53 protein-coding genes, 1 tRNA gene and 2 pseudogenes (2 of these 56 only partly in view) are annotated in these 56,236 nt (G+C 63.7%); 36 read left to right on the top strand and 20 right to left on the bottom strand.

Annotation, left to right across the window (positions count from 1 at the left end; genetic code table 11):
- The 3 genes from J5474_RS10610 to J5474_RS10600 form a co-directional block, all read right to left on the bottom strand.
- Positions 1 to 378, bottom strand: partial view of an amino acid ABC transporter permease gene (locus tag J5474_RS10610; RefSeq protein WP_209360883.1) — the 5' end (the start) only. The gene continues 1,029 nt to the left of window position 1, outside the view; only the first 378 of its 1,407 coding nucleotides appear in the window; it begins with the start codon at positions 376 to 378; the stop codon falls past the left edge of the window.
- A gap of 10 nt (positions 379 to 388) precedes the next feature.
- Complete coding sequence (locus J5474_RS10605) at positions 389 to 1,651, bottom strand: amino acid ABC transporter permease (protein WP_209360882.1); 1,263 nt, start codon at positions 1,649 to 1,651, stop codon at positions 389 to 391.
- Between the two features lie 78 nt (positions 1,652 to 1,729).
- Entirely contained in the window at positions 1,730 to 2,743 is a 1,014-nt protein-coding gene (locus J5474_RS10600) for an amino acid ABC transporter substrate-binding protein (RefSeq protein ID WP_209360881.1), read from the bottom strand.
- 603 nt (positions 2,744 to 3,346) lie between these two features.
- On the opposite strand from J5474_RS10600, the pseudogene J5474_RS23270 reads away from it, so the two are divergent.
- Positions 3,347 to 3,486 (top strand): annotated as a pseudogene (locus J5474_RS23270) (IS5/IS1182 family transposase); the annotation flags it as partial.
- Positions 3,487 to 3,682: 196 nt separating this feature from the next.
- Here J5474_RS23270 and J5474_RS10590 read toward each other — a convergent pair.
- Positions 3,683 to 3,913: a hypothetical protein gene (locus J5474_RS10590; protein ID WP_209360879.1), complete on the bottom strand. Its 231-nt coding sequence runs from the start codon at positions 3,911 to 3,913 to the stop codon at positions 3,683 to 3,685.
- 251 nt (positions 3,914 to 4,164) lie between these two features.
- Here J5474_RS10590 and J5474_RS10585 point away from each other — a divergent pair, with 251 nt between their 5' ends.
- The 10 genes and pseudogenes from J5474_RS10585 (at position 4,165) to J5474_RS10545 (ending at position 14,463) form a co-directional block, all read left to right on the top strand.
- Entirely contained in the window at positions 4,165 to 4,935 is a 771-nt protein-coding gene (locus tag J5474_RS10585; RefSeq protein WP_209360878.1) for a fumarylacetoacetate hydrolase family protein, read from the top strand.
- A 600-nt stretch (positions 4,936 to 5,535) separates the two neighbouring features.
- A complete protein-coding gene (locus tag J5474_RS10580; protein WP_209360877.1) occupies positions 5,536 to 6,387 on the top strand; it encodes a universal stress protein in 852 nt (283 codons plus the stop codon).
- Between the two features lie 148 nt (positions 6,388 to 6,535).
- Positions 6,536 to 7,507 carry a Bug family tripartite tricarboxylate transporter substrate binding protein gene (locus J5474_RS10575; RefSeq protein ID WP_209360876.1) on the top strand — a complete coding sequence of 324 codons (972 nt, stop codon included), beginning with the start codon at positions 6,536 to 6,538 and terminating at the stop codon, positions 7,505 to 7,507.
- A 26-nt stretch (positions 7,508 to 7,533) separates the two neighbouring features.
- The gene (locus tag J5474_RS10570) at positions 7,534 to 8,037 is read left to right on the top strand and encodes a tripartite tricarboxylate transporter TctB family protein (RefSeq protein WP_209360875.1); all 504 of its coding nucleotides are present in this window, start codon (positions 7,534 to 7,536) and stop codon (positions 8,035 to 8,037) included.
- Positions 8,038 to 8,059: 22 nt separating this feature from the next.
- Complete coding sequence (locus J5474_RS10565; RefSeq protein ID WP_209360874.1) at positions 8,060 to 9,571, top strand: tripartite tricarboxylate transporter permease; 1,512 nt, start codon at positions 8,060 to 8,062, stop codon at positions 9,569 to 9,571.
- A 67-nt stretch (positions 9,572 to 9,638) separates the two neighbouring features.
- The gene (locus tag J5474_RS10560) at positions 9,639 to 11,150 is read left to right on the top strand and encodes an AMP-binding protein (RefSeq protein WP_209360873.1); all 1,512 of its coding nucleotides are present in this window, start codon (positions 9,639 to 9,641) and stop codon (positions 11,148 to 11,150) included.
- A gap of 10 nt (positions 11,151 to 11,160) precedes the next feature.
- The gene (locus J5474_RS10555; RefSeq protein ID WP_209360872.1) at positions 11,161 to 12,141 is read left to right on the top strand and encodes a 2-dehydropantoate 2-reductase; all 981 of its coding nucleotides are present in this window, start codon (positions 11,161 to 11,163) and stop codon (positions 12,139 to 12,141) included.
- 211 nt (positions 12,142 to 12,352) lie between these two features.
- A pseudogene (locus tag J5474_RS22775) lies at positions 12,353 to 12,688 on the top strand (IS3 family transposase); the annotation flags it as partial.
- Complete coding sequence (locus J5474_RS10550) at positions 12,671 to 13,543, top strand: recombinase family protein (protein ID WP_342454024.1); 873 nt, start codon at positions 12,671 to 12,673, stop codon at positions 13,541 to 13,543. The pseudogene J5474_RS22775 and the gene J5474_RS10550, both read left to right, overlap by 18 nt.
- 434 nt (positions 13,544 to 13,977) lie before the next feature.
- Positions 13,978 to 14,463 (top strand): hypothetical protein, encoded by a 486-nt coding sequence (locus J5474_RS10545; protein ID WP_209360871.1) that lies wholly within the window; start codon positions 13,978 to 13,980, stop codon positions 14,461 to 14,463.
- Here the strand turns inward: J5474_RS10545 and J5474_RS10540 are convergent.
- Both J5474_RS10540 and J5474_RS10535 read right to left on the bottom strand, forming a co-directional pair.
- On the bottom strand, positions 14,460 to 14,687 hold the full coding sequence (locus J5474_RS10540; protein WP_209360870.1) for a hypothetical protein: 228 nt from the start codon (positions 14,685 to 14,687) through the stop codon (positions 14,460 to 14,462). The genes J5474_RS10545 and J5474_RS10540 overlap by 4 nt on opposite strands.
- A gap of 533 nt (positions 14,688 to 15,220) precedes the next feature.
- Positions 15,221 to 15,310, bottom strand: a tRNA-Ser gene (locus tag J5474_RS10535).
- A 156-nt stretch (positions 15,311 to 15,466) separates the two neighbouring features.
- On the opposite strand from J5474_RS10535, the gene J5474_RS10530 reads away from it, so the two are divergent.
- The 7 genes from J5474_RS10530 (at position 15,467) to J5474_RS10500 (ending at position 21,955) form a co-directional block, all read left to right on the top strand.
- Positions 15,467 to 16,357, top strand: a complete 891-nt coding sequence (locus J5474_RS10530) for a DUF2059 domain-containing protein (protein WP_245216386.1) — start codon at positions 15,467 to 15,469, stop codon at positions 16,355 to 16,357.
- 259 nt (positions 16,358 to 16,616) lie between these two features.
- Positions 16,617 to 17,180, top strand: coding sequence for a 50S ribosomal protein L21 (gene rplU / locus J5474_RS10525; RefSeq protein ID WP_209360869.1), 564 nt, complete (start codon positions 16,617 to 16,619; stop codon positions 17,178 to 17,180).
- Positions 17,181 to 17,205: 25 nt separating this feature from the next.
- The gene (gene rpmA / locus J5474_RS10520; RefSeq protein WP_209360868.1) at positions 17,206 to 17,475 is read left to right on the top strand and encodes a 50S ribosomal protein L27; all 270 of its coding nucleotides are present in this window, start codon (positions 17,206 to 17,208) and stop codon (positions 17,473 to 17,475) included.
- A gap of 201 nt (positions 17,476 to 17,676) precedes the next feature.
- Positions 17,677 to 18,246 (top strand): GNAT family N-acetyltransferase, encoded by a 570-nt coding sequence (locus J5474_RS10515; protein ID WP_209360867.1) that lies wholly within the window; start codon positions 17,677 to 17,679, stop codon positions 18,244 to 18,246.
- A 185-nt stretch (positions 18,247 to 18,431) separates the two neighbouring features.
- The gene (gene obgE / locus J5474_RS10510) at positions 18,432 to 19,496 is read left to right on the top strand and encodes a GTPase ObgE (RefSeq protein WP_209360866.1); all 1,065 of its coding nucleotides are present in this window, start codon (positions 18,432 to 18,434) and stop codon (positions 19,494 to 19,496) included.
- Complete coding sequence (proB, locus tag J5474_RS10505; protein WP_209360865.1) at positions 19,484 to 20,590, top strand: glutamate 5-kinase; 1,107 nt, start codon at positions 19,484 to 19,486, stop codon at positions 20,588 to 20,590. The genes obgE and proB overlap by 13 nt, the downstream gene beginning before the upstream one ends.
- Before the next feature lie 99 nt (positions 20,591 to 20,689).
- Positions 20,690 to 21,955, top strand: a complete 1,266-nt coding sequence (locus J5474_RS10500) for a glutamate-5-semialdehyde dehydrogenase (RefSeq protein ID WP_209360864.1) — start codon at positions 20,690 to 20,692, stop codon at positions 21,953 to 21,955.
- Between the two features lie 9 nt (positions 21,956 to 21,964).
- On the opposite strand, the gene J5474_RS10495 is transcribed toward J5474_RS10500, so the two are convergent.
- Positions 21,965 to 22,603, bottom strand: a complete 639-nt coding sequence (locus J5474_RS10495) for a histidine phosphotransferase family protein (RefSeq protein ID WP_209360863.1) — start codon at positions 22,601 to 22,603, stop codon at positions 21,965 to 21,967.
- 50 nt (positions 22,604 to 22,653) lie between these two features.
- On the opposite strand from J5474_RS10495, the gene J5474_RS10490 reads away from it, so the two are divergent.
- From J5474_RS10490 to olsA, 3 genes are all read left to right on the top strand, one after another.
- Positions 22,654 to 22,836 (top strand): DUF3553 domain-containing protein, encoded by a 183-nt coding sequence (locus tag J5474_RS10490; protein ID WP_209360862.1) that lies wholly within the window; start codon positions 22,654 to 22,656, stop codon positions 22,834 to 22,836.
- A 126-nt stretch (positions 22,837 to 22,962) separates the two neighbouring features.
- Positions 22,963 to 23,715 (top strand): L-ornithine N(alpha)-acyltransferase, encoded by a 753-nt coding sequence (gene olsB, locus J5474_RS10485; protein ID WP_209360861.1) that lies wholly within the window; start codon positions 22,963 to 22,965, stop codon positions 23,713 to 23,715.
- A 7-nt stretch (positions 23,716 to 23,722) separates the two neighbouring features.
- Entirely contained in the window at positions 23,723 to 24,559 is an 837-nt protein-coding gene (gene olsA / locus J5474_RS10480; RefSeq protein ID WP_209360860.1) for a lyso-ornithine lipid O-acyltransferase, read from the top strand.
- Positions 24,560 to 24,790: 231 nt separating this feature from the next.
- Here the strand turns inward: olsA and J5474_RS10475 are convergent, their stop codons facing one another.
- Positions 24,791 to 25,414, bottom strand: a complete 624-nt coding sequence (locus tag J5474_RS10475) for a thiamine phosphate synthase (protein WP_209360859.1) — start codon at positions 25,412 to 25,414, stop codon at positions 24,791 to 24,793.
- A 169-nt stretch (positions 25,415 to 25,583) separates the two neighbouring features.
- Between J5474_RS10475 and J5474_RS10470 the strand changes: the two genes are divergently transcribed.
- Entirely contained in the window at positions 25,584 to 26,333 is a 750-nt protein-coding gene (locus tag J5474_RS10470; protein ID WP_209360858.1) for an RNA methyltransferase, read from the top strand.
- A gap of 436 nt (positions 26,334 to 26,769) precedes the next feature.
- Here J5474_RS10470 and J5474_RS10465 read toward each other — a convergent pair whose 3' ends face one another.
- A complete protein-coding gene (locus J5474_RS10465; protein ID WP_209360857.1) occupies positions 26,770 to 27,153 on the bottom strand; it encodes an SH3 domain-containing protein in 384 nt (127 codons plus the stop codon).
- Positions 27,154 to 27,433: 280 nt separating this feature from the next.
- Between J5474_RS10465 and ctaA the strand changes: the two genes are divergently transcribed.
- Positions 27,434 to 28,570 (top strand): heme A synthase, encoded by a 1,137-nt coding sequence (gene ctaA / locus J5474_RS10460; RefSeq protein ID WP_209360856.1) that lies wholly within the window; start codon positions 27,434 to 27,436, stop codon positions 28,568 to 28,570.
- 5 nt (positions 28,571 to 28,575) lie between these two features.
- Positions 28,576 to 30,051, top strand: a complete 1,476-nt coding sequence (locus J5474_RS10455; protein WP_209360855.1) for a carboxypeptidase M32 — start codon at positions 28,576 to 28,578, stop codon at positions 30,049 to 30,051.
- Between the two features lie 115 nt (positions 30,052 to 30,166).
- On the opposite strand, the gene J5474_RS10450 is transcribed toward J5474_RS10455, so the two are convergent.
- The 3 genes from J5474_RS10450 to gyrA all read right to left on the bottom strand — a co-directional run bounded on the left by J5474_RS10450 (position 30,167) and on the right by gyrA (position 34,588).
- Complete coding sequence (locus J5474_RS10450; RefSeq protein ID WP_209360854.1) at positions 30,167 to 30,556, bottom strand: hypothetical protein; 390 nt, start codon at positions 30,554 to 30,556, stop codon at positions 30,167 to 30,169.
- A gap of 132 nt (positions 30,557 to 30,688) precedes the next feature.
- Positions 30,689 to 31,546 carry a LysR family transcriptional regulator gene (locus J5474_RS10445; protein WP_209360853.1) on the bottom strand — a complete coding sequence of 286 codons (858 nt, stop codon included), beginning with the start codon at positions 31,544 to 31,546 and terminating at the stop codon, positions 30,689 to 30,691.
- Between the two features lie 309 nt (positions 31,547 to 31,855).
- Positions 31,856 to 34,588, bottom strand: a complete 2,733-nt coding sequence (gyrA, locus tag J5474_RS10440; protein ID WP_209360852.1) for a DNA gyrase subunit A — start codon at positions 34,586 to 34,588, stop codon at positions 31,856 to 31,858.
- A gap of 193 nt (positions 34,589 to 34,781) precedes the next feature.
- Here gyrA and J5474_RS10435 point away from each other — a divergent pair, with 193 nt between their 5' ends.
- Together J5474_RS10435 and J5474_RS10430 are read left to right on the top strand one after the other, a co-directional pair.
- Positions 34,782 to 35,063, top strand: coding sequence for an usg protein (locus tag J5474_RS10435; protein ID WP_209360851.1), 282 nt, complete (start codon positions 34,782 to 34,784; stop codon positions 35,061 to 35,063).
- Between the two features lie 119 nt (positions 35,064 to 35,182).
- Positions 35,183 to 35,632 (top strand): hypothetical protein, encoded by a 450-nt coding sequence (locus J5474_RS10430; protein WP_209360850.1) that lies wholly within the window; start codon positions 35,183 to 35,185, stop codon positions 35,630 to 35,632.
- 208 nt (positions 35,633 to 35,840) lie between these two features.
- Here J5474_RS10430 and J5474_RS10425 read toward each other — a convergent pair whose 3' ends face one another.
- Together J5474_RS10425 and hemB are read right to left on the bottom strand one after the other, a co-directional pair.
- Positions 35,841 to 36,395, bottom strand: coding sequence for a lipid-binding SYLF domain-containing protein (locus J5474_RS10425; RefSeq protein ID WP_209360849.1), 555 nt, complete (start codon positions 36,393 to 36,395; stop codon positions 35,841 to 35,843).
- Positions 36,396 to 36,607: 212 nt separating this feature from the next.
- A complete protein-coding gene (gene hemB, locus J5474_RS10420) occupies positions 36,608 to 37,606 on the bottom strand; it encodes a porphobilinogen synthase (protein WP_209360848.1) in 999 nt (332 codons plus the stop codon).
- A 121-nt stretch (positions 37,607 to 37,727) separates the two neighbouring features.
- Here hemB and J5474_RS10415 point away from each other — a divergent pair, with 121 nt between their 5' ends.
- Both J5474_RS10415 and mfd read left to right on the top strand, forming a co-directional pair.
- Complete coding sequence (locus J5474_RS10415) at positions 37,728 to 38,252, top strand: component of SufBCD complex (RefSeq protein ID WP_209360847.1); 525 nt, start codon at positions 37,728 to 37,730, stop codon at positions 38,250 to 38,252.
- A gap of 51 nt (positions 38,253 to 38,303) precedes the next feature.
- Positions 38,304 to 41,786, top strand: coding sequence for a transcription-repair coupling factor (gene mfd / locus J5474_RS10410; protein ID WP_209360846.1), 3,483 nt, complete (start codon positions 38,304 to 38,306; stop codon positions 41,784 to 41,786).
- A 108-nt stretch (positions 41,787 to 41,894) separates the two neighbouring features.
- Here the strand turns inward: mfd and J5474_RS22770 are convergent, their stop codons facing one another.
- Positions 41,895 to 42,131 carry a hypothetical protein gene (locus J5474_RS22770; protein WP_245216385.1) on the bottom strand — a complete coding sequence of 79 codons (237 nt, stop codon included), beginning with the start codon at positions 42,129 to 42,131 and terminating at the stop codon, positions 41,895 to 41,897.
- Between J5474_RS22770 and J5474_RS23265 the strand changes: the two genes are divergently transcribed.
- Together J5474_RS23265 and J5474_RS10400 are read left to right on the top strand one after the other, a co-directional pair.
- Positions 42,096 to 42,173 (top strand): excalibur calcium-binding domain-containing protein, encoded by a 78-nt coding sequence (locus J5474_RS23265; protein ID WP_425342884.1) that lies wholly within the window; start codon positions 42,096 to 42,098, stop codon positions 42,171 to 42,173. The genes J5474_RS22770 and J5474_RS23265 overlap by 36 nt on opposite strands.
- 85 nt (positions 42,174 to 42,258) lie before the next feature.
- Complete coding sequence (locus J5474_RS10400) at positions 42,259 to 43,362, top strand: sensor histidine kinase (RefSeq protein ID WP_209360844.1); 1,104 nt, start codon at positions 42,259 to 42,261, stop codon at positions 43,360 to 43,362.
- Between the two features lie 62 nt (positions 43,363 to 43,424).
- On the opposite strand, the gene gap is transcribed toward J5474_RS10400, so the two are convergent.
- Positions 43,425 to 44,429: a type I glyceraldehyde-3-phosphate dehydrogenase gene (gap, locus tag J5474_RS10395; protein WP_209360843.1), complete on the bottom strand. Its 1,005-nt coding sequence runs from the start codon at positions 44,427 to 44,429 to the stop codon at positions 43,425 to 43,427.
- A gap of 230 nt (positions 44,430 to 44,659) precedes the next feature.
- Between gap and J5474_RS10390 the strand changes: the two genes are divergently transcribed.
- Positions 44,660 to 45,634, top strand: a complete 975-nt coding sequence (locus J5474_RS10390; RefSeq protein ID WP_209360842.1) for a DUF808 domain-containing protein — start codon at positions 44,660 to 44,662, stop codon at positions 45,632 to 45,634.
- A 160-nt stretch (positions 45,635 to 45,794) separates the two neighbouring features.
- Here J5474_RS10390 and J5474_RS10385 read toward each other — a convergent pair whose 3' ends face one another.
- A complete protein-coding gene (locus tag J5474_RS10385) occupies positions 45,795 to 46,541 on the bottom strand; it encodes an invasion associated locus B family protein (protein ID WP_245216384.1) in 747 nt (248 codons plus the stop codon).
- Positions 46,542 to 47,292: 751 nt separating this feature from the next.
- Here J5474_RS10385 and J5474_RS10380 point away from each other — a divergent pair.
- Complete coding sequence (locus J5474_RS10380) at positions 47,293 to 48,846, top strand: helicase HerA-like domain-containing protein (protein WP_209360840.1); 1,554 nt, start codon at positions 47,293 to 47,295, stop codon at positions 48,844 to 48,846.
- A 118-nt stretch (positions 48,847 to 48,964) separates the two neighbouring features.
- Here J5474_RS10380 and J5474_RS10375 read toward each other — a convergent pair whose 3' ends face one another.
- From J5474_RS10375 to J5474_RS10365, 3 genes are all read right to left on the bottom strand, one after another.
- Entirely contained in the window at positions 48,965 to 50,131 is a 1,167-nt protein-coding gene (locus J5474_RS10375) for an MFS transporter (protein WP_209360839.1), read from the bottom strand.
- A gap of 128 nt (positions 50,132 to 50,259) precedes the next feature.
- A complete protein-coding gene (locus J5474_RS10370) occupies positions 50,260 to 51,051 on the bottom strand; it encodes an ABC transporter permease (protein ID WP_209360838.1) in 792 nt (263 codons plus the stop codon).
- Positions 51,048 to 51,770 (bottom strand): ABC transporter ATP-binding protein, encoded by a 723-nt coding sequence (locus J5474_RS10365; protein ID WP_209360837.1) that lies wholly within the window; start codon positions 51,768 to 51,770, stop codon positions 51,048 to 51,050. The genes J5474_RS10370 and J5474_RS10365 overlap by 4 nt, the downstream gene beginning before the upstream one ends.
- 397 nt (positions 51,771 to 52,167) lie before the next feature.
- Here J5474_RS10365 and J5474_RS10360 point away from each other — a divergent pair, with 397 nt between their 5' ends.
- The 4 genes from J5474_RS10360 to J5474_RS10345 form a co-directional block, all read left to right on the top strand.
- Positions 52,168 to 52,680, top strand: a complete 513-nt coding sequence (locus tag J5474_RS10360; RefSeq protein WP_209360836.1) for an SRPBCC family protein — start codon at positions 52,168 to 52,170, stop codon at positions 52,678 to 52,680.
- Positions 52,681 to 52,755: 75 nt separating this feature from the next.
- A complete protein-coding gene (locus J5474_RS10355) occupies positions 52,756 to 53,241 on the top strand; it encodes a (2Fe-2S)-binding protein (RefSeq protein ID WP_209360835.1) in 486 nt (161 codons plus the stop codon).
- A gap of 99 nt (positions 53,242 to 53,340) precedes the next feature.
- Entirely contained in the window at positions 53,341 to 55,710 is a 2,370-nt protein-coding gene (locus J5474_RS10350; RefSeq protein WP_209360834.1) for a xanthine dehydrogenase family protein molybdopterin-binding subunit, read from the top strand.
- A 99-nt stretch (positions 55,711 to 55,809) separates the two neighbouring features.
- On the top strand, positions 55,810 to 56,236 hold the 5' portion of the coding sequence (locus J5474_RS10345; RefSeq protein WP_209360833.1) for an FAD binding domain-containing protein. 365 nt of this gene lie beyond the right edge of the window; 427 of the gene's 792 nt are visible here — the first part of the coding sequence; its start codon is at positions 55,810 to 55,812; its stop codon lies beyond the right edge, outside the window.

The raw sequence follows: 56,236 nt of genomic DNA, 5'->3' as shown, positions 1-56,236 counted from the left end.
CGGCGGGTAGAAGCCGTACATGAACTGGTACCACTTGGCCTCGATGAACGGCCAGCAGGCACCAGGGTTGGGCAAGCAGGCGTCGCGTTTCAGCCCTTCAGCGGCGGTGAAGGTGGCCGAGAAGACAGTGAAATCCAACAGCGTCCAGGCCATCCAGACGATGGCATAGCCAGTGAACAACGTGATTGCCGTCATGAAGAGCGACATCACCGCCGCCGGGGCGGAAGTGTAATCCGCCATGGAGGCAAAGATGTTGCGCCACAGCCAGCCCCGGAAACCGATCTCGGAACCGGGCGGTTGCAGTGTCGGGGCTTCTTCGGTCCGCAGGTAAGCCACTTCGTGGTCGACGGCGGGGTATTCTACAGGTCTGTCGATCATGTCCCTATCCTTACCGTTCGACCAGCTTCACGCGGTTGTTGAACCAGTTCATGAAGGCGGATGTTGCCAGTGAAATCACCAGATAGACGAGGATCACAATGGCGATGATCTCAATCGCGCGGCCGACCTGGTTGAGCGTGGTGCCGGCAAAAACGGCGACCAGTTCAGGGTACCCGATGGCGGCGGCGAGCGAGGAGTTCTTGGTCAGGTTGAGATATTGAGAGGTCAGCGGCGGCACGATCACCCGGAACGCCTGGGGCAGGATGACCTTGCGCATGGCCACGCCCTTGGGAAGGCCCAGTGCCGCGGCGGCCTCGGACTGGCCCTTGGGGACGGCGTTGATGCCGGCGCGGACGATTTCCGCGATGAAGGCTGCTGTATAGGTGGTCAGCGCGAGGAAGAGCGCCATGAATTCCGGCGCGATGTAGGACCCGATGCCGCGTTCGAAACCGCGCCGCAGTACGGGACCCTCGGAGACGAAGTTCGGCCATTCGATCGACAGCGGACGGCCCATGATCAGAAAGACCACGACGGGTAGCCCGATGATGAGCGCGATGGAAACGAGGCCCACGGGCGCGGGCTGGCCGGTGGCATCCTGCCGCTTCTTCGCCCATTTGCCAAAGCCCCACGCCGCCACGATGGCGACCATGAGGGCGATCATCACCACGCCCATGCCATCGTGCGGGATGGGGTAGGGGCCATAGATGCCCTTGGCGTCGAATTGCAGCAGGCCCGGCACCAGCGTCGAGAATTCGCCGCGCTGGGACGGTGCCACGATCCGCAGAAGCGCGGTCCAGAAGAAGATTTGCAGCAGCAACGGAACATTGCGCAGAAGCTCGACATAGATCGTGCCGAAGGAGCGCAGGACGAAGTTGGGCGACAGGCGGAAAATGCCGATCAGGAAACCCCATATCGTGGCAAAGAACACGCCCGCGAGGCTGATGATCAGCGTGTTGGCGATGCCGATGATGAACACATGGAAGACCGTGTTCTGCCCGGGTTCATAGCCAACGAGCCAGGTGCCGAAGGTGGTGAGAATCTGGATGTCGGACGGCCGGTCGAAGAAATCGAAGCCGAATTCGCGGCCCTGTTGGGCGAGGTTGTCCGCGGCGTTGCCTATGGCAACCCAGATCATCCCAAGGATGGCGATGGCCAGCATCGCCTGAAAGAAGAGGGACCGCGCCTTGGCGTCGAACACCAGCGCGGCGAGGCCGCTACGCTCCCTCGATGACTGGCTTGGATGCTGACCGCTGCCTTCGCTCATCGAGCTCATTGATTTTCCCCACAGTCGTATCTGTCGTTCTTATTGGAAAAAGGGACGGGGGGTGCCCCGTCCCTTCGGTGCCGTCGATCAGCGGATCGGCGGTGCGTACATCAGGCCGCCGTCGGTCCACAGCGCGTTCACGCCGCGCTCAAGCCCAAGCGGGGTGTCGGGGCCGACGTTGCGGTCGTAGATCTCGCCGTAGTTGCCGACGGCCGCGATCGCCTTTTTCGCCCAGTCGGCCTCGAGGCCCATGGACTTGCCGTAGTCGTTGTCACCCACGCCCAGCACACGCTGAACAGAGGGGTTTTCCGACGACATCATCTCTTCGACGTTTTCAGAGGTGATGCCCAGTTCCTCGGCTTCGACCAGTGCGTTCAGCACCCAGCGCGAGATCTTCTCCCACTGGTCGTCGTCGGACCGCACCGACGGGCCAAGCGGTTCCTTGGAGATCGTTTCGGGCAGAACCATGTGATCGCCCGGGTTGGCGAGCTTCAGGCGTTCTGCGGCCACACCGGAACGGTCAGTGGTGAAGACATCGCAACGGCCCGCGCCGTAGGCTGCAACCACCTCGTCCGAGTTCTCAAGCGCCACGAGTTCGAAGGTCATCCCGTGCTGCTGGAAGTAGTCGGTAATGTTGAGTTCTGTCGTGGTGCCGGTGTTGGTGCAGATGGTGGCGCCGTCGAGTTCCGCGGCGGAGGTCACGCCCAGCGACTTCGGCACCATCATGCCCTGACCGTCGTAATAAGATACGCCGGTAAAGGTGATACCGAGGTCGGTGTCACGGGTGATGGTCCACGTCGTGTTGCGGGACAGCACGTCGATCTCGCCGGAGGACAACGCGGTGAAACGGTCCTTCGCCGAAAGCGAAACGAATTCGATGGCTTCGGGGTCGCCCAGAACGGCGGCAGCCACAGCGCGGCAGTAGTCCACGTCAAGACCCGTCCACTTGCCCGCATCGTCGGGGGTGGAGAAGCCGGGCAGGCCCTGGCTCACGCCGCACTTCAACTTGCCCGAAGCCTTCACGTCGTCCAACGTGCCGGCGCTTGCGGCGCTCGCGGCCAGAACGGCGGCGGCTGCGATGGCGAGAGTTTTCGATTTCATGTGTTGCTCCCTGTTTCATGAAAATCCGATGCAAGAGACTGCCGGGAGGAGGGCGCCAATCCGTTGCGGCAAAGTCCGTTTCGATCTGAGCCGCGCCGCGTGTCGTCCCCCGTTTCGCCCGATCTCTTGAACATCTTGAAAAGTGTAGGCTGAAAAATTGTCGCGTGTAAATTCTTGGTGACGGAAGATTTCGCATCTCTGCAACGTCAAGATTGCACTGTTGTCGCCTATATTGCTGAATAGAATACAGAATATCCCGCGTCGGACAGGCCGCCAGCGATCAAATATTGTGCGTGAGGCTGAATCCGAGGCGAGTTTGCATGGGTGAGGCACCAGATTTTGGGAAGAATGTTTACCAAATGTTTCGAAGTCGCAATGAGGGGCGCGAGGGTTCCGCTACGTCGCCTTTGGCGCCGAGACGCGCGGCGAGGGTCTCATCCTGGTGAGGGGGATTCGGGGAGTGGACATCAAGCGCCCGACTGTCGGCCGCAGCTTGGGTGAGCAAATGCCCCAAAGTCACTCACTGTGCGCAATCGGGCGTTGTTTCCGACCTCTGACAGCCATGGAGTCACATTGTGATGCCATGGTTGGAAAAGGCGCAAGAGCAAGTCGTCACCCGGCCGATACCGCACGACGAACTGGTCTGACGCAACGCGGCATCCAAGCCGAGGATTTCGCTGCTGGTTCGGCTGGACAAGGAGATGGCCTCGCACGCACCGCTTGAGAGCCGACCGTTGCGCCCGCCGACCATGCTCATCATCTGTTCGATATTGTAGGCGAGGACGTGGAGGGCCATTTCGGTACCTCGGTTCCTGAGCTTGCGCATCTGGAAATGGGGGCGTCTATCGCGCCTTGATCGTTCCGAACGGATGCGCGACCGGCAGCGCCGGGTGGGCATCAGACCCGGGATATCTTCCATGCGTTCGTACACCTGCTCGATCAGATGCTCGTGCTTCCAGTCACTGCCCCGGCAGTCTCTGCCATCAGCGCCGAGGCGATGAACCCCACGGCCATGCCGAGGAGCAGGATCGTCGAGGCCATGACCGCGAGCAGCAGCCGCGCCAATGTCGGCGAGACGGAGTCCTGGAGGTCACAGGCCAGCCGCGCGTGCGACAGGGCGCGGGTGTAGCGAGATTCCGGAGAGGTGAACTGTTTCCCGTGAGGGACCAACCCGTCACGATTTACGTTCCTGGAGGCAATGCAAGACGGGTTTTCCGATCTGCAGGAAGTGTCGTCATTGCTGCAACCACCCGGCTCACCGGTCACTGGCAGAAAACGCGGCGGTTGTCATATGCGCCAGCAGCCCATTAGGAAGGGCCATTAGGAAGGGATTGGCATCGCGGCCCGGGACAGTCTTGCCAGCCGGTCAACAGATGCGATTTCTGCCGCCATATGTGGTCAAAATACGAGGAGACATCGGTATGAAGTGGGCACGCGCTACGAAAAAGAGTGACGGAGCCGAGGTGACCGGGGTGATCGTGGACGACATGCTGCATCCTCATCAGGCACTTGGTTCGGACCAGAGGGCTGGCGAAGCTATCCCGCTCGCCGACGTCACTTTGCTGGCACCGGTCGTTCCGGGCAAGTTCATCGGCCTTTGGAACAACTTCAAGGCCGCCGCCGAGAAGAACGGCCTCGAGCACCCGGAGCATCCGCTGTACTTCTTCAAGGCCGACACGTCACTGACCGGTCCGGGCGCCACGGTCGTGGTTCCGGCTGACGCGGGGCGGGTGGTTTTCGAGGGCGAGCTTGGCATCGTTATCGGCAAGACCTGCAAGGACGTGAGCCCCGACGAGGCCAGGGATGCCATCTTCGGGTATACCTGCGTCAATGACTTCACGTCGCTCACGATCCTGAACGCGGATCCCTCCTTTCCACAATGGACCCGCGCCAAGAGTTACGATGGCTTTGGCGTCATCGGTCCGGTGATCGAGACCGAAGTCGATTGGAGTGCGCTGACGATCTCGGTTCTCGTCAACGACCGCCAGCGCCAGTCATACCCGGCTGCCGACATGATACTTCCGCCGGAGCAGATCGTGAGCTGCCTGTCCCGTGACATGACGCTCAATCCCGGTGACCTGATCGCTTGCGGTACCTCGCTCGGCGCGGCTCCGGTCAAGCCGGGGATGGCCGTCGAGGTCGTGATCGACGAGATCGGCAGGCTTCCTGTCAGCATGGCGGCACCGGAGTAGGCTCTCGCCCGTTTCCGGACGAGGGCAGGAGACAAGCGGTATCGCGGTGGGACACTGCGTCGGAAAGCCATCCGCGATCACTGCAGGCAAAGCATTCCCGGATTCGATCTAACAGTGACGGTGCGGCATGGGCCGCCCGCCCTCCAGACATGCGTTACGGGCGCAAGACGTCGCGACGTGGGTCCCCGCGGATCGGGGACGAAGCAGTCGGTCGGGTGGCGGACAGGCGGGGCGGACAGGCGGGGCGGACAGGCGGGGGAGAAGTCGCGGCCTAGGGGTTTCTCTGCCCTGAAGTACGGAGCGGGTGATGATTCCTGCTGCGAGAATCAGGCCCCGTGACCGAGGCAAAGACGGTGTACCGGGAGGGCGCGCGCCCACTTTGGGCACCTCTGTGCGCGGTATACTGTAGGATACCAAATTTTTATTATTTTACAAGGCCTTAAAAATTAACGAAATTTCCAGTGCGCACAAAATGTGCGTAAAATCATTTCTTGACGAATTAATCTTGCGCGTAATTTTGTTGCGTCAGGCCTGAGCCAGTCCCGTCCATAGGGCCTGACCGGGAAACGATGCAGGCAAAACACGGGACCATTCGAAGACATGATCAAATCCATACTGGTTCCCGTCCGGGGCGATGGCATGGTCGCAACCGTGCTGGCCCATGCGGCCGAGCTGGCCAGGCAGCACAATGCCAAGGTCAATGTCGTACACTGCCGTGCCCGGGCAAAGGACCTGATGCCGCAGGGCGTTCCGCTGCCTGACTTCGCGCGCAAGGTCATGATGGAGCAGGCGGTCGAACTCGCAGACCGGCAGGAAGGCCATCTGCGCGGCATCCTGCGCCGTCTGGCGGGGGAATACGGGCTGAGCGAGGACGGCTCGGAGCAGGGCTCCGTGATCTGCACGTTCACTGAAGAAGACGGGCGCATGGCGGATGTCGTCAAACATGCGGGCCGCTTGTCGGATATCATCGTTCTGCCCAAGCCCCAGAAGGAACGGAACCTGGGCCAAAGCTCCCTGAAGGCCGCGCTTTACGGGGCGGGACGGCCGGTGCTTCTGTGTCCGGGTCAGTTGCGGCCGGACGCGAGTTTCGCCCAACATGTAGCGATTGGCTGGAATGGATCGCTTCCGGCGGCGCGCGCGGTGGCGTCTTCGCTCGACGTGGTTCACGCGGCGAAGCGCGTAAGCATCCTCGCTGGCGGCACGGGGGAGGCCCACGGGCCGACCACGCAGGAGCTGGTAGACTACTACGCCCTGCGCGGCATCGACGCCGAGGTGGTTCGCTTCGAGCACAAGGACCCTGCGAAAGGCCTGCTGGAAACCTGCAAGACGATCGGTGCCAGCCTGCTGGTCATTGGCGCCTACAGCCACAGCCACGAGACCGAAATGCTGTTCGGAGGCAATACCGGACGGATCGTGGACAACACGGAAATGCCCATCCTGATGGCGCATTGAGGCATCGTCCCCGGCCACGTCCCGCGCAGCGAAAGCTACGCGTCCTGGCCGCTCAATTTGGAAAGCTGCGATGAATGCGCAGGAAACACCCTCGGGAATGTCAGGGACTCGACCCTGACATTCCAAGGGTTCGGAGGAGGAACAGACCATGAAACTCACCAAGCGACTTTTCCTTGGCCTCGCTGCAGGCAGTGCCCTGGCAACGTTGCCGCTGTCCGCGCTCGCCGAAGGCTGGCAGCCGCGGCGCCCCATCGACTTCACCATCATGGCCGGCCCCGGCGGAGGTGCGGACCAGATCGCGCGTTTCGTGCAGTCGGTGGCCGAAGCCAACGACCTGACGAACCGTCCGCTGGTCCCGACGAACCGAGGTGGCGGCTCGGGTGCCGAGGCGCTCCTGCACCTGAAGGACGCACGCGATCCCGATCATACACTGATGGTGACGCTGAACTCGTTCTACACGACGCCAATCCGTCAGGAGGGCCTCGGCGTTGATATCGAGGCCTTCACCCCGATCACCATGATGGGCGTCGACCCGTTCGTGCTGTGGGTCCACAAGGATTCCGGCATCACCACGTTCGAGCAGTTCGTCGAGCGCGTGAAGGAGATGGATGGCGGATTCGTCATGGGAGGCACCGGATCCGGCCAGGAAGATTCGATCGTGATCGCCTACATGGCCGGCGCCTACGACCTGAAGATCAAGTACATCCCCTATGACGGTGGCGGTGCCGTGGCAAAGGATCTCGCGGGCCAGCAGATCATGGCGACCGTGAACAACCCGGCCGAGGCGAAAGGCTTCTACGAAGCCGGTGATTTCGTGCCGCTTCTGGCCTTCTCGGACGAGCGCATGGAGGCCTACCCCGATGTGCCGACCATGAAGGAGAAAGGCCACGACTTCTCCTACTACAACCAGCGGGCCCTCGTTGGCGCGCCCGGCATGTCGGAGGAGGCCGCGGCCTACTACCGCGAAGTCTTTGGCAAGGTCTATGAAAGCGACGAGTGGCAGAAATACCTGGTCTCCGAGAGCCTGTCGCCGCTGCCGATGGATGAAGCACAAACCCGCGCTTACTGGGCGACGCAGGTGCAGAACCATCGCGACCTTCTTGCCAAGATTGCCAACTGAGCTGACCGAAAGAAAAGGGGGCTGACATGCGCCAAGGCGAGATATCTCTTGCAGGGCTTCTGGCCCTCTTTTCCCTGTATCTGATGTGGAAGGCCACCGACCTTCCCATAGGATACATTCGCGGCCAGGGGCCGGGCGGCGGGTTCTGGCCGTTCTGGCTGTCGCTCGGCATGCTGCTAAGCTGTCTGGTTATCGCCTGGAACTGGTGGCGCGGGAAAACCCCCGCGTCCCGATCGGACGAACCGCTGATGGATGGTTTCGGTTGGCGCACCGTCGTCCTGGTCGGGGGTGGCGTCGCCGCCTTTGTCGCCCTGATTTCGGTGGTGTCGATGTACGGCGCGATCGCGATCTTTCTCTTCTACTACCTGCGTTTTTTGGGGCGGCATTCATGGCTACTGACCCTGGGACTTGCGCTGATCCTGCCCATCGGCCTGTTCTTCTTCTTCGAGGGCGCGATGCAGATCTCGATGCCGCAGGGCATGACTTTCACCCAGCCGTTCTTCGACGTGATGTACGACATCATTTACTGACGCAGTAGCTCCGGGGTTCTCAATGGAAATACTCTCGTTCCTGGCCGACGGCGTCCTGCTGGCGCTTCTGCCGATCAACCTGTTCCTGATCGTGATCGGCGTGACCGTCGGACTGTTCATCGGCGCGATGCCGGGCCTCGGCTCCGTCAATGGCGTCGCGATCCTGTTGCCGATCACCTTCCTCGTGCCGCCATCCTCCGCCATCATCTTCCTGGCGGCGATCTACTATGGCGCCATGTATGGTGGGGCGATCTCATCCGTGACGCTCGGTATCCCTGGCGCGTCAACGGCGGTCGCGACGACCTTCGACGGGCGACCTCTGGCGCTGAAGGGCCGGGCGAGCCTCGCGCTCGTGACGGCGGCGTTGGCTTCCTTTGTCGGTGGCACCGTCGCCAACATCTTCTTCACGCTCTTCGCACCACTCCTTGCCTCACTGGCGTTGTCCTTCGGCCCGCCAGAGATCTTCGCGCTGATGCTGCTTGCCTTCGCGACCTTCGTGGGGCTTGGCGGGGACGATATTCCGAAAACCGTTTTTTCCATCTGTTTCGGCCTCGTCCTTGCGTCCGTTGGCTTCGACACCATCTCGGGCGAGCCGCGGCTGGTTCTCTTCGATATTCCGGGCTTTTTACGGGGGATCGGATTCATCGTTCTTGCCATCGGCGTCTACGGTATCGGCGAGATGCTGTGGACCATCGAACAGACGCGCGGCGAGATTACGTCGATGAACCCGAAGATGACCGTCAAGGGCATGGTCGAGGACGCCAGGGAGGCCGCGCGCCTCGGCTGGCGGGGGACAACGATCGGGTCGATCCTCGGATTCTTCGTGGGCGTGCTGCCCGCAGCCGGGGCAACACCGGGATCGCTCATGTCCTATGGCGTGGCCAAGATGATGTCCCGCAACCCGCAGGATTACGGCAACGGCACCCCGGATGGCGTGGCAGCACCGGAAGCGGCCAACAACTCGGCCTCGACCGGTGCGATGTTGCCGATGCTGACGCTGGGTATCCCGGGTTCGCCGACGACGGCGATCCTTTTGGGGGGCATGGTGATCTGGGGCCTGACACCCGGCCCGCGCCTTTTCGTGGACGAGAGCGAGTTCGTCTGGGGCCTGATCGGATCGTTCTACATCTCGAACGTGGCGGCACTCGTGATCAACCTGGCCTTCATCCCGCTCTTCATCTGGATGCTGCGGATGCCCTTTACCATCCTCTCGCCGCTGATCTTCGTCCTGTCGATCGTCGGTGGCTTCGCGGCATCGCACAGCATGCATGACCTATGGCTGATCGTGATCTTCGGGATCGGTGCCTTCTTCATGCGCAAATTCGACTACCCGCTGGCCCCCGCCGTTCTGGCCATCGTGCTTGGCCCCATTGCCGAACCCACGTTGCGCCAGTCGCTGCTGCTGTCGTCGGGCGATCCTACGATCTTCTTCACCCGACCGATTGCCGGCCCCATCACCGTGATTGCGATCGTTTTGATCCTGTTGCCGGCGCTGAAGCTGTTCCGGCGCAATCGAGCGGTGGTACATAGCTGAAGGGCGTTCTACTAATCAAGAGGCAGGGACGCCTCCCACGAAAAACCGACAAGATGAGAGACTATCAATGCAGACACTTGCAGAGCTGATCCAGCAGCACCCGGACACATCCAACGCCATCGGCGCGCCGGGACGTGACTGGATGACCTACGGCGACCTCAAGGAGCTGTCCAAATACGTCCGGAAGACATTACGCGGCGCGGGTGTGGGCGCGACGGACCGTGTTGCGATCGTCCTGCCGAACGGGCCGGAAATGGCCGCAGCCTTTGTCACCGTCGCGCAGTCTGCGACGACCGCGCCGCTCAACCCTGCCTACAAGGAGGACGAATTCTCCTTCTACCTCGACGACCTCAAGGCCCGCGCCATCATCGTCGAGGCTGGCTATGACGGTCCGGCCCGCGCCGCGGCCGAGCGTTTCGGCCTGATCGTGATCGAACTCACGGCCACAGAGCCCGCCGGGACCTTCACGCTGGCGACCGAAGGCTCGGATCCGGCCCCCGACGCGGACCCGACCGCCGACGATATAGCCCTGATCCTGCACACCTCCGGCACGACGTCGCGGCCCAAGATCGTGCCGTTGCTGCAGTCGAACGTCGCCGCATCGGCCGAGAACATCCGCGCCTCTCTGGCGCTGACGGCAGAGGACCGCTGCCTGAATGTGATGCCGCTGTTCCATATTCACGGTCTTGTCGCGGCGGTCAGCGCGTCGCTGGCCGCGGGCGCCTCGATCAGCTGCGCCCCGGGCTTTGACGCGCTCAAGTTCTTCGGCTGGCTCGAAGAGATCGACCCGACCTGGTACACTGCCGTCCCGACCATGCATCAGGCCATCCTCGCGCGCGCCGGCCGCAATCCCGAGATCATCAAGAACGCGCGGCTTCGCTTCCTGCGCTCTTCCTCCTCGTCTTTGCCCGGGCCGGTGATGACCCAGCTGGCGGAAACCTTCGGTGCGCCCGTGGTTGAGGCTTACGGCATGACCGAGGCCGCCCACCAGATGTGCTGCAACCCGATCGAACCCGGACGGCAGAAACCCGGCGCCGTGGGCCTTCCCGCCGGTCCCGAGGTGCGCATTGCGCATGAGATCGAGAACCGTCTGGTGGACGGCATCGGCGAGGTTGCCATCTCCGGCCCGAACGTCACCCCCGGTTACGAGGGCAACCCGGAGGCCAACGAGAAGAACTTCTTCGAGGCCGAGGGCAAGCGCTGGTTCCGCACCGGTGACCAGGGCACTTTCGACGAAGACGGTTACCTGTCGCTCACGGGGCGGCTGAAGGAGATCATCAACCGCGGCGGCGAAAAGATCAGCCCGCTTGAGGTGGACGGGATCCTGTCCGATCATCCGGCCATCGCGCAATGTGTGACCTTCGCCGTTCCGCACCCCAAGCTGGGCGAAGAGGTTGCCGCCGCCGTTGTCCTGAAAGAGGGCGAGAGCGCGACCGATCGCGAGATCCGCGATTTCGCCGGCGAAAGGCTGGCCGCCTTCAAGGTGCCGCGCAAGATCCTGATCCTTGACGAGATCCCGAAAGGCGCGACAGGAAAGCTCCAGCGTATCGGGCTCGCCGAGAAACTGGGCTTGGGTTAAGGAAAGCGCCATGAAAATCTGTATCTTCGGCGCTGGCGCGATCGGCGGCTACATGGGCGCGAAACTGGCGCAGGCCGGCGCGGATGTCAGCCTTGTCGCCCGCGGCCCGCACCTGAAGGCGATGCGCGAGAACGGCCTGCGCCTGATCGAGGAAAGCGGTGAGACGACCGTACAGGTCACGGCCTCCGACAACGCGGCCGATCTCGGGCCGCAGGACTATGTCATCGTGACGCTGAAGGCGCATTCCGTGCCGCCCGTGGTATCGAAGATGCAGCCGCTGATCGGTGAGCACACCACCATCGTCTCCGGCGTCAACGGCGTTCCGTGGTGGTATTTCCACAAGATCGGCGGCCCGCTCGAAGGCACGCGGCTGGAAAGTGTCGATCCCGGGAATGCCCAGTGGGACGGCTTCGGTCCGGACCGGGTGCTCGGCTGCGTCGTCTACCCGGCGGCGGAGGTGATCGAACCGGGCGTGGTCAAGCACATCGAGGGCAACCGCTTTTCGCTTGGCGAACCTGACGGTTCCAAGTCCGAGCGCGCCATGGCCCTGTCGAAGGCGCTGGCTGCCGCGGGGCTGAAGGCGCCCGTGCGCCCGAAGATCCGTGACGAGATCTGGGTGAAGCTCTGGGGCAACCTCTCGTTCAACCCGATCTCCGCCCTGACGCACGCCACGCTCGACGTGCTCTGCACCGACCCGGGAACCCGCGAAGTGGCGCGCAACATGATGCTCGAAGCGCAGGAGATCGCCGAGAAGCTCGGCGTGAAGTTCCCCATCGACGTCGATCGCCGCATCCAGGGCGGTGCGGATGTGGGCGCGCACCGGACCTCGATGCTCCAGGACCTCGACCAGGGGCGCCCCATGGAGATCGACGCCCTCGTTGGTTCTGTGCAGGAACTCGGCCGTGTCACCAACACGCCGACGCCGACCATCGACACGGTGCTCGCCCTGGTGGCGCTCCGGGGCAGGGTCGCGGGGCTTTACGGTGTTTGACGGCGGGCCAACACCACGCCTCACCCCTCGGCGCGATACAAGGGGTGAGGCGCGCAACTTCGTCGCTCAGGTCCTGAAAATGCGGTGACGGTCGAATGAATAGCCCCGTGTATCGTGGACGCCTTCTTCGCTAATTTTGATGCAAGGAGGCCATGATGAGCAGCAGCAAGTTCAGCGATGGATTCAAGCGGGACGCGGTCGTGCAGATCACCGAGCGGGGCGGTGTCTGCGCAACCAGCCGAGCGGCTTCTATGCGTGGGTAAAGGCGCCATTGAGCGAGCGCGCCCAGGAAGACGCCCGCCAGACCAAACTGCTGAAGGAGGCCTGGGTCGAAAGCGGCAAGGTCTATGGGCACCGCAAGCTTCACGACAATCTTCTCGAGCAGGGTGAAAACATCTGTCTGAACCGCGTTGCGCGCCTGACCAAGTTGGCCGGGATCGCGGCACAGATCGGCTACAAGCGCCGCCCTGGGAAATATGGCGGCAAACCCTCAGTCGTGGTCGACCATACCTTGGATCGGCAGTTCGACGTGGAGGCGCAAGGCCGCAGTGGGTTTGGGCTAGACGCACAGGAACGGGACATCAGCATCTTCCTTGCGAACTTCGCGGATGAACCGTGCGAGGTTGTCGCTACATTTGTGGACGTGCTGTCGGGCAAGGATGACGACAGGCCCGAACTTGCTAACGCCATCGCCAAGGCCAAGGAGACCGGGTCCGAACTTCTGGTGGCGAAGCTGGACCGCCTGTCCCGCCGTGTCTCCTTCATCGCAGCCTTGATGGAAGATCCCAAGTTGAACCTGCGGGTGGCCCAGATGCCCTACGCGGACAAGTTCCAACTCCACATCTACGCGGCGCTGGCCGAGCAGGAGCGTGACTTTATCTCGAAGCGAACCAAGGCGGGGCTGGCTGAGGCGAAGGTGCGGGGTGCCAAGCTCGGCGGGATGAGGGATGCGACCATGAAGAGGAATGAGGCGGTCAAGGTGAAAGCAGACACAAGGGCGGAGAGGGTTGCCGGGGTGATCTTGCCCTTGAGGGATTCCGGGATGTCCTTGAGGCGGATCGCTGAGGAGTTGGAGCGAATGGGGGTATTTCCCCACTTCCTCATGATTGAGTGTCTTCAGATCAACTCTTCCTCCACCACCGTCGAGTTGGACCATGATAGCCGCATCGGGCTCTCCATAGCCGATCCGCCAAGACTTTTCGGCGGCCTCTATCCACTCGCCGCGCCACATCTCGCCAGTTACAAGGTAGCGCCCTCCCTCATCGCCGCGAACCCCCTTTGTGGTTTCTGTCTTGGTGGCTTCATCGTCGTGGGCGGAAAAATCCGGAACTTCCTCTTCCGCGTCAACGTCAGTTCTCCACGCTTTGAACACCGCCCAGGTTGTGCCGGGGAAATCCCCTGATGCGTCTATTTCGTGGCACCGAACTTCGAGGCTGCGTGCGCAGGCAGCGTCAGCCTGTGGTGGTATTGGTCAGACCCACCACAATATGAAGCATGTGGGTTTGCCAGTTCAATGCCGAAGATGCGCCCGAGTGAGGGCTTCGCCACATATGTAGTGAATGTCCGAAATGACGGGCTGCTGCGAAGCGTGGTGGGAGGATGTTGAGCGGCTGCAAGGGGCCGTGTGTGCTCCACCGCTTGGCCCCCGCATAACCACATTCAGGGGCGCAACACAACTCTTGCTGTCCAAAGACCTTCGCCAATCGGGAGGTCCTGTCAAAGGGACAAAGAGGTGACAAGGACTATAAACAGCATGGACGAAGTGTCGATGGCGGCGGGAGGCATCATTGAGATAACGTTGCCGAATGAAAGACACACTGCTTGGGGAGATACTTTATGGCTGACCTGACACAACTGACCGCTGCCGAACTCCTCGCGCTTCATGCTCAGATAGGCGAAGATCTGCGTTCGCGGGGTGTCTTGCGGACGGCCAACAACCCCACCGGCGACCTTGCCGAATACCTATTCTGTGCGGCCTTTGGCTGGACGCAGGCTCCAAACTCAGAGCGAGGATTTGACGCGACCGGCCCGGACGGAACCCGCTTTCAGATCAAAGGGCGGCGGGTTCATCGGCGCAACCCTTCGCGCCAACTATCGGCAATCCGCGACCTCGCAGGCGGACATTTCGACGTGCTGGCAGGCGTTATCTTCGATGATGACTTTTGCGTGTTCAGGGCGGCGCTGATCCCGCGCGACGTGGTGGAGGCGCGGTCAACCTACGTCGCCCATACTAACAGCCATAAATTCATCCTGCGGGAGGACGTGTGGTCCGCCCCCGGGGTCCGCGACGCGACTGCCGAGGTCGCGGCGGCAATGCCCTAATCCTTCCCCTTGATGAAACCTTCCAGGGCATCCGCAATGATCCTGCGCGGATCACCTATTTCATAAAGTGCAGCGTCTTGCTGGACTTCGTGGCTCACGCCCCCGTCCACCTTTGTCGGCTCCCCGTCGACAAAGACCTTGAGATGCCAGCCTTCCCCGTCGCTGTCCATCTTGATTTCAAACGAGCGCCCCTCGTGATCGAACGTCGTGACAGTAGTATGCAAATGTAACCCTCCCGAAATGTCCGGGATGAACTTGTCACTCCTTCGGTGTCACGTCCACCAACTTGCGGTCGCAGCGAAAGTCCGGAATGACGGGCTGCATCGCAGCGGAGGTGGGCCCGGTCATTGGCCGGTATGGGCCGAAAGCATTCGCCGCTGTGAAGCGGTGCAGCGGTCGAGGTCATCAGGGGTAGCCCTTCGGAGTATCCGAATTCGTGTGGCCAATGCTGGACTTGGCTTACCTCATAGGCCACCGGCTAAGGAGCCAAGCTTGGACGACATCGTGCGGCTATGATCCCCCAGGATCCCTCTCAGGGTGGACTGAGCTCTCGGATGTCCCTTCGTTGCTTGCTGCCAGCACGCTCGCCCAATGAACCCAAAAGGCGGCACAGATCGCATCCAAGGGGGCATAGTCGGCCCTGTCGGAACGCAACAAGGGTCACAGTATGACACTTTTTAGGAGCGAAACGAGGGGTGCAGTTCAAGCGCACTACGCCCGGCTAATTTTGCATTGTTCAGCAATATCAGGGGGATAGTGGCGGAGAGACAGGGATTCGAACCCTGGGAACCCGTGAAGGCTCAACGGTTTTCGAGACCGCCCCGTTCGACCACTCCGGCACCTCTCCGCGGTCTGGGTAGGGGGCGTTTAGACAATCGGATGCGCGGGTGCAACAGGGAAAAGTCGGAAAATCGCCGTTACCGAAAATCTCAGCTGCAATCCGGTTGTTGGGCCTCCCGCTGCAGGCTACGTCTGGGGGACTGAAACGCATGCGAGGCCTGCCATGACCACTCAGACCGGAGCACCGGTATCCCTGTTTACCCTGCCGTCGTCCCTGATGCGGGCAGCTTGCCGGGCGCTGCCTCCGATGGTGCTGGGCTTCGGCCTGCTGCTGCTAGCGTTGGCCCCGGCCACGCCAGCACGGGCCGAGGCGGTGGATGACATGATGGAGGCGCTGCAGATCGACGAGATCCTGGAGATCATGCATCAGGAAGGCCTGTCCTATGGCGCCGACCTCGCCAACGACATGTTCCCCGGGGGCCACAACGACCGTTGGGGTGCGATCTTGAAGGAAATCTACGACCCCGAGAAGATGCGTATCGTCATGCGAGGGCATTTCGCCGATGTGCTGGGGCAAACGGACATGCACCGGCTGACCGCGTTCTTTGGGTCCGATCTGGGCACGCGGATCGTGCAGCTCGAGCTTTCCGCCCGACGCGCACTGATCGATGACGACATGGAAGCCGCCGCGCGCGAGGCCTTTCGCGTGGCGGACCCAGAAGCGCCGCGGATGCGGCAACTGACGCGCTTTGTCGAGGTGGGCGACCTCCTGGAGGCCAATGTGACCGGCGCGCTCAATGCCTCCTTCAAGTTCTACAGCGGGCTGGTGGACGGCGGCGCGCTGCAGATGAGCGAGGGCGACATTCTATCGGACGTCTGGGGGCAGGAGGAAGAGACCCGCGTCGATACGGAGGAATGGCTGCACGCGTTCCTCATGCTTGCTTACGAGCCGCTTTCCGATGAGGAGTTGGAGCAATACATCGATGTCTCGGCCACCCCGGAAGGTCGGGTGCTGAACCGGGCCCTCTTTGCCGGGTTCAATGCCATGTATGACGAGATCAGCTATGCGCTGGGGCTCGCGGCGGCGGAACAGATGCGGACGCAGGATCTCTGAGGCCATACGGCATCTGTCGGGGGCGCTGGACTGGCGGCAAGTGGCGGGGGGCGAAAGGCTTGACAACTCGGGGACAGGCCGACATATACGCCCCACGCAAGGACGGGGCTTAGGCCCCTCCTTTCGTTTTTATGCAACCGACGTTCCGGAAGGGACGCGCGGTCCGAGGCCGGAACAGGGGTTCCGCCAAACGCCCGAGGGGTCCTTTGCAGGGCCGGACACGGGGGCCACAGGACGCGGGAAAGAAAAGGATACGCGCATGTTCGCGGTGATGAAGACCGGCGGCAAGCAATACAAGGTCCAGGCGGGGGATGTCCTTCGCGTGGAGAAGCTTGCGGCTGATGCGGGCGAAACCGTCCAGTTCAACGATATTCTCATGCTGGGCGGCGATTCGGTCACTGTCGGCGCGCCCCTGGTGGCCGGTGCCGCGGTTCAGGCCGAAGTGATCGACCAGATCAAGGGTGAGAAGCTCATCCACTTCGTGAAGCGTCGCCGCAAGCACAGCTCGCAGCGTACCAAGGGCCACCGTCAGCAACTGACGCTGCTGCGGATCACCGAGATCCTCGCAGACGGTGCCGACAAGACCGGCGTCAAGGCCGCAGCGGGCGCGGGCTCTGCTCCGAAGGCAAAGGCCGCCGCTCCGGCAGCCGCGACCTCCGGCGATGACCTGACGAAGATCACCGGTGTCGGCCCCGCCGCCGCCAAGAAGCTGAACGAAGCCGGCATCGTGACCTTTGCCGACCTCGCCAAGGTGGACCCCGAGACTTTCGAGGGCGCCAAGGTGAAGGCCGAGTGGGTCGAGCAGGCGAAGACGCTGGCGTAAGCCGCGATAGCAAGGAGAGAGACACATGGCACATAAAAAGGCAGGCGGTTCCTCCCGCAACGGTCGCGATTCCGCCGGACGTCGTCTTGGCGTCAAGCTGTACGGCGGCCAGGCAGCCATCCCGGGCAACATCATCGTCCGTCAGCGCGGTACGAAGTACTGGCCGGGCGAAGGCGTCGGCATGGGCAAGGATCACACGATCTTTGCAACCATCGAAGGCGCCGTGACCTTCTCGAAAGGTCTCAAGGGCCGCACCTTCATTTCGGTGCTGCCGGTGGCCGAGGCTGCGGAGTAAGCCGTTCTTCAGGTTTGAAGAGTATTCAGACAGGGGATCGGCCCACCGGCCGGTCCCTCTTGTTTTTTTGCTCCCCGAGTTCGGGAGCACGCAGGGGTGGGCCAGGCCAAGGTCAGACATGGCCTTGGTCACACAAGGGACAGGATCGTCCGATACCCCTGCGCCCACGCGAAGCGTGGGGATGCACGGAGGAGAGTGCAGATGGGTCTAGATACGACCGTGGTGAAACCGCCGGTGGCGGAGAAGACCGTTGTTCAACCGGTTGTGGAGACGGAGCGTTTCGTGCTGCGTCCGGTACGCCGGTCAGACATGGGGCTTTGGGGGCATTACGCCGGGGACTCCCGTGTCGCCGTCATGACACCGTCGATTCCCCACCCCCTGCCGCCTGCGGCTGGGGAGGCATTCGTTGCGCGGGCCACGTCAGACGATCGGGAGGCGGACGTCTGGGTGATCGACGCGACCAAATCGGAGGGCGGCGAAGTCCTGGGCGTGATCCAGCTGGAGCGCATGGACCGCAACCAGTCCGAAGTCAGCTACTGGGTGGCGCCAGCTTTCTGGAATACGGGCCTCGCGTCAGAGGCTGTCCGCGCTTTGGTGGAGGCGAACCCCATGGGCAACGCCACCATGTTCGCGAGCGTATTCCAGGATAATCCGGCCTCCGCTCGGGTGCTGGTCAATTGCGGCTTCGAATATATCGGTGATGCGGAGACCTTCGCCGTCGCGCGCAATTCGAAGGTGCCGACCTGGACATATCTCAAGAAACTCAGCTGAACGCAACATGAGCGGCATGCGGATAGCCGGGGCGGGGATGACTCCGCCCTTCGGCTTGCCGCGGTCTCGGACAGGGCGATCGACCGCCCGGAGGTCAGGGATTTCCCCGCCCGCCCTTCACGTCACCTTGTGACGCCCCGCATTCCCCGCTAAACCCCGCCCATACACACGCGAAAGACGCCGTCATGAAATTCCTAGATCTCTGCAAGGTCCATATTCGCTCGGGCTCCGGCGGAAACGGGAGCATCTCCTTCCGCCGCGAGAAATTCATCGAATATGGTGGCCCGGACGGCGGCGACGGCGGCAAGGGTGGCTCCATCTGGGTGGAGGCCGTGGACGGGCTGAACACTCTCATCGACTTCCGCTACCAGCAACACTGGTTCGCGCAGAACGGGCAGGGCGGCATGGGGCGCGTACGCACCGGCAAGGACGGCGAAGACCTCGTGTTGCGCGTGCCTGTAGGGACAGAGATCCTTGAGGAAGACGAGGAAACCGTCGTCGCGGACCTTTCGACGCTTGGCGACCGTGTGCTTCTGGCCAAGGGCGGCAACGGCGGCTGGGGCAACCTGCATTTCAAGACCTCCACCAATCAGGCGCCGCGCCGTGCAAACCCCGGACAGGAGGGCATCGAACGCTCGCTCTGGTTGCGGCTGAAGCTGATCGCGGACGTAGGCCTTGTGGGGCTGCCCAACGCGGGCAAATCGACCTTCCTCGCCGCCACGTCGAACGCCCGGCCGAAGATCGCGGATTACCCCTTTACCACGCTGCATCCGAACCTCGGTGTCGTGGGCGTGGATAACACTGAATTCGTCGTGGCCGACATACCCGGACTGATCGAGGGCGCGCACGAGGGGCGAGGCCTTGGCGACGTCTTCCTCGGGCATGTGGAACGCTCTGCTGTGCTGCTCCACCTGATCGACGGCACCTCTGGCACGCTGATCGAGGATTGGCGCACGATTTGTGACGAACTGGAGGCCTATGGGGCCGGTCTGGCTGAAAAGCCGCGCGTCACCGTGCTGAACAAGATCGACTCGCTCGACGATGAGGAACGCACCTTCCTCAAGGACGAACTGGAGGCCGCCGGAGCCAGGGACGTGATGCTCATGTCCGGCGTCACGAAAGAGGGCGTTACCGAAGTCCTCCGCGCCCTGCGCCCGCACGTTGAGGCGCGCCGCGCTGCCGACCGTGCCGCCGCCGCACCGGAGGCGGAGCAGGGCGGCGGGGAGGAGGGCGCGCCTTGGACGCCCTGACCCGCGCGGAGCGTGTTGTCATCAAGATCGGATCGGCGCTTCTGGTAGACCGCGCGACGGGCGACCTGCGTGCCGACTGGCTCGCCGCCATCGCCGAAGATATCGCCGCGCAGAAAGCAGCGGGGAAGGATGTGATCCTAGTCTCCTCCGGCTCCATTGCGCTGGGGCGTGGACTGTTGGGCCTGCCCGCCACGGCCCTGCCACTGGAGCAGAGCCAGGCCGCCGCCGCCTGCGGCCAGATCCGGCTCGCGCATGCCTGGAGTCAGGCGCTGGCGCGGCACGGGCTGACAACGGCACAGGTTCTTGTGACACTGGAGGATTCCGCCGACCGCCGCCGCTATCTGAACACGCGCGCCACCATGGCGACGCTGCTCAGCCATGGCGCGGTGCCCATCGTCAACGAGAACGACACCGTGGCCACCGACGAGATCCGCTATGGCGACAACGACCGCCTCGCGGCGCAGATCGCTGTCACCACCGGGGCGGATCTTCTGATTTTGCTGTCGGATGTCGACGGGCTTTATACCGGTAATCCCAACGATGACCCATCAGCGCAACGGATCGATATTATCGACGAAATCACACCCGCGATCGAAGCGATGGCGGGCGATGCGGGCAGTGGCCTCTCGAAGGGCGGGATGAAGACCAAGGTCATGGCGGCGAAGACGGCGACCGCCTCGGGCTGCGCGATGATCATCATGCACGGGTCGGACAACCATCCGCTGCAGCGCCTGAGGGATGGTGCCCCGCACACGACCTTTACCGCCGCGCTCGATCCGCACGCGGCGCGCAAGCGCTGGATCGCCGCGATGAAGCCGCAGGGCGTCCTGCACATCGACCAAGGCGCGACGCGCGCGCTGCAATCGGGAAAATCGCTGCTTCCCGCTGGTCTCAGCGCGGTCGAGGGCGGTTTCGGTCGGGGTGATCCGGTGACCCTCCGAGCGCCCGATGGCACCACGCTGGGGCAGGGACTCGCCCGCTATACCGCAGAAGAGGCGCGCCGCATCGCAGGCCACCAAAGCCGGGAGATCGAGGAGGTCCTCGGCTACCCGGGCCGCGCCGTTCTGATCCACCGCGACGACATGGCGCTCTGAAACAGGGCGCTCGGACAAGGGCTGGACCCGGAACGCTTTGCGCCCCTGCTTCTTCTTGGTAAAATTACTCTCGATCACCCTCAGCCAAAGGCCTGACCCATGAAGGATCTTCCCGACATCCCCGCCCTGATGCAGGACATCGGCGTGCGCGCCCGCGCCGCCGCGGCGGAGCTGGCCTTTGCCCCGGCCGCTGCCAAACAGACGGCGCTGGAGGAGGCAGCCAAACACCTTTGGGAACACCGCGCCGGGATCATCGAGGCCAACGCCAAGGATCTTGCCTTTGGCAAGGAAAAGGGCTTGAGCGCGGCCATGATGGACCGGCTGACTCTGACCGAGGACCGCATTGCAGCCATCCGCGACAGCCTGAACGCGGTGGCTGCGCAGAAGGACCCGGTGGGCGAGGTAATCACCGAGTGGGACCGCCCGAGCGGACTGCACATCAAGCGCGTGCGCACGCCGCTGGGTGTCATCGGCGTGATTTATGAATCGCGGCCCAACGTGACCGCCGATGCCGGCGCGCTCTGCCTCAAAGCGGGCAACGCCGTGATCCTGCGCGGCGGTTCGGAATCGCTGCATTCATCGCAGGCCATCCACGCCAGTCTCGTGTACGGGCTGGAGGCGGCGGGCCTGCCCGCCGATGCCATCCAGATGGTGCCGACCCGTGATCGCGCCGCTGTGACGGAAATGTTGACGATGGTGGACTACATCGATGTCATCGTGCCGCGTGGTGGCAAGGGGCTGGTGGGGCTTGTGCAGAAAGAAGCGCGCGTGCCGGTCTTTGCCCACCTCGAAGGCATCGTGCATATCTACATCGACAAGGACGCCGACCCGGTAAAGGCGCTGTCCATCGTGAAGAACGCCAAGACGCGGCGCACCGGCATCTGTGGCGCGGCCGAATGCCTTCTGATCCACCGCGACGTGGTGGACGACATCGGTCAGGGCGTGATCAAGGCCCTGATCGATGCGGGCGTGGAAGTGCGTGCAGACGAAACCCTGCGCGCAATCGCTGGCACGGAAGGGGCGACAGAGGCCGACTGGGGGCGCGAATACCTCGACATGGTGATTGCCGCCCGCGTAGTGGACGACATCGACGGGGCCATCGCGCATATCCGGACGCATGGTTCGCACCACACCGACGCCATCATCACGGAAGACGACGCCGCTGCGGCGCGGTTCTTCCAGAGGCTCGATTCCGCGATCCTGATGCGCAATGCCTCCACCCAGTTTGCTGACGGCGGCGAATTCGGCATGGGCGCGGAAATCGGCATCGCCACCGGCAAGATGCACGCGCGCGGGCCGGTGGGCGTGGAGCAGTTGACCTCCTTCAAGTACCTCGTGGAGGGTGACGGCGCGATCCGGTCCTAAGCCCGCGCTTCACGCAGCGATTTTGATGACCAGCGAATCCTCCCGCGTCTGCGCGAACAACTGCCGGCGCTGCACCTCTGCCAGGATCGGCAAAAGGGCGAAGTGGACCTTGTCGGCGGGCGGATCCTCAAGGCTGCTCACCCCGTTAAGGTGATCCCAAAGCCGGGTGTCCGCATTCACGCGGGGACCCGAGGCGCGAACCGTCCAACCGGCGGAATCGCGCGTGAAATGCACCTGTCCGCCCATCGGCAGCGCGCTTTCACAACAAAGGTAAGCGAGGAAGCACAGCTGCACTTCGGTGCGTGGCTGATCGCTGTCCTCGGCCCAGTCGGCGCTGAGCCGCCCGCCCTTTGTCACCGCGTCGAGCGTTCCGGCCACCTCGCGCCGGGACATGGTCTGCCCCTCGCTGGCAAAACCGAAAGCCACCCGGAAGAAGCGGATTCGTGCCGCGGCACTTTCACAACTGTCCCGTATCAGGCTAAGCTCCGGGCTGTCCTGCGAGGCGCCGCCGGTCAATGCCATGAGCTCAAGCCCATTCTGGATGGCCCCGATCGGGCTGATGAGATCGTGGCACAACCGTGAGCCCACCAGGGCCGCCAGGTTCGCGTTGATCGTGCCGTGACCGGCATTGAGGGTGGTATTCAGCATGCGCAACTCCTTCAGGGACCCGAAACCGACGTTAAACCGAGTGGAAAACCATGACTGACCTCAATGCCTTCCTCGAACCCGGGATGCTGGTACGGCATCCGGATCAGCCAGACTGGGGCCTGGGCCAGGTCCAGTCCAACATTCGTGGCCGGGTCACCGTGAACTTCCGGGAACAAGGCAAGGTCGTGCTCGACGGAACCGTCGTGGCGCTCCTGCCTGTGTTTGAAAGTTAAACTAGCGATGCAGGCGTTGAGAAAAGGTTAACCAAAGCCAGGCCTTCGGGCAAGCGTCCCAGGCCCGGTTGCACCCCGGGCGGCGGGCTTCTAGAACCGGACTGCGAAGGATGGGGAGGGCAGGCCATGGCCGAGGATTTCGCTGTCGAGCTGGCGGACGACGAGGCCGCTGTGCGCGCGGCGCAGCGCCTGCGCTATGAGGTCTTCGTGGAGGAGCTGGGCGGAGACGGCGCCCTGGTAGACCACCGGAACCGCTTGGAAAGGGACCGTTTCGACCCTTTCTTCGACCATCTTCTCCTGCGTGACCGGGCGCGGGATGACGCAGTGGTCGGTGTCTACCGCCTGTTGCGCGGGGATCGGGCGAAGGCGGCAGGGCAGTTCTATTCCGAGGATGAATACGACCTGGGACCGCTGCGGCAATCCGGGCGGCGGCTGCTGGAACTTGGGCGGTCCTGCGTGCACCCCGAGTATCGGGGGGGGGCGGCCATGTTCCACCTCTGGCAGGGGCTGGCGGATTACGTGCTGCGGCACGAAGTCGAGGTGCTCTTTGGCACGGCAAGCTTTCACGGTACCGACGTGGCAACACTGGCGCCGTCGTTGTCTCTGCTGCACCATCGCCACCTTGCCCCTGATGGCCTGCGGGTGCGGGCGCGGGCCTTTCAGTCCATGGACCTTGTGCCGGAGGCAGAAATCGACCGGCGCGCCGCAATGCTGCAGGTGCCGGCACTGATCAAGGCATACCTGCGGCTGGGCGGCTGCGTCGGCGAAGGAGCCTTTATCGACCATGCCTTCAACACGACGGACGTCTGTCTTGTCATGGATACCGCGACGATGACGGAACGCGCGCGCGCGCTCTATACCCGCGAGCGGGCGGAGTGAGTGGTCCATGAGTCCTACCTGGAACAGTTCCGAACCGCCGCCCGACCCCGTCCGGCTGGGCTGGCGGGACTGGCTGCGGGTGATCCTGCGCGCGGTGCCGATCGTCGCGATCCTCGGCTTGGGACTGGCGCTGATGGGGCTGATCCGGCTGTTGGAACGGCCGCTTTTCGGGGTCGATCGGCCGTGGACCCCGCATATCACGCCGGTGGTCTGCCGGATGGTGTTGCGGATCATGGGACTGACCGTGCGGACCGAAGGCACCCGACTGCAGGGGCGCGGCGCCATCGTGGCGAACCATGCGACATGGCTGGACATTTTCGTGCTGAACAGCCGCAAGACGGTCTATTTCGTTTCCAAGGCCGAGGTGGCGGGCTGGCCCGGCATCGGTCTGCTGGCGCGGGCTACGGGGACGGTCTTTATCACCCGTGATCCGCGCGCGGCAAAGGCGCAAGCGGCGCAGTTGCGGGAACGCCTGCTGCACGGACACCGGCTGCTGTTTTTCCCCGAGGGGACCTCGACCGACGGGCTCCGGGTGTTGCCGTTCAAGACCACGCTATTCGCGGCCTTCTTCGACGCAGAGGTCGTGCACGAAATGCGCGTGCAGGCCTTAAGCGTCGTCTACCACGCGCCAGAGGGCCGGGACGCGCGGTTTTACGGCTGGTGGGGTGATATGGATTTCGGGCCCTCCCTGGTACAGGTTCTGGCGACGCGGCATCAGGGCTCGGTGGAGCTGGTCTACCACCTGCCGGTACGGGTGGACGATTACGCAAACCGCAAGAGCCTAGCCGCGCATCTGGAAACGCAGGTGCGGGACGGCCACGCGCGGTGTCTGGACCGCGACTGAGGGATCGCAGGTTCGGTCGCGGTCCTGCCCGCTTGGTTTGGAACGCGCAGGCCCGGTGGTGCCATGGCGCCCCGGCCTGCCTGGAAGCCGGCCTGCCTGGAAACCGGCCTGCCTGGAAACCGGCACGAGGAGGGGTTTCCCTCCGTGCCGCGTCATGCCCTGAAATGCTTGAGTCCTGATGGGGGCACAACGCGGCTTGCGGCAGGCGCCGTCGAACTACAGTGCCGGCCTTCAGATCTGCATGGCGGCATGCAGGCGAAGAAGGGCCTCTGCGGGGTCGTCGGTGTTCCAGATCTCCTCGCCGATGGCAAAGAAGTCGGTGACCGGGGCGAGGCTCCGGATGGCGTCTTCGGTCAGGCCGCCTTCGGCGACAACGGGGACTTCGATCACCTCGGACCACCACTGAAACAGGTCGTGTTCCGCATGGGCGCCGTCACCCAGAGTGCCGCCGACCGGCCCGAAGGATACGTAATCGGCGCCGTGTTCACCCGCCGAAAGTCCGTCGTGCCGCGAAGCGCCGCAGTAGCTTCCGACGATCGCGTCAGGTCCCAGCGCCTTGCGCGCGGCACGGACCGAACGCGGGCCGTCCAGAAGGTGCACCCCGTCGAGGCCCAGACGTTCCGCGAGCACCACATGCGTGTCGATCACCAGCGCCACGTCGTGCTCGTGCGCCACCTCGCGCACGGCGTCCGCGGCACGCGTCAGGCGATCCTCGTCGCGGGTGGCAAGGGCCAGTCGCAGACAGGCGACATCGGTCTGCTGCATGACCTGAGAAAGCAGGCCGGGAAAGGTCGAAAGCTCGAACTCCGGCGGGGTGACGAGATAGATCTGAGGTGCCTCGGGCGTGTCGGTCATGTCGGTCCTCCTGACAGGTGGCTGTCTTAGCGGAGGGTTGCGGGTTTGACCATGGGGTGCGCACGTCCTGCGGTATCCTTGCAGACGGGTTATCTGGCCACGAAATGGCAAGGGGCTTGTTCCCCGGGCGCGGGGACGCTAGGCGGAAACCTTGTCGAAGGAGGGCCCCATGCCGACAGGAACACCGCAGCCGGCCATCGTGCTGGTGCGCCCGCAGATGGGCGAGAATATCGGCGCCGCCGCACGCGCCATGTGGAATTTCGGGCTGGACCGGATGCGCGTCGTCGGACCGCGCGACGGATGGCCAAACCCCAGGGCGGTGGCGATGGCCTCCGGCGCGGGGCGGCTTCTGGACGAGGCGGTTCATGTGGATACGCTGCCCCAGGCGCTGGCGGATTGCCATTTCGTGCTGGCGACCACGGCGCGGTCCCGCGATCTGACAAAGACGGTCTACGAGCCGCGCGAAGCCATGCAGGAAGCGGCCCGGCGTATCGCTGACGGCCAGAAGGTGGCCGTCATGTTCGGCCCCGAACGGGCCGGGCTGGAGAATGAGGACGTGGCGCAGGCCAATGCCATCGTCACTGTCCCGGTGAACCCGGAGTTCTACTCGCTCAATCTCGCGCAATGCGTCCTGCTGATGTCCTACGAATGGCAGCGCGCCAATGCCGAGGTCGCGCCGAAGGTCGATTCTCTGGCGGGGACCGAGTGGGCCGCAGGCCACGAGGTGGAGCATCTCGCCCGGCACTACGAGGAAAGGCTCGACGAGGCGGGCTTCTTCTTTCCCGACACAAAGGCCGAGGGCATGAAGCTCAACCTGCGCAACATGTGGTCCCGGATGCCGATGACACGCGCGGATGTTCAGATGCTGCACGGGATGATGCGCCAGATGGTGCGTTGGGCCTCCAACCGTCCCGACTAGGGGCGGGCAGAGAAAAAGGCCGACCGCGATCTGAAGCGCGGTCGGCCAGTGGGCCGGACCGCCCAGGGAGGGAGGCGATCCGAGAATGGGGCCGGGGATCGTCGCGCCCGAGCGCGGAGCGACCTCCGGCAGGCAGGGTGTCCGAACCTGCGACCGTGGACCCGCAGCCATGGAATCCGCCTGCTGCCTGGGTCCGGGACACATCCTGCCGTACCGGGTCGGGACAGAGCTTCGCGCGGTTGCCGTTTGTGCTCCCGGGGAGTGGAGCACCGGGTTGGCGCGGAACCGTGCCGGGCCCCGGTCGTATCTTCCAAGGCGAGAGCGAAACGCGCCCTGCGAAACGTCCACGACCCAATTTATTCCCGGATTGATTGTTCTGGAAGTCAGGAAACCCTTAGGTGGGGATTACCCGACCCAGGGCTTGAAACGCTGCGGATCAATAGCCGCGAAAGACCCCATTGAGGTACTGCGGCGCGATGGATCTGGGCGGCTTGTTCACGTGTTCGGGCCGGATCACGCGATAGACCGGGATCTGGGGGGCGGTGTTGCAGGGCGCGACGCTCAGGTAGTTCCCAGCGACCCAGTAATCCTTGCCGCCGCGCCGCACCATGGCCCAGCCGTTCGCGTAGCCCACGACATCCACCCGTGTGCAGGCGGAGAGCGTGGCGACGCGCGCATATTCCGTCCCCGGTCCACTCCGCAGGTTGAGTGCATTTGCGGCGACCCATGCCGTGTCCGCCGACGCGTTCTGCGCCGGCATCAGGAGCGGCGCGCAGAGTGCCACCCGGTTCAACAGTCGTACTGCCCAGCCCTTGCACATGGCTTCCTCCTTTCGGCTTGTTCCCCTGTCTTCAGGTAGGAACGTCCGGCTTCCGGGCCAGGTCAGGCATACCTGACCTGCTGCGATGCGGTGCCCCGGTCCGGAGCGTCACTCTGACCTGACCGGGAACCGCGCCGGCCGGCCCTGCGCCTGTCGTGGCGTCGCACCCGGTCGCCATCCGCTTGCAGCCGGGGCCGGGCGCACTATTGTGCGCCGCAACCACGCAGGGCGGCAGGACACGCCCCCCGCGCGGGCAGGCGCAGCGACGGGAGGCCAGCCTATGGCGGAAAAACGCAAGCTTTTTGAAGAGGTCGGCAGCGGCGCGCCGCGCCAGGTCCCGGCAGGCGGCATGATCGACGCAAAGGGGCGCGGTGCGCGCGGCGCGATCCGGGCGTGGCTGATGGTTCTCTTTGCGCTTGTCATGGCGATGATCGTGGTGGGCGGGCTCACCCGGCTGACCGATAGCGGCCTGTCGATCACAGAGTGGAAGCCGATCACCGGGGCGTTGCCGCCGATGGATCAGGCCGCCTGGGAGGAGGAATTCACCCTCTACCAGCAGATCCCGGAATACCAGTTGCAAAACAAGGGTATGACTCTGTCGGACTTCAAGGCGATCTACTGGTGGGAATGGGGGCACCGGCAGCTGGGACGGGTGATCGGCCTTGTCTGGGCGCTGGGGTTCTTTGGTTTCCTGCTGACACGCAAGATCCCGACGGGCTGGACCGGTCGACTGGCAACCCTTGGTGTTCTGGGCGGTGTCCAGGGTGCCGTGGGCTGGTGGATGGTGTCCTCCGGCCTCGGTGGAGAGATGCTCGACGTGGCGTCCTACCGGCTGGCCACGCACCTCGGTCTCGCCTTCGTCATCCTCGGCTTCATCGCGTGGTACAGCTACGCTCTGAAGCGGCCCGAGCGTGACTTGATGCAGGCGCGCCGCTCCGCGGAGCCAAAGCTGTTCCGGATGTCGACCGGGTTGGTGCACGCGGCCTTCCTGCAGATCATCCTCGGGGCGCTGGTGGCGGGGATCGACGCGGGACGCAATTATCCCAGCTGGCCGCTGATGGAAGGCGGGCTCTGGCCGTCAGCCATGTTCGACCTGGAACCGTTCTGGCGGAACTTCTTTGAAAATCCGGGACTGGTGCAGTTCATGCATCGCATGATGGGCTACCTTCTGTTCTCCTTTGGTGTGGTGGTCTGGATGCGCGGGCGGCGGTCGGCCAACCGCGATACGGCGTTCCGGTTCAACGCGGTCTTCGCCATGCTCGTGGTGCAGATGGTGCTGGGCATCGTCACCGTGCTCTATTCCGCGCAGGTCCACATCGCCATCACGCACCAGTTGGGAGCCGTCCTGCTCTGGGCACTGATCCTGCGCGCCCGTTTTGCTGCGCGTTATCCCATGCCGCAGTCCGTACGAGGGTAACCTGAATGACCGCTTACGAAGACCTCATGACTTTCACCCGTACCACGGAGGCGCTGGCGCAAGTGTCAGGCCGCCTTGGCTGGGATCAGGAAACCGTGATGCCGCGCGGTGCCGCCGAGCAGCGCAGCGAGGAGAACGCCGCCCTTGAGGGCGTGCTGCACCAGCGCCGCACCGATCCGCGCATCGCTGACTGGCTGGCCGCGATTGATGAAACATCACTGGACGAGGTTGGCCGCGCGCAGGTGCGGCTGATCCGGCGGGATCACGAACGTTCGATCCGGGTGCCGGAGGCGCTGGCCACCGCGATCGCCCGCACGGTCAGCAAGGGCCACCTGATCTGGGCCGAGGCAAGGGCGGACGACAACTTTGCCGCCTTCGCGCCGATCCTGACGGAGATCCTCGCGCTCCGGCGCGAGGAAGCGGCCGCGCTTGCGGCGGGGGGCGACCTGTACGACGCGCTGCTGGACACCTACGAACCCGGTGCAAAGGCCGCCGATCTCGATGCCATGTTCGGCGCGCTGCGGCCCCGGCTGGTTTCCCTGCGCGAGGCGGTGCTGTCGCGTCCCGAATTGCCGGGACTCGCCACCAGCTTTGACGAAAAAGGCCAGATGAAGCTGGCGCGGCTGCTGGCGCGGACATTCGGCTACGACTTCACCCGCGGGCGCGTGGACAAGGCGGTGCACCCGTTCAGCTCCGGGTCGGGCGACGACGTGCGGATCACAACGCGGACTGTACCGCTCGATCCGTTCAACTGCCTTTATTCCACGGTCCACGAGGTCGGCCACGGCTGCTACGAGCAGAATATCGACGCGGCCTATCGGCTGACGCCAGTCGGGCAGGGCGCGTCGATGGGCGTGCACGAGAGCCAAAGCCGGATCTACGAGAACCAGCTTGGTCGGTCGCGGGCTTTCACCGGATGGCTTTACGGCCAGATGCGTGACACCTTCGGGGATTTCGGCATACCCGACGAGGATACCTTTTACGGCGCGGTAAACCGGGTCAGAAACGGCTATATCCGGACCGAGGCGGATGAACTGCAGTACAATCTCCACGTACTTCTGCGCTTCGATCTGGAGCGCGGGCTGATCTCCGGCGATCTCGCCGTGGCGGATCTGGAAGCGGCGTGGAACGACCGTTTCGAAGCGGATTTCGGTTTTGCCGTCGACAAGCCGTCCAACGGTGTCTTGCAGGACGTGCACTGGTCGGCGGGGTTGTTTGGCTACTTTCCCACCTACAGCCTTGGAAACGTCTATGCGGGCTGCCTGAACAAGGCGTTGCGAGCGGCCGTGCCGGAGCTTGATTCCCAACTGGCGCAGGGCGACACCTCCGCCGCGACCGGCTGGCTGCGCGACACCCTGCAGCGTGACGGCGGTTTGCGCACCCCGCGGGAGATCATCACCCGCGCGGCAGGCCAGCCCCCGACGGAGGGCCCGCTGCTCGATTACCTCGAAGAAAAGTTTCGCGGCCTCTACGCGCTTTGACCGGCACCCCCCGCCCGTCAGGGCGGGTTGCGCTGCGCCTCCTGGTAACCCGCAAGAAAAAAAGCAGCCCCGAAGGGCTGCTCAGGCAGGGTAGAGTAAGCAAGTAATCGTTAACCTAGAGAGCAACATTCCAACCGCGGCGGAGCGGGATGAACCGACCGCCGCGACCTAGGAAAAGTGGCGCTGCGAGAGCGAAAACAAACGCCACGTTCGATACGGCATGGCTACCCAGCCGTTCGAGGCCCGGGAGCATGATCACCATCCCGGAGAAAAAGGGCAGTCCCCACTCAGCCACTGCCTGCGTGTGAATGACCCACGCCAGCCAGAGACCATTCACCATGATCATGGCCGCGGATGCGGTGCCGGTCATCCCGTTCCCCACGCCGCGTACCAAACCATGCGATGCCCCGCCGATCGTCTGTGCGTGTTCAGATGCTCCGGGTGCGTGACACATGCCCAGGATGACCTGCAAAACGCGCTGCGCGCCGAAAATTGAGGTCATCATGGTGCGAATTTTCTCGTTGGGTTCTGCCTCTAAGAGCAGAATGGTTCACGCAATGAGTGTTGGCAACGTGGCGCCGCTCAACATCAGGGTTGCACAATTGCGCCCCCCCCCCGAAGGGCGGCGTGTGGGTACCTACTCTGCTGCCTCGCGGCGTGACAAATAGCCCTGTTCATCCTCGAAGCAGCGCAGCACGAAATCCGCTGTGGCGCGGATCACCGGGTCGCTGCGGCGCGACTCGTGGTACAGCAACCAGAAGTCTGCAAGAAAAGGCTCTGCGTCGGGGTCCAGAACCACGAGATCCGGATCGCGGGAGCCAATGATGTCGGGTTGCGGACCCGCGATGCCCATGGACAGCATTACTGATCGCAGCGCGTCCACGCTGTCCATCCGCATCCGGGGCGGACGACCGAAAGTGTTGTACCCCATCCGCTGTACGGGATGATCCTCCAGCGCTTCGGTGAAGCCAGCCCAGCTTTCGGTGCAACGCACCCGCAACGGCCGGTAAAGCCGCATGGGAAGGGTCCCGATCTTGCGTGTGATGATGCGCCCCTGTGCAGGGCGATCAAGTTGCACCACCACGTCGTTGTCACCTAGCCCGTCCTTGTTCAGGCGGTCGTTGAACACGATGCTGATGCCATCGAGCATTTTGAAGTGCCGGTCCATCCCTGGAATGAGCATGTACCGCAGTACGAATGGGATACAGCCCAGCCGCACCGTAACGGGGGTGTTGTCGCCCCCGCCGCGCGAATGCATGGCAGTCCGAATTTGGCCGTCGAAGGTCTGTGCCACCTGGATCAGTGCTTCGACAGCCTTGGAGGGTTTCCAACCTTCCGGCGTTTTGACGAAGGCCGGTTCGCCCAGCGTTTCCGACAGGCGTTCGATCCTGCGCGACACGGTGGCCGTGTTGGTCCCCAGCATCTGCGCCGCCAGTTTCATGGTTCCTGTGCGTGACAGCGCCACCAGAAAGCGCAGATCATCCCAATTGTCCATTTTGCGGCCTCCTTTCGCGGTGCGCCTGATTCTAATGCGAATGAATGGAACCACTGGAGGCACGTAGATTAAATTCGCGCCGAAAAGGGCTTGTATCTCTAGTTTATCAATTAAAGGAAGAGTGAAGTCTATGCAATCACGCTATTGCAAAAACTTTCCTATCCAACCGGATAGGTGGCAACGTCAATTATATAGGACCTTTAGCCGATGACGTGCTTGCTTAAGTTGACGTAAGGCGCATCCTGAGGTTGAGCTCCGAAACGGCCCGGGCATGACCTGGGCCGTTCCTGGATTGATCGGGGCGGTCCATCACGTCTCTGGCGTGGGCTCTTCGTCCTCCGCCTGCTCCGCGATCCATGCCACGGAGACAACCGTTTCATCAGTTCCGGTGTTGAACACCTTCACACCGCCCGCACTGCGGGACCGGAAAGAGATTCCGTCCACGGGCACGCGAATCGACTGGCCCGTAGAAGTCGCCAGCATGATCTGATCGCCATCCTCCACCGGGAAGGATGCGACGATCTCGCCGCCGCGCATCGACTTTTCCCAGGCGGTCACACCCATGCCGCCACGTCCGCGCACCGGGTAGTCGTGGGAAGACGTAAGCTTGCCCAGCCCCTTTGCGGTGATGGTCAGAATGAGGTTCTCCACGGCCGACATTTCCGCGTAGCGTTCCTGCGGCAGCGGGGTGTCGGCATTGCCTTCCTCTTCGGCGCCCTCATCTTCCGTCACGCCAGCCATGAGCCGGCGCATCTTCAGATAGGAGGCGCGCTCGTCGGATTCCGCGTCGAAGTGGCGGATGATAGACATTGACACGACCTCGTCATCGCCCGACAGGCGAATGCCGCGCACGCCGGTGGAGGCACGCGAGTTGAAGACGCGCACCTCAGGCACCGGGAAGCGGATCGCCCGGCCCGAGTTGGTCACCAACATGATGTCGTCATCTTCGGAACAGATGCGCGCGTTGATCAGGCGCGTGTTCTCGTCCTCGCCCTCGAACTTCATCGCGATCTTGCCGTTGCGCATGACGTTTGTGAAATCCGACAGACGGTTGCGGCGCACCGAACCCTTGGAGGTGGCAAAGACGATCTGCAGGTCGTCCCAGTCGTCCTCGTCCCGGTCCACCGGCATGATCGCGGCGATGGAGACGCCCGCCGGGATCGGCAGGATATTGACGATGGCCTTGCCGCGCGCGGCCCGGCTGCCCAGCGGCAGACGCCATGTCTTCAGCTTGTAGGCCATGCCGTCGGTGGTGAAGAAAAGCAACTGTGTATGGGTATTGGCGACGAACAGCGTGGTCACCGCGTCGTCATCCTTGAGTCCGCCACCCGACAGGCCCTTGCCGCCACGCTTCTGCGCGCGGAAGTCGGCCAACGCGGTGCGCTTTATGTAGCCGCCGGCGGTGACGGTGACGACCATGTCTTCTTTTTCGATCAGGTCCTCGTCGTCCATGTCGCCCGCCCAGTCGACGATCTCCGTGCGGCGGGGGACGGCGAACTCATCGCGGATGCTGGTCATCTCTTCGCGGATGATGCCAAGGATGCGCTCGCGGCTGGACAGGATGTCGAGGTAGTCCTTGATCTTGGCGGCGAGATCTTCCAGCTCGTCGGTGACTTCCTTCACGCCGATCTGCGTGAGGCGCTGCAGGCGCAGGTCCAGGATGGCGCGTGCCTGCGTTTCCGACAGGTTGTAGGTGCCATCGTCGTTTGCCTTGTGCGTCGGGTCGTCGATCAGCGCAATGTAGGGCAGGATTTCCTGCGCCGGCCAGCGGCGTTCCATGAGGCGTTGGCGCGCCTCGGGTGCGTCGGCGGAGGACCGGATCGTCGCCACCACCTCGTCGACGTTGGACACCGCGACGGCCAGACCGCACAGGACGTGCGACCGTTCGCGCGCCTTGCGCAGAAGGTAGGCGGTGCGCCGGGCGATAACATCCTCTCGAAAATCGATGAAGGCCGACAGGAAGGCGCGCAGCGTCAGCTGCTCCGGACGCCCGCCGTTCAGCGCCAGCATGTTGCAGCCGAAGGAGGTCTGCATCGGCGTAAAGCGGTAGAGCTGGTTCAGCACCACCTCCGCGGTGGCGTCGCGTTTCAGTTCGATCACCACGCGCACGCCGTCACGGTCGGACTCGTCCTGAACGTGGGCGATACCCTCGATCTTCTTGTCGCGCGCGGCCTCGGCGATCCGTTCGATCATCGTGGCCTTGTTGACCTGATAGGGGATCTCGTCGATGACGATTGCGTAGCGATCCTTGCGCAGTTCCTCGACCCGCGTCTTTGCCCGGATGATGACGCTGCCGCGCCCTTCGGTGTAAGCCTTTCGTGCACCGGACCGACCGAGGATCACGCCCCCGGTCGGGAAGTCCGGCGCCGGGACGTAGTCGATCAGATCCTCGGATGAGAGATCGGGGTTCTCCATCAGGGCAAGCGTCGCGTCGATCACCTCGCCGAGGTTGTGCGGCGGGATGCGCGTTGCCATGCCGACGGCGATCCCTTCGGAGCCGTTCACCAGAACGTTGGGGTACCGCGCGGGCAGCACCGTCGGCTCGCGCTCCTTGCCGTCGTAGTTGTCCTGAAAGTCGACGGTTTCCTTGTCGATGTCGGTCAGCAGCGCCAATGCGGGCTTTGCCAGCCGCGCTTCTGTGTAGCGCATGGCCGCGGCAGAATCCCCGTCCATGGAGCCAAAGTTGCCCTGACCGTCGATCAGCGGCAACGACATGGAGAAGTCCTGCGCCATGCGCACCAGCGCATCATAGATCGCGGAGTCGCCATGCGGGTGGTAGTTACCCATGACCTCGCCGACGGACTTCGCCGATTTGCGATAGGTCTTGTCGGGCGTGTAGCCGCCCTCGTACATCGCATAAAGAATCCGCCGATGCACGGGTTTCAGGCCGTCGCGCAAATCCGGGATTGCCCGGCTCACGATCACGCTCATGGCGTAATCGAGATAGCTCGACTTCATCTCGTCTTCGATGGAGATCTGCGGACCCACAGGAGTGGGCCGCTTTTTCTCTTCGTTATCAGGTGTTTCGGGCGTATCGCTCACGTGAGATGCCTGTCCGTCATTCTGCCATATCTAGTTGTGCACTCTTATACCACCGGCAGGATATGGGGTGCAATGCCACCTGGGGTCCTGCTTTTGGCAGCCGAGGGTGTTCATGGCTAACATTCTGTTTTTATTGAAAAGTAACTGAAGTCTTGGCAGCATTCCCCTACATCGGAATTTTGAGGCTGATACCATGCAGAAATCAGAGACACCGACAGAGACAGAATTGATGCTGAAGGGCTACGGGCTGACCACCGCCGAGGTGTTCTACCGGATGCCGGATTACCGACATGTGCTGAACACCTTTGTCTGGCAGGACTACGACATAGCGCCGGACCATCCGAAACTGTTTTCCTTCATCGAGTTCTGGCAGGACAGCATAGAAGGACCGCTGCACTCGGTCCGGTTTACCCATAGGAAGATGATCTCGTCCGGGGAGTGGCGCAACGTGGTGGGGGAGTTCCGGTACCATTGAACGCCAGAATTGTGCCGGATGGCGATTATTCGCCCTATGGTTAAGTTATATGATGCGAGCCGCCCGTTTGACGTGTATTCTGTCACTGTTGCCAACGAGATTTTGGGAAGGAATTCACCATGCGCGTTCACACGGTTCTGCTCGCTTTTTCAGTGGGGCTTGTCCCCCTCAGTGCGGCTGCACAGTTGCGGGGACTGCCTACGGCGGATATCCGGATGCAGTTGCAGTCGGAAAGTACGGACATGATGCTCGCCGCGCTGGATAGCGCGCGGCGCGGTGTCCTCCGCCCGGCCGAGGGGCCAATCATTCGGCTCCCCTACATTTGCCCGCACGCCATGGGTGCCCTCGCTGCCATTGCCGCGGGGGCGGTCGATATGGATACCGGGGCCAAGCTTTTCTTTCAGGGTCTGGTGGACGATCAGGCGAACTTCATGCGGATGAAGATCGTCGGCGGTGCCATGGCTGACATGTCGCACACAGGGGCTGAGATCAACGTGAAGATGAGCGACAAGGTTGATGCAAGGCAACTGGCTTCGCTGATCGAGGCAGGGCGGGCGTTCCTGAAATAGGGCCGACTCAGCGGGGGCAGTGGAATGCCCTTGGGGGTGCAAAGCCGGGCGGCGCTGCGCCCGCCGCTCCTGCGGAGCGTCTCCCGCGCGGGTAATTGGCAACCCAAGGAGCCGGAAGCGCGCTTCCGGCTTCACATTGGTGAAAATACTCTCGGGGGGGCGTGTCGGTGCGGGGTTCGCAACAGACTGCCCCCCTGCAAAGCCTGCTTCAGGGTATGATGCGGGTGTATTTCACGCCTTCCAGCGTTGCGCCGACGCGCAGGCCTGACTGACCGAAGATCACCGCGATAACCGGCGCAAGCGAGGTCGTCGTTTCCGCGTTCAGGTTTTCACCCTGCGACGGCGTCGCGTAGAAGACGTTGGCCCCCGCCGCGTAGCCTGGCGAGCGGCGGAAGTTCTGCAGCGCCTCCGAAGTCATGAAGAACAGGACGTGGCTGTACTGCTGGGCGCCGATCTGCAATCCGCCGGAGGCCTTGACCATGGAGTAGTAATCCACCGTCGCCCCGCCCACACGCAACGCGCCGTTGCCCCCGCCGCCGCCGAAGCCCAGACCTACCTCCGTTACCAGGGGCATCACCAACATGCCGACGGACTTGTTCGCGAGGTCACGCGTGCCGGGGTAGTTGGAGAACAGGCTCCCAAGCGTCTGGTCCACCCTGGCGTCGATCGTCGCCGCGTTGGAAGAGCCCACACCATTGCTGCAGGCGGCCGTCAGGCCGGTGGCACCGAGCGCAACAAGCGCCTCGCGTCGGGAAAAAGTCATCTGTCCGCTCTTTCTGTCGATCTTGCTGGATATGATTGTCGTCCATGCCTCGCCCGGCTGTGCCGCCGGTTCGCCCGAGTTATACGCGCGCGCAGGGGCGTTGTCACGATTGTTTGATTGCCGATGGTGGCCGATGCGCGAGGAACCGCTAACGCTTGTGCGGCGCCCTTCCATCATACCTGCGTTAACCTTTCCGCGATCTTGCGCCGGCATTATCCATTGAGCAGCCTCGCGGCTGCGGGAGCGAAGTAGGTCAGCACACCGTCGCAACCCGCGCGCTTGAAGGCCATGAGGCTTTCCAGCATGACCTTCTCCCCGTCGACCCAGCCGCGTTCGCCGGCACCCGCGATCATCGCGTATTCACCCGATACCTGATAGGCGAAGGTCGGTGCGCCGAACATCGCCTTCGCACGGTGGCAGATATCGAGATAGGGCATGCCGGGTTTCACCATGACCATGTCGGCGCCTTCGGACAGGTCGCGGGCGATCAGCCGCATGGCCTCATCGGAATTGCCAGGGTCCTGCTGGTAGGTCTTCTTGTCGCCCTTCAGTGCGCCCGAAGCGCCCACCGCGTCGCGAAACGGGCCGTAGAAGCCGCTCGCGTACTTCGCCGCGTAGGACAACAGCAGCACATCCTGATGCCCCTCCGCTTCCAGCGCGTTGCGCAGCGCGCCGATACGGCCGTCCATCATGTCCGACGGGCCGATGATGTCGGCGCCGGCCTCCGCCTGGCTCAGCGTCTGCTTGACCAGCGCCTCCACCGTGCGGTCGTTGACGATCACGCCATCTTCGACGAACCCGTCGTGGCCGTTGATGTTGTAGGGGTCGAGCGCCACGTCCGTCATCACCGCCATTTCGGGCACGGCCGCCTTGATCGCCCGTGTGGCACGGTTCGAAAGGTTGTCGGGGTTCCAGGCCTCGGCGCAGTCCTCTGTCTTGAGCGAGGGATCAGTGTAGGGAAAGAGGCAGATCGACGGGATCCCCAATGCGTAGGCTTCGCGGGCTGCCTCCACCACCCTGTCCACGGACAACCTGTTCACCCCCGGCATGGAGGCGATGGGCTCCACCATGCCCTCGCCGTCGCGCACGAAGACCGGCCAGATGAAATCGGACGGCTGCAGCGTCGTTTCCGCCACCAGCGCGCGGATGGCTGGAGTGCGGCGCAGACGGCGCAGGCGCAGGGCGGGGTAGGGGGCAAGGCTGGGTTGCATGGGGGTACCTCTCGTCATGGCCTTTGGGTGACACGGAACGCGGCCGCTGCTCAAGGGCCATTGCACACCCTGCGCCCCCTGCGTCATAAGCGCGGGACGAGAACAAGAAAAGAGCGGGCCCTTGACCTGGTACGGCATTGTCTTCGAAGTCATCGACATGCGATCCTTCTCGAACCTGTGGTTCTGGATCGTTCTGGCGGTCTTCTGGTCCTCCACCTCACACTGGGTGCTGGGTGCGCCGTTCGACATGGTGGCCCGCGCGCGGCGCAAGGGCGGCGAGGCGGCGCAGGACCTCGAAGACCTGATGCGCATCAATACCAACCGCTTTCTCTACATCGTCGATGAATCCGGTCTGATCCTCGCTGCGCTGATCCCCGCTCTGCTGGTCTGCATCGCGCTGCTGGGTTTCGTCTACTGGATCGAGCTGGCGCAGGCGATCTTTCTGTTGCTGGCGCCCATGACGCTGGTCGGGGTGCTTTCCCTCTATACCGCTCGGTGCATCCGCGCGGGGGAGAATCACGGCGCCGCGTTGTGGCGGCGGATGCGCCTGCACCGCGTGGGGACGCAGATGATCGGCATCCTGTCGATCTTCGTCACCGCGCTCTGGGGCATGTACATCAACCTCACCCACGCGTCGCTCATGTAGGCGGGACGCGCGCGCTTGACGCCGCTGCGTCCACGGGCCATTTGAGCGGTCATGTCAGACAGGCTCATCATCGGCGGCGCCCCCGAAGGCTTCGACGCCCGGCTCATCCTTCGCGAGGTCGAAAAGGCCTCCGGCCCCGTCCTGCACATCGCGCGCGATGACAAGCGGCTGGCTGCGCTGCGCGAGGCGTTGGCCTTCTTCGCTCCGGACATGCCGGTAGTGGTCTTCCCCGCCTGGGACTGCGTGCCCTATGACCGGGTGTCGCCCAATGCCGATATCTCGGCCGCGCGGATGGCGACCTTGGCCGGACTGGTGCACGGGATGCCGGCGCGGTACGTCCTGTTGACCACGCTTGGGGCCGCGATGCAGCGGATCCCGCCTAGGCAGACGTTGCGTCAGGCAGCATTCTCCGCCCGCGTCGGTGATCGCGTGGACGAGGAGGCCCTGCGTGCCTTCCTGGTGCGGATGGGGTTCAGTCAGGCCCCCACAGTGACCGAGCCGGGCGATTACGCGATCAGGGGCGGCATCATCGACATCTACCCGCCCAACACCGGGCAGGGCGAGGGCGGGCCGGTGCGGCTGGATTTCTTCGGGGATACGTTGGACGGCGCACGCCGCTTTGACCCGGTGACCCAGCGCACGACGGAAAAGCTGGACTTGGTCGACCTTGCGCCGGTGTCCGAGGTCATTCTCGACGAGTCCGCCATCCTGCGCTTCCGCCAGAATTACCGTATCGAGTTCGGCGCCGCAGGCACCGACGACCCGCTGTACGAGGCGGTCAGCGCGGGCCGCAAGCACGCCGGGATCGAGCATTGGCTGCCCTTCTTCCACGAAACGCTGGAGACGCTGTTCGACTACCTGCCCGGCGCGCCGGTGCTGATGGACGACCAGCTGACGCCGCAGCGCCTTTCGCGCTGGGAGCAGATCGAGGACCAGTACGGCACCCGCAAACATGCATTGTCGCAAAAGAAAACCATGGGCAGCACGGTCTACAAACCGATCCCGCCGGGATTGCTGTATCTGGATGACGCGACGTGGGAGACAGCCGTGGCGTCCCGTCGCCGCGTACAGTTCCACCCGCTTCCACAGGCCTCCGGCCCCGGAGTGGTGGACGCGGGCGGGCGCATCGGGCGCAGCTTCGCCCCCGAGCGACAGCAGGAATCCATTAGCCTTTTCGGGTCTTTGGCGGATCACGTTAAGAAAAAGCTGGAAGTTGGCCCCGTGGTCATTGCCTCCTACTCGGAAGGCGCACGGGAACGCCTGACAGGGCTGATCGAGGACGAGGGCCTCGCGGAGGCCATCCCGATCCGCGATGCCACCCGTATCGGCAAACGCGGTCTGCATCTCGCGGTCTGGTCGCTCGATGCGGGGTTCGAGGCGCCCTGGGAGGGCAAGGCGCACCTGACCGTGATTTCCGAGCAGGACGTGCTGGGCGACCGGCTTATCCGCAAACCGGCAAAGCGGCGCAAGGCGGAGAATTTCCTGACCGAGCACCAGTCGCTGTCTCCGGGCGACCTCGTGGTGCATGTCGACCATGGCATCGGCCGTTTCCTTGGGATGGAGGTCATCACCGCCGCCGGGTCGCCGCATGAATGCCTGACGCTGCTCTACGCCGAGGATGCGAAGCTCTACCTGCCGGTGGAGAACATCGAACTCCTGTCGAAATACGGCCACGAGGAAGGGCTGCTCGACAAACTCGGCGGTGGCGCGTGGCAGGCGAAGAAGGCAAAGCTCAAGGAACGCATCCGCGAGATGGCGGACCGCCTGATCCGCATCGCCGCCGAACGCGCGCTGCGCAAGGCCCCGGTGATGGACCCGCCTCCGGGCAGCTACGAAAGCTTCGCCGCGCGGTTCCCCTACACGGAAACCGACGACCAGCAGCACGCGATCAACGACGTGATGGACGACCTGCATTCCGGTCAGCCGATGGACCGGCTGATCTGCGGCGACGTCGGCTTTGGCAAGACCGAGGTCGCCATGCGCGCCGCCTTTGTCGCGGCCATGTCCGGCCAGCAGGTCGCGGTCGTCGCGCCGACGACGCTGCTGGCGCGGCAGCATCACAACTCGTTTGCCGAACGCTTCCGGGGCTTCCCGCTGAACGTGGCGCCCCTCAGCCGTTTTGTTCCCGCGAAACAGGCCGCCGCCACGCGCGACGGGCTGGCCAAGGGCACCGTGGATATCGTTGTTGGGACCCATGCGCTGCTGGCAAAGAACATCCGCTTCCAGAACCTCGGCCTGCTGGTCATCGACGAAGAGCAACGCTTTGGCGTGCAGCACAAGGAGCGGTTGAAACAGTTGCGCTCCGACATCCACGTCCTGACGTTGACCGCGACGCCGATTCCGCGGACGCTGCAATTGTCGCTGACCGGCGTGCGCGACCTGTCGATCATCGGGACGCCCCCGGTGGACCGCCTGTCGATCCGCACCTACGTGTCGGAGTTCGATCCGGTCACGATCCGCGAGGCGCTGCTGCGTGAACACTATCGCGGCGGCCAGTCCTTCTACGTGGTGCCGAAGATCGCCGACCTGCCGGAGATCGAGGAATTCATGAAGGAACAGATGCCGGAATGCTCCTACGTGGTGGCCCATGGCCAGATGGCGGCGGGCGACCTCGACGAGCGAATGAACGCCTTTTACGACGGCAAGTATGATGTGCTTCTGGCGACGACCATCGTGGAATCCGGCCTCGACATTCCGACTGCCAACACGATGGTGGTGCACCGCGCCGACCAGTTCGGGCTGAGCCAGCTCTACCAGATCCGTGGCCGCGTGGGCCGATCGAAGACCCGCGCCTATTGCTACCTCACCACGCAGCCGCGCCAGAAACTGACCACCACGGCAGAGAAACGCCTGCGTGTCCTGGGCGCCATCGATACGTTGGGCGCGGGGTTCGCGCTGGCTTCTCAGGATCTCGACATTCGCGGCGCGGGCAACCTGCTGGGCGAAGAGCAGTCCGGCCAGATGCGCGACGTGGGCTACGAGTTGTACCAGCAGATGCTCGAAGAGGCGATCAGCAAGATCAAGGCTGGCGAACTCGACATGCCCGACGAGGACGGTCAGTGGGCACCTCAGATCAACCTCGGTGTTCCGGTGTTGATCCCCGAAGACTACGTTCCCGACCTCGACGTGCGCCTCGGGCTGTATCGTCGCCTGTCCGGCCTGACAACGAAGGTGGAACTCGAAGGGTTCGCGGCCGAGTTGATCGACCGCTTCGGCAAGCTGCCGCGCGAGGTGAACACGCTGCTGCTGGTGGTCCGGATCAAGGCGATGTGCAAGCGCGCAGGCATCGCCAAGCTCGATGCCGGGCCGAAGGGCGCCACGATCCAGTTTCACAACGACAAGTTTGCCTCTCCCGAGGGGTTGGTCAAATTCATCGGCGCGGAAAAGGGCATGGCGAAGATCAAGGACAACAAGATCGTGGTCCGCCGCGATTGGTCTTCGGACAAGGAAAAGATCCAGGGCGCCTTTGCCATAGCACGAGACCTGGCGGAGCACGCGGGCGCTATTCGCCGGAAGGACCCGGCAAAGGCCTGAGGCAGAGAGGAGAGGCCCGGCGAGCGTCGGTTCCTGAAGGGGCGCGCGAATTTTCCATGCCTCCGCTGCTCTGGATGTGTTAAGCTAATTTAATATTTTCTTAATGCGTCATTCGACACGCGGTTTACGCCAATGCGCCTTGTTTTTCTGCTGTACCTCTTCCTCGCCACGGCTTCGGCCCAAGCCGATCCGCTCACTGTGCCGGATCTTCGCGAACGGATGGAAGGTTGGCACACGGTGCAGGCCTTTGACTGCCGGGACGTGAGTTGCAGGCGACTGCGGTCTTGTGAAGAAGCCTGTTTCAAACTGATTCAGTGTGGCCAGAGCAAACGCGATGGCGACCACGACGGCATTCCTTGCGAAAACCTCTGCCGCTCGCGCTGTTGACAGCCGATATTGACTGGTCTTGCGCCCATTCACCTCTCTCTAACGTCTTGCGGCGATAGTCGCCGGAGTGTGTGATGGAGGCTGTATGCTCGAGCTCGAAAAAGCGCTCCTGGATCAACTTGATCATATGGTCTTTGTTGTCGAGCCCGATGGCGACGGAGTGCCGCGCTACGCGCATGTCAACCGCCTCGCTCTGCAGTCTCTCGGGGTGAACCTGCCCGACATTCTGGGGAAGACCGCGCTTGACCTTTACCCGGGCGCGGTCGGGGTCACGGCCTACGGCCTCCACGTGGAGGTACTGCAAAGCGGCGAAGCGCGGCGCTACGAGGTCTTCCATCCGTTGCGTGGGCAAACCACGCTGGTACCGCAGAAGAACGCGGAGGGGCGGGTGGTGCGGTTGGTCGGCTCCAGCCGACCACGCTCCGTGCCCTCGCTGGTGGGGGACCCGGTGGCTGAGGCGGAGGATCGCAACCGAGAACTCCAGGCTTTCGTACATCTTGCGGCGCATGATCTTCGGACGCCCATGCGGCAGGTCGGCTCGTTGGCGGAATTGCTGCGGGAGGGGACGGAGGATCCCGAACTGATCGAACTGATCGACATGCTGCATGAGGTTTCCGACAGCGCGCTGTCCCTGATCGGCGATGTGCTGACCCATGCCGACACCACCGGCACGGTGGAGCAGGTCACGGCGTTCACGCTGGATGCGCTGGTGGAACCGGTCGTTGCCATGCTCGATCCCCCCCGCCGGATCCGCCTTCAGGTACAACCCGCGGCGCTGGAGATGGACAGCGCGGGGCTTTTGGTGGTGATCCGCAATCTCTTTGATAACGCGGTGAAATACGCATGGGCGGATGAGACGGGGCAGGGTGCGGCCGCGACGCATGGTTCGGCATCGGACGCGGAGCCGCACCTGCGCATCAGTGTCACGGAAGGCGGCGCCAACCTTCTGGTCTTCACGGTGGAGGACAACGGCTGCGGCCTTCTCCCCGAACGTCTTGCCCTGTTCAACGGAGACGCCCGCTCGGAGAAGGGACGCTTTGGCATCATGGCAATCCGGTCGCTGCTGGGCCAGCGCGGCGGATGGCTCCGGGCGGAGAATGCGGAGGCCGGTGGCGCCCGCATCCACTTCGCGCTGCCGGGGGCATTCTCCTGCGCATCGCAGGCCGGTCGGCGACGCATCCTCTTTTGACCCCCGCAAATGCAAACGGCCCTCGCAAGGCAGGGGCCGTCCGTTGCGTTATTGCAGGACGTTCAGTGCAGAAGGCGGCCCATGGCGCCCGCCACATCTGCCATCCGCGCGGAAAATCCCCATTCGTTGTCGTACCACGCCATGACACGCACCATACGCTTGCCCACCACCTTTGTCTGGTCGGGCGCGAAGATCGAGGAGTATGTCGTATGGTTGAAGTCGATCGACACCTTCGGTTCCGGGTCATAGGCCAGCACCGCGCCCATGCGGCCCGCTGCGGCTTCTGCCACCACGTCGTTTACGTCCTGCAATGTCACGTCCTTTGACGCGTAGAAGGTCAGATCGACCGCGGAAACATTCGGGGTCGGCACCCGCACGGCCGATCCGTCCAGCTTGCCTTTCATGTTCGGCAGCACCTCACCCAGAGCCTTTGCCGCGCCCGTCGAAGTCGGGATCATCGCCATGGCCGCGGCTCTGGCGCGGTACAGGTCCTTGTGACGCCTGTCGAGCGTCGGCTGGTCGCCGGTGTAGCTGTGAATCGTCGTCATTATACCGCTCTCGATTCCAATGGCCTCGTCCAGCACTTTTGCCAGCGGAGCAAGGCAGTTCGTGGTGCATGATCCATTGGAGATCATCACATCGCCCTTCACCAGATCGCGATGGTTGACGCCATAGACTACGGTGCGTTGCACGTTCCTCGCCGGCGCCGAGATCAGCACGGATTTCGCACCGCGCGTCAGGTGCGTGTTTGCGGTCTGACCGTCGTTAAACTGCCCCGTACACTCCAGCACCACGTCACAGCCGCCCCAGTCCAGCGCGTCGAGGTCGTAGGAGGACATCACGTCGATCGGGCCGCGGCCGAGGTCGATGGCGTTCTCCCGCACCGCGACCTGGCCCGGGAACCGACCGTGCACGCTGTCGTAGCGCAGCAGATGGGCATGGGTCTCCAGCGGACCGGGGGCATTGATCTTCACCACCTGCACGTCGTTGCGCGCGGATTCGGCGATATGCGCGAGGGTGCAGCGGCCGATACGGCCAAAGCCGTTGATGCCAACGGTCACGGTCATGTCCAGGTCTCCTGCGTCATCCTGTCTGGCCGCCGGTATACGGAGGCATTCCAGGCGCGGGAACCCTGAAAAGTCAGCATCGTCAATATGTTAGCGATAAACCTGGACGGTTGCGCTAACGCTGCCCATCGGTTTGCGTTAACATCCGTCACTGCCCGGCGCGCTGCGTGGGGTTGCTCCGTGGAGGTGGCCCGCTACCTTGCCATGAAACAAGCCTCAGGAGACAGAACATGAGCGGACTTCTCGCGCTTCTCGACGATGTTGCGGGCATCGCCAAGGTGGCAGCGGCCTCGGTGGACGATATCAGTACGGCGGCGCTGAAAGCCGGGTCGAAGACGGCAGGCGTGGTGATCGACGACACGGCGGTGACGCCGAAATACGTAGCTGGGCTGAAGCCGGCGCGCGAACTGCCGATCATCTGGCGCATCGCGCGCGGGTCCGTGATCAACAAGCTCGTCTTCCTGCTGCCGGCCGTTCTGCTCATGGCGGCCTTTGCCCCATGGCTGGTCTGGCCGTTGCTGATCCTTGGCGGCTGCTACCTGTCCTTCGAAGGGGCAGAGAAGGTCGTGCACGCCATCATGCCGCACGACGAACACACTGGTGGGCCCGACGGCAGCCACGACGTGCAAGACCCCTCCCGTCTCGAAGAGACCAAGGTCAAAGGCGCTATCAAGACCGATTTCATCCTTTCGGCCGAGATCATGGTGATCCTGTTATCGAACATCGGCCACCTGCCGACCTTCTGGCACAAGGCGGCAGCGCTGGCGTTGGCCGGGATTGTCATTACCGCGGTCGTCTACGGTGCCGTGGCAATCATCGTCAAGATGGACGACATTGGCCTCTGGTTGTCCAAGAACGCCAACCTCGGGATCACCCGCGCCTTCGGTCGCGGGCTGGTGAAGGGTATGCCTTGGCTGCTCTGGGCGCTGACCGTCATCGGCACGGCGGCGATGATCTGGGTCGGTGGCGCTATCATCGTGCATTCGCTGGCGGAAATGGGTTGGCACACGCCGGAGCATTTCATCGAACATTGGGCGCATGTGATTGCGGGCGAGAACCCGACGCTGCTCTGGCTGGCGACGGCGGCGATGGACTTCGTGCTGGGGTTTGTCGTGGGGCTGGTGCTGATCCCCATCGCGACAAAGATCATCATGCCGCTCTGGGGTGCGGTCTTTGGTTCGAAGGACGAGGTGCAGGCCCACTGATCCCCGCGTTTTCGCGATCCGGAACATCGGAGACATGAAAAAGGGCGCGCCGGTCATGGCGCGCCCTTCGTGTGTTTCGAAATGCCCGTCCCTATGGACGCATTGAGCCCGTCCCTACGGACGCGTTGAGCCTGTCCCTACGGACGTATTGACCCCGTCCTTACGGACGGATGGTGGAAGCGGCGTCGTAGGCGGCGGTGAAGCCCGACAGCGACATGTCCAGGCTCACCACGCGGTCGGGGGCGACCATGGGGACCAGAGACACGGTTGCCTTCGCGCCTTTCTTGAACTGCGCGATATCGTCGGCCGAAAACGCCACGCGGGCAAAGCAGCCGATGCTGGTGCAGAAGTTGAAGTCGTACTGCCGCACCTGACCGCCGTCGACGGACACCGAAAGCTTCTTGGTCAGCAGCGTCTGGAGCGGCACGATGAAGGTGCCGCCGGCCGGGGCGGGCTTGCCGCCTTCAAGCTTGGCGATGGTGACTTCGGCCACGTTGTTGCCGTCGCCGTCCTTCAGAAGCTGGAACATCTGACAGACATCGTCCGACTCGGGCGCGCCTTCCGGCATCTTCAGGCACTGCATCTGCCAGTCGTTGTGGGTTTCCTTGATGTAGAGCTGCGGACCCTGCTGCTGCTGGGCGGTCTCGTTGGTGGCGGCCGTCTGACCCGCGTCGAGGTTACCGTCTACGGGCGTCGACGGCGCCTCTTCGGTTTGGGTCTCGCTCGTGGCCGGGTCGCTGGCCGGGTCGCTGGCCGGGGTGGTGGTCGTGTCTGTAGACGCGCCTTCAGCGGGAACCGCCTCGGCGGCGGTCGCTTCGGAAGGGGCGGCGGTGTCGCTGGTCTGTGCCAGGGCGGGCGCCGCCGAAAGCGCCGCGATCAGGGACAGGAGAAGGCCTGAGTTTTTCATGGGAGTCCTCTGGAAATCGATCGTTGCTGACAGCGTCGTTAACATGGGGTTTGGAGAGTGTCAGGGCGAAAAACGGACCGTGACCGACGCAATGAGCGGTTTGCCGCGCTTGTCCAAACCGCCTGTCAGCCGGGGGAACAGGGGACGGCGCGCTGTTTTGAGCCGTCTCCGGCCATCCGGAACAATCGCAGGGGATCGCTATCGAGGGCCAAAAAGGAAAGGGGCCAGTTGGCCCCTTTCCATTTCGCTCCCTGTCGGACCGGCCGACTTTGTCATTGAGCAGGACGCTACGCAAAGCTTGGCCTTCGGTCAACAGGGTTTTCGCAGGAAAATCGGGTGTTTCTGTGGAATACGCCTGCGGTTGCACCGGTCTGCCCGGAACGGGACGGGAACTGCTGCGGCGGCGTCTTGCGCTGTGCCCCTTGGCCGGCCAGGAGGTTCACGGGCGACCTGTTTCCGGTGGGAACGGGCTGGGTGACTGACCGTCCCGGCGCGCTGCCGGTCATCGCTTTTTGGTACTGTATTATGGGCTGCGGACAACGGTGCGGCGAGATTCCGGGGGCAGAGGAGAAAGAAAAAAGCCGCGCCCGAAGGCGCGGCCAGTCTGACAGGGAGGAAGTCTATCCAGAGCAGGAGAGGACATGCGCTCTGGACCATGAATGACTATGGCATTGAATAGTTAACGATGTATGGTCGCACGCGCGAGAATTGCCCTGATTGCGCGCGGGGGGCCGGAAAACTGGAACGATTGATGACAAATGAACTTTTTGTCGGAGGCGGCGGCCCCGAGTACGGCGAAAAACAGCACCTCAAGCTGGGTTATGCCAACCGCCACGGGCTGATTGCGGGGGCAACCGGGACGGGCAAGACCGTCACCCTGCAAATTCTCGCGGAGGGCTTCGCCAACGCGGGCGTCCCGGTTTTCATGAGCGATGTGAAGGGTGACCTTTCGGGCATGGCCAGGGCCGGGTCGGAGGCGCATAAGCTCCATGTCCCCTTCACGGAACGCGCTACGAAGATCGGCCTCGATGATTTTGTCTATCAGTCCTTCCCGGTCACCTTCTGGGATCTCTTCGGTGAACAGGGACACCCGATCCGCACCACCCTGACCGAGATGGGGCCGCTGCTGCTGTCGCGGCTGCTCGAACTGTCCGACGCGCAGGAGGGAATCCTCAACATCGCTTTCCGCATCGCCGACGAGGAAGGCTTGCCGCTACTCGATCTCGACGATCTGCGCGCCATGCTGGTCTGGCTGGGCGAGAACCGCGCGGATCTCTCGCTGCGGTACGGCAATGTCGCGACCGCCTCCATCGGCGCGATCCAGCGCCGCCTTCTTGTGCTTGAAAATCAGGGCGGCGGCGCGTTCTTCGGGGAGCCCGCGCTCGACCTTGCGCATATGATGAGAACTGACAGTGACGGACGCGGGCAGGTCAACATCCTCGCCGCCGACCGGCTCATGGGCTCGCCCCGGCTCTACGCGACCTTCCTGCTCTGGCTGCTGTCCGAGCTCTTCGAGGAACTCCCCGAGGTCGGCGATCCGGAGAAGCCGAAATTCGTCTTTTTCTTCGACGAGGCACACCTGCTGTTCGACGACGCCCCCAAAGCGCTGGTCGACAAGGTGGAACAGGTCGCCCGCCTGATCCGGTCGAAGGGTGTCGGCGTCTACTTCGTTACCCAATCGCCCGACGACATCCCGGAGGACATCCTCGGCCAGCTTGGCAACCGGGTGCAGCACGCCTTGCGCGCCTTCACCGCGCGTGACCGCAAGGCGCTGCGTCTGGCAGCGGAGACTTACCGGGAGAATCCCTCCTTCGATATCGCAAGCGCCATCCGCGAGGTCGGCGTGGGCGAGGCGGTGACCTCCTTCCTGCAAAAGAAGGGCGTGCCCGGCATGGCCGAGCGAACCCTGATCCGGCCGCCGTCCTCGCAGCTGGGCCCGATCACGACCGCCGAGCGTGACGGCGTTATCAATGCCTCGGGCCTGAAGGGCACTTACGAGACGCGCGTCGACCGTCGGTCCGCGCATGAGATCCTGCTGGAACGTGCGAAACAGGCCGCAGAGGCGGCTGCGAACGCTGAACGCGAAGAGGAAGAGCTGCAGGCGCAGGAGCGCGAGTACAAGGCCGCGCGGCGCTACACGGGCAGGCGGGTGACACGGTCCACCTCAGGCGCCTCAACCCGGCGCGACCGCGAAGCCAAGAGTTTCGGTGAGGCGATCGGTGACATGGTGGTGAAGGAACTCACCGGCACCACCGGGCGACGCATCGTGCGGGGAATCCTCGGCGGGCTCTTCAAGGCGCGTTGAGGGTTCGTTCCGGCAAGGCCTTGTGGGCGAAAGACTTTTTCTCCATCGTCCCATGGCAGAGGATCTTTTGACTTAAGATCCTCCCTCGCGGCATGATCCGACTGCGCCGGACCGGGCCTCAGCGTCTCAAGACCGGTGCCAGCGCCGCCGCCAGCAGTGCCATCAGCGCCACGAGTGCAAACGACACCCTGAGCGAGGTCGCCTCTGCCACGAAGCCGATCGCAGGCGGCCCCATCAGCATCGCGCCATATCCCAGCGTTGCCACGGAGGCGATAGCCTGTCCCGGTGGTACCTCAGGGTCCGCAGCCGCGCGTGAGAACGCCAGCGGGATCACAGCCGCGTAGCCCATGCCCATCAGGATGACGCCCGCCAATGTCGCGGGCAGGGTGGCCACGCCCAAGGCCAGCAGGTATCCGCTCGCCGCCGCCAGTCCGCTGAACCGCGCCACTGCCACAGGCCCGTGTCGCGTGATCAGCCTGTCGACGTTCAGCCGCATCGCCACCATTGCCAGCGAAAAGACTGCATATCCCAATGCCGCGACTGACGGCGTGGTGTGCACAATGTCGGTCAGGAAAACCGCGCTCCAGTCTGCGGCGGCGCCTTCGCCCAGACCGGCCGACAGTGCGATCAGCCCGACCAGCACCAGCGCGCCCTTCGGGAAGGCGAAGGCCGGATTGCCCGCCGGCTGCGCCGTCCGGAGCGAGACCCAGCTGACCCGCATCACCGGGCCAAAGATCGCCGCGACCGCGAGCGCGGCCAGCGGAAAATGCTCGGCGACGGGCAGGTCGACGCGTGTGGCAAGCCAGCCGCCGCCCGCGCCGAGCCCCGCGCCCAGCGACCACATGGCATGGAAGGAAGACATGACCGAACGGCCCATGCCGCGCTCCACCTCCGCCGCCCAGCTGTTCATCGTCACGTCCATGGCACCATGGCCGATGCCGAACAGGAACAGTGCAGCGCCCAGCAGGACCGGCGTCGGCGCCAGCCCCACCAGCACGATGCTGAACACGTAGACCGCCGCCAGAACCCGCGTCACCGGGTATGCGCCGCGCCGGTCCGCCATGCGGCCCGCCACCGGAAAGGACACAAGCGCGCCCAACCCCATCATCAGGAGCATCAGACCCAGCGTGCCCTCACTCAGGTCGTGCTTTGCCACCACGGCGGGTACGCGCGCGGCCCACGCCCCCAGTAGCGCCCCGTTCAGCGCAAAGGCCGCCGCAACCGCCAGCCGCGCACGCGGGAAACGGCCCGAGAGGACGGCGCTGGTGATGACCGCTTCAGACATGGCTAACCTCCAACCCGGCCTCTCGATCAGGTCCGGTTCCAGGAAAATCGCTATTCGCGTGAGGGTAGGCGTGGCAAGACCGGACAAGACAAAAAGCGGGGGTTTCGCACGCGATGGACCGCTGCCGCTCAGCCACGCTTGCGGATCATTCCCCGCGCCGGATCATACCCCCAGAGCGCCAGGGCGGTGAAGAGCCCTCCGGCCACAAGTGTCCAGAGCAGCGCAATGGGCGACAAGTTGACGTAGAGCGCGAAGCGGATCAGTTCCACAGCATGGGTGAATGGATTCACAGCGCAGATCCAGTACAGGAGTTCGGAGGATTCCTTCATTTTCCAAAGGGGATAGAGCGCGGAGCTCAGGAAGAACATCGGGAAGATCACGAAATTCATGACGCCAGCGAAGTTCTCCAGTTGCTTGATGAAACTCGAGATGGCCAGCCCCAGTGCCCCAAGCATCAACCCGGCAAGGATCAGCGCGGGCAGGATGGTGAGATAGCCCAGCGGCGGGTGGTCGATGCCGAAAAGTCCCGCGATGACGAGAAACGCGTAACACTGCAGAATTCCGATGAAAGTCGCGCCGCAAAGTTTTGAAAATAAAAGAAACCATCGAGGTAGCGGTGCGGTCAGAAGAAGCCGCATGGACCCCATTTCACGGTCATAGACGAGAGACAGCGACGTCTGCATCCCGTTGAACAGCAGGATCATGCCGCAGAGGCCCGGGGTGATGTAGGTCTCATATGTTATGTAGGTCTCGTAGGGCGGGATGATCGACAGCCCCAGTGCGGCGCGAAATCCCGCGGCGAAGACCAGCAGCCAGACAAGCGGTCGCACGAGCGCGGCGAGAAAGCGTTCGCGTTGGTGAACGAACCGCAACACCTCGCGGGTGACGATCGCGCGGAAGGCCGGAAATCGGCGGATCATGTGCCTGCCTCCACCTGCACGTCTGTGCGGGACAGGAACCAGTCCTTAAGCGGCTGCCCGCCGGTCAGTTCTTCGGTCCGGCCTTCGGCGCGCAGACGGCCGTGGTGAAGAAGCAGGAGATCGTCGCCGGGTCGGACTTCGTCCGTCAGATGCGTGGCCCAGAGTACGGTCAGACCGTCTTCGGCCAGGTCGTGCACGTGGTCGGTGATCGCCGCGCGCGCTTGCGCGTCCAGTCCCACGGTCGGCTCGTCGCACAGAAGGACTTTCGGGCGGTGGATCAGCGCGCGGGCCAGTTCGGTCCTGCGCCGGTGGCCGCCATTCAGGGCGCGCGCCTTCTCACCCGCGCGGTCACGTATCGCCAGCCGGTCCAGCGCGGCGTCAATGCGCACCGCCGCGTCGCGTCCGGATAGCCCGTGCAGCGCGGCGAAGTACGACAGGTTTTGCCGGATCGTCAGATCGAGGTCCAGCGTGGGTTGCTGGAACACCACCCCCATGGCGGCCAGCGCCTGCCTTGGTGCCTGCGCAAGGTCGTGTCCCGCCACGGTGATCTGCCCCGTGGGCGTGGTGAAAAGCCGTGTCAGCAGGGCATAGAGCGTGGACTTGCCCGCGCCATTGGGACCGAGCAACGCAGTAAAGCGACCGGGCCGGGCGGTGAAGCTCACGCCATCCAGCGCCTGCTTGGCACCGTAGGAAAAGGAAAGATCGCTGACCGTCAACATGGCGCTACAAGACCGCGTGGTCTGTCGGGTTGCAAGCACGACTGAGGTATGAGGCCTGCGCCCGGCGCGGCTCGGGGCTTGACGACTGCCCTCGGGCGGCACACTGATAGCCATGGCATCCGCCGAACCGGGCGGGGGCCGTTCCGGTATCCTGGGGAGGATCGCATGGGGAGGATGGGGAGGAACAGTTCCGGAATCGTGTTCGCCGTGTCCGCTTGCCCGCGTGCGGTGCGGCCCTGCGTCGCTTTGGGGGCCTTGCCGTCCGCCATGCCCACCGGAATGGAGGGGCCGAGCGTTTCTCACGCGCACCCGGCCGGTTCGGTAAAATCATCCATTGGTCTAATATCCCCCACCGGGGCCCGCGCCTAGGCTGGCGCCGAACAGAGAGGACAAACCCATGCAAATGAGCGATTCCCGAACGATCGCCGCCCCCCAGGAGGCCGTCTGGGCCGCACTTCTGGACCCGGAGGTTCTGAAGGCCTGTGTGCCCGGCTGCACCGAAATGTCAGGCTCTGCCGATGAGGGCTTCGAGGCGACGGTGGTGCAGAAGGTCGGGCCGGTGAAGGCGACCTTCAAGGGGCAGGTCACGATGTCGGAGATGGACCCGCCGAATGCCCTGACGCTTTCGGGCGAAGGGAAGGGCGGCGCGGCGGGCTTTGCCAAGGGCGGGGCGAACGTGCGTCTTGTCGCCGTTGAGGGCGGTACGGAGTTGCATTACGACGTCGAGGCGAAAGTCGGCGGCAAGCTGGCGCAGCTCGGCAGCCGGATCATCGACGGTTTTGCCAAGAAGATGGCCGATCAGTTCTTCGAGAACTTCCAGAACGCGGTTGAAGGCCCGAAGGAACCGGCCGAAGCTGACGCAGAAGGCGGACCCGAAAAGAAGGGCTGGTTCAAGAAGATCACGGGCTGAGACCCGATGCATTTCGCGGCTGCGTCCGGGACGGGGCGGGCCGCACGAAGCGATGAGTTTCCAGGGAGGAAAGCAATGGCAGAAGTAACCATGACGGTAAACGGAAAGACCGTCACCAAATCGGTCAAGGGCAATACCCTGATGACCGAGTTTCTGCGCGACGAGCTGCGGCTGACCGGCACCCATGTGGGGTGCGACACCTCGCAGTGTGGGGCCTGCAACATCCACGTCGACGGCAAGCTGGTAAAGGCCTGCACCATGTTCGCGGGCGAGGCCGACGGTGCCCGGATCGCGACCATCGAGGGGCAGGCGGACGCTGACGGTACGCTCAACGCGATCCAGGCTGCATTCCAGGAATACCACGGGCTCCAGTGCGGGTTCTGCACTCCCGGCATGGTGATGGCGGCGGCAGCGCTTCTGAAGGACAATCCGAAGCCCAGCGAGGCCGAGGTGCGCCACCACCTGGAGGGCAACATCTGCCGCTGCACCGGCTACCACAATATCGTCCGCGCCATTCTGGCGGCCTCCGGTCAGGATGTGCCTGCAGTCGCGGCCGAGTGATTTCCGCGGAGCGCGGCATCCGGGGGGAGGCCCGGACCCGCGCGCCGAGCAACCGATTTCAGGCGGGTATGATCCCGCCTTCCCCCAGGGAGGAATGACATGCCGAAGGATCATGGCATCGGCGCAAGCCAGAAGCGGCGCGAGGACGTACGCTTCCTGACAGGCGCCGGCAATTACACCGACGACATCAACGTCTACAACCAGGCCTATGTTTATTTCCTGCGCTCCGATGTGGCGCACGCGAAGATCAAAGCGGTCGACACGCAGGCCGCGGCGGCGATGCCCGGCGTGGTTCGTATCTTTACCGGCAAGGACTTCGAAGGCATCGGCGGGCTGCCTTGCGGCTGGCAGGTGACCGACAAGAACGGCGAAGTGATGAAGGAGCCGCCACACCCGGTGCTGGCGCAGGGCAAGGTGCGCCACGTCGGCGACCCGATTGCCGCCGTTGTGGCAGACAGCCTCGAAGAGGCACGCAATGCCGCCGAGGCGATCGAACTAGACCTCGAGGAACTGCCCCCGGTCGTCGATATGAAGGCCGCGCTGCAACCGGGCGCCACCAAGGTTCACGACGACATCGCCGACAACCTCTGCTACGACTGGCAGTTCGGCTCGGAAACGGGCGATGTCGACGCGGCTTTCGCCGGTGCCGCGCATGTGACCACGCTGGAACTGGTGAACAACCGCCTCGTCGCGAACCCGATGGAGCCGCGCGTGGCGGTCGGTGAATATTCCCGCGCCGATGACATGTCGACGCTCTACACCACCTCGCAGAACCCGCACGTCATCCGGTTGCTGATGGGCGCCTTCGTCCTCGGCATTCCGGAGCACAAGCTGCGCGTGGTTGCGCCCGACGTGGGCGGTGGCTTCGGCACAAAGATTTTCCACTATGCCGAAGAGGCCTTCTGCACCTTCGCCGCGCGCCAGCTCAACCGCCCGGTTAAGTGGACGTCGTCACGCACCGAAGCGTTCATGTCCGACGCCCATGGCCGCGATCACGTGACCAAGATTGAACTGGCGCTCGACGCCGACAACAACTTTGTCGGCCTGCGCACCGACACTTACGCCAACATGGGCGCCTACCTGTCCACCTTCGCCTCCTCGGTGCCGACCTGGCTGCACGGCACGCTGATGGCGGGTAATTACAGGACACCCGCCGTGCAGGTGAACGTGAAGGCGGTCTTCACCAACACCGTGCCGGTCGACGCCTACCGCGGCGCCGGCCGCCCGGAGGCGACCTACCAGCTGGAACGGATCATCGACAAGGCCGCGCGCGAGCTGAACGTCGACCCGATTAAGCTGCGCCGCCAGAACTTCATCACCTCCTTTCCCTACGCGACCCCCGTGGCGGTCGAGTACGACACCGGCGATTACGTCGCCACGATGGACAAGATGGAAGAGTTGATGGACATCCCCGGCTTTGCCGCCCGCCGCGCGGAGAGCGAGGCGAAAGGCAAGCTGCGCGGTCTGGGTGTCAACTGCTTCATCGAGGCCTGCGGCATTGCGCCGTCGAACCTCGTGGGTCAGCTGGGCGCGCGTGCGGGCCTGTATGATGCGGCCACGGTGCGTGTGAACGCCACCGGCTCGATCTCGGTTCTGGTTGGTGCCCACAGCCACGGCCAGGGCCACGAGACGGTCTTCCCGCAGGTGGTGGCCGAGATGCTGGGCATCGACGAGAGCATGATCGACATCGTGCACGGCGACACATCGAAGATCCCCTTCGGCATGGGCACCTATGGCTCGCGCTCGCTCGCCGTCTGTGGGTCCGCCATGGTCCGCGCCACGGAGAAGATCATCAACAAGGCCAAGAAGATCGCCGCCCACCTGCTTGAGGCCTCCGAGGCTGACATCGAGCTGAAGGACGGCCAGTTTTCGGTTGCGGGTACGGACAAGTCCGTGGCCTGGGGCGACGTGACACTCGCCGCCTACGTGCCACACAACTATCCGCTCGAGGACATCGAGCCGGGCCTGGAAGAAACCGCCTTCTACGATCCGGCGAACTTCACATATCCGGCGGGCGCCTATGCCTGCGAGGTGGAGGTCGACCCGGAGACCGGTGCGGTGACCATAGAGAAGTTCGTCTCGGCGGATGACTTCGGCAACGTCATCAACCCGATGATCGTCGAAGGCCAGGTGCACGGCGGCATCGCCCAGGGCATCGGCCAGGCGCTGCTGGAGAACTGCGCCTACGACGAGAACGGCCAGTTGCTGTCGGCGTCCTACATGGACTACGCCATGCCGCGCGCCGACAACCTGCCGCACCTGGCGAACTACATCGTCGACCATTCCTGCCAGACGCCTTGCACACACAACCCGTTGGGGGTGAAGGGCTGCGGCGAGGCGGGGGCCATCGGCTCTCCGCCGACGGTGGTAAACGCGGTGATCGACGCGCTGCGGTCCGGCGGCCACAACGTCGAGCATATCGACATGCCGGTGTCGCCGTCGCGCGTCTGGGCTGCCATGCAGTCCTGAGTGGAGAGCGCCGGGGGGCGGTTTGCCCCCCGGACCCCCCGAAGGTATTTGGGAACCAGAGAAGCCGGGGACGCTTCGCGGTTCCGAGGAGGAAGAACGATGTATTCATTTGACTTTGCACGTCCGACGTCGGTGGCGGATGCTGTCGCGGCGCTTGGCCAGGAGGATGCGCAGGCGCTGTCCGGCGGGCAGACCCTGATCCCGACCCTGAAACAGCGCCTGGCCTCGCCCTCGGTGCTGGTGAGTCTCTCGGCCATCGCGGACCTGAAGGGCGTTTCCGCCGAAGGCGGCACGCTGTCCATCGGCGCTGGCACGACCCACGCCACCGTCGCGGCGGAGGCGGGTGCCTACCCGGCGCTGGCCGAGCTTGCCGGTCAGATCGGGGACCCTGCCGTGCGCAACCGGGGCACCATCGGCGGCAGCATCGCCAATAATGACCCCTCCGCCTGCTATCCGGCGGCGGCGCTGGGGTCGGGGGCCACCATCGTCACCAACAGCCGCGAGATCGCGGCGGACGACTATTTTC

It is taken from the genome of Sagittula salina (assembly GCF_017813235.1).
Lineage (GTDB): Bacteria > Pseudomonadota > Alphaproteobacteria > Rhodobacterales > Rhodobacteraceae > Sagittula > Sagittula salina.
The sequence above is the reverse complement of the archived record's forward strand: the minus strand, read 5'-3'. Positions and strand labels throughout refer to the sequence as shown.

Excerpts from the sequence above, each read along its gene's own strand:
- J5474_RS10385 (WP_245216384.1), bottom strand. The coding sequence starts at position 46,541 with ATGAAAAACTCAGGCCTTCTCCTGTCCCTGATCGCGGCGCTTTCGGCG.
- J5474_RS10370 (WP_209360838.1), bottom strand. The coding sequence starts at position 51,051 with ATGATCCGCCGATTTCCGGCCTTCCGCGCGATCGTCACCCGCGAGGTG.
- J5474_RS10530 (WP_245216386.1), top strand. The coding sequence starts at position 15,467 with ATGACCACTCAGACCGGAGCACCGGTATCCCTGTTTACCCTGCCGTCG.
- rplU (WP_209360869.1), top strand. The coding sequence starts at position 16,617 with ATGTTCGCGGTGATGAAGACCGGCGGCAAGCAATACAAGGTCCAGGCG.
- J5474_RS10575 (WP_209360876.1), top strand. The coding sequence starts at position 6,536 with ATGAAACTCACCAAGCGACTTTTCCTTGGCCTCGCTGCAGGCAGTGCC.
- J5474_RS10495 (WP_209360863.1), bottom strand. The coding sequence starts at position 22,603 with ATGCTGAATACCACCCTCAATGCCGGTCACGGCACGATCAACGCGAAC.
- J5474_RS10515 (WP_209360867.1), top strand. The coding sequence starts at position 17,677 with ATGGGTCTAGATACGACCGTGGTGAAACCGCCGGTGGCGGAGAAGACC.
- J5474_RS10425 (WP_209360849.1), bottom strand. The coding sequence starts at position 36,395 with ATGACTTTTTCCCGACGCGAGGCGCTTGTTGCGCTCGGTGCCACCGGC.
- J5474_RS10455 (WP_209360855.1), top strand. The coding sequence starts at position 28,576 with ATGACCGCTTACGAAGACCTCATGACTTTCACCCGTACCACGGAGGCG.
- J5474_RS10605 (WP_209360882.1), bottom strand. The coding sequence starts at position 1,651 with ATGAGCTCGATGAGCGAAGGCAGCGGTCAGCATCCAAGCCAGTCATCG.
- J5474_RS10365 (WP_209360837.1), bottom strand. The coding sequence starts at position 51,770 with ATGTTGACGGTCAGCGATCTTTCCTTTTCCTACGGTGCCAAGCAGGCG.
- gap (WP_209360843.1), bottom strand. The coding sequence starts at position 44,429 with ATGACCGTGACCGTTGGCATCAACGGCTTTGGCCGTATCGGCCGCTGC.
- J5474_RS10390 (WP_209360842.1), top strand. The coding sequence starts at position 44,660 with ATGAGCGGACTTCTCGCGCTTCTCGACGATGTTGCGGGCATCGCCAAG.
- olsA (WP_209360860.1), top strand. The coding sequence starts at position 23,723 with ATGAGTCCTACCTGGAACAGTTCCGAACCGCCGCCCGACCCCGTCCGG.
- rpmA (WP_209360868.1), top strand. The coding sequence starts at position 17,206 with ATGGCACATAAAAAGGCAGGCGGTTCCTCCCGCAACGGTCGCGATTCC.
- J5474_RS10430 (WP_209360850.1), top strand. The coding sequence starts at position 35,183 with ATGCGCGTTCACACGGTTCTGCTCGCTTTTTCAGTGGGGCTTGTCCCC.
- J5474_RS10450 (WP_209360854.1), bottom strand. The coding sequence starts at position 30,556 with ATGATGACCTCAATTTTCGGCGCGCAGCGCGTTTTGCAGGTCATCCTG.
- J5474_RS10500 (WP_209360864.1), top strand. The coding sequence starts at position 20,690 with ATGAAGGATCTTCCCGACATCCCCGCCCTGATGCAGGACATCGGCGTG.
- J5474_RS10350 (WP_209360834.1), top strand. The coding sequence starts at position 53,341 with ATGCCGAAGGATCATGGCATCGGCGCAAGCCAGAAGCGGCGCGAGGAC.
- J5474_RS10380 (WP_209360840.1), top strand. The coding sequence starts at position 47,293 with ATGACAAATGAACTTTTTGTCGGAGGCGGCGGCCCCGAGTACGGCGAA.
- ctaA (WP_209360856.1), top strand. The coding sequence starts at position 27,434 with ATGGCGGAAAAACGCAAGCTTTTTGAAGAGGTCGGCAGCGGCGCGCCG.
- J5474_RS10360 (WP_209360836.1), top strand. The coding sequence starts at position 52,168 with ATGCAAATGAGCGATTCCCGAACGATCGCCGCCCCCCAGGAGGCCGTC.
- J5474_RS10490 (WP_209360862.1), top strand. The coding sequence starts at position 22,654 with ATGACTGACCTCAATGCCTTCCTCGAACCCGGGATGCTGGTACGGCAT.
- obgE (WP_209360866.1), top strand. The coding sequence starts at position 18,432 with ATGAAATTCCTAGATCTCTGCAAGGTCCATATTCGCTCGGGCTCCGGC.
- J5474_RS10570 (WP_209360875.1), top strand. The coding sequence starts at position 7,534 with ATGCGCCAAGGCGAGATATCTCTTGCAGGGCTTCTGGCCCTCTTTTCC.
- J5474_RS10600 (WP_209360881.1), bottom strand. The coding sequence starts at position 2,743 with ATGAAATCGAAAACTCTCGCCATCGCAGCCGCCGCCGTTCTGGCCGCG.
- J5474_RS10435 (WP_209360851.1), top strand. The coding sequence starts at position 34,782 with ATGCAGAAATCAGAGACACCGACAGAGACAGAATTGATGCTGAAGGGC.
- J5474_RS10400 (WP_209360844.1), top strand. The coding sequence starts at position 42,259 with ATGCTCGAGCTCGAAAAAGCGCTCCTGGATCAACTTGATCATATGGTC.
- J5474_RS10355 (WP_209360835.1), top strand. The coding sequence starts at position 52,756 with ATGGCAGAAGTAACCATGACGGTAAACGGAAAGACCGTCACCAAATCG.
- mfd (WP_209360846.1), top strand. The coding sequence starts at position 38,304 with ATGTCAGACAGGCTCATCATCGGCGGCGCCCCCGAAGGCTTCGACGCC.
- J5474_RS10375 (WP_209360839.1), bottom strand. The coding sequence starts at position 50,131 with ATGTCTGAAGCGGTCATCACCAGCGCCGTCCTCTCGGGCCGTTTCCCG.
- J5474_RS10580 (WP_209360877.1), top strand. The coding sequence starts at position 5,536 with ATGATCAAATCCATACTGGTTCCCGTCCGGGGCGATGGCATGGTCGCA.
- J5474_RS10445 (WP_209360853.1), bottom strand. The coding sequence starts at position 31,546 with ATGGACAATTGGGATGATCTGCGCTTTCTGGTGGCGCTGTCACGCACA.
- J5474_RS10560 (WP_209360873.1), top strand. The coding sequence starts at position 9,639 with ATGCAGACACTTGCAGAGCTGATCCAGCAGCACCCGGACACATCCAAC.
- J5474_RS10470 (WP_209360858.1), top strand. The coding sequence starts at position 25,584 with ATGCCGACAGGAACACCGCAGCCGGCCATCGTGCTGGTGCGCCCGCAG.
- olsB (WP_209360861.1), top strand. The coding sequence starts at position 22,963 with ATGGCCGAGGATTTCGCTGTCGAGCTGGCGGACGACGAGGCCGCTGTG.
- J5474_RS10585 (WP_209360878.1), top strand. The coding sequence starts at position 4,165 with ATGAAGTGGGCACGCGCTACGAAAAAGAGTGACGGAGCCGAGGTGACC.
- J5474_RS10465 (WP_209360857.1), bottom strand. The coding sequence starts at position 27,153 with ATGTGCAAGGGCTGGGCAGTACGACTGTTGAACCGGGTGGCACTCTGC.
- J5474_RS10565 (WP_209360874.1), top strand. The coding sequence starts at position 8,060 with ATGGAAATACTCTCGTTCCTGGCCGACGGCGTCCTGCTGGCGCTTCTG.
- hemB (WP_209360848.1), bottom strand. The coding sequence starts at position 37,606 with ATGCAACCCAGCCTTGCCCCCTACCCCGCCCTGCGCCTGCGCCGTCTG.
- J5474_RS10475 (WP_209360859.1), bottom strand. The coding sequence starts at position 25,414 with ATGACCGACACGCCCGAGGCACCTCAGATCTATCTCGTCACCCCGCCG.
- J5474_RS10545 (WP_209360871.1), top strand. The coding sequence starts at position 13,978 with ATGGCTGACCTGACACAACTGACCGCTGCCGAACTCCTCGCGCTTCAT.
- J5474_RS10555 (WP_209360872.1), top strand. The coding sequence starts at position 11,161 with ATGAAAATCTGTATCTTCGGCGCTGGCGCGATCGGCGGCTACATGGGC.